The organism is Streptomyces sp. DT190 (assembly GCF_049846985.1).
Taxonomy (GTDB): Bacteria; Actinomycetota; Actinomycetes; order Streptomycetales; family Streptomycetaceae; genus Streptomyces.
The window spans coordinates 178,173-234,520 of sequence record NZ_JBNCNM010000005.1; the positions used below are offsets into that span (position 1 = coordinate 178,173).

Annotated in this window: 52 protein-coding genes (2 of these 52 cut by a window edge); 30 read left to right on the forward strand and 22 right to left on the reverse strand. The window is 73.3% G+C overall.

What is annotated here, in order from left to right:
• Positions 1-769: the 3' end of a fumarate reductase/succinate dehydrogenase flavoprotein subunit gene (locus ACPXCS_RS12195; protein ID WP_425946558.1), read on the forward strand. Its footprint begins 1,172 nt before the window's first position; 769 of the gene's 1,941 nt are visible here — the last part of the coding sequence; its start codon lies off the left edge, out of view; the stop codon is at positions 767-769.
• Entirely contained in the window at positions 766-1,542 is a 777-nt protein-coding gene (locus ACPXCS_RS12200) for a succinate dehydrogenase/fumarate reductase iron-sulfur subunit (protein WP_425946559.1), read from the forward strand. The genes ACPXCS_RS12195 and ACPXCS_RS12200 overlap by 4 nt, the downstream gene beginning before the upstream one ends.
• 78 nt (positions 1,543-1,620) lie before the next feature.
• Here the strand turns inward: ACPXCS_RS12200 and ACPXCS_RS12205 are convergent, their stop codons facing one another.
• The 6 genes from ACPXCS_RS12205 to ACPXCS_RS12230 all read right to left on the reverse strand — a co-directional run bounded on the left by ACPXCS_RS12205 (position 1,621) and on the right by ACPXCS_RS12230 (position 8,536).
• Entirely contained in the window at positions 1,621-4,257 is a 2,637-nt protein-coding gene (locus ACPXCS_RS12205) for a SpoIIE family protein phosphatase (protein WP_425946560.1), read from the reverse strand.
• Positions 4,258-4,509: 252 nt separating this feature from the next.
• A complete protein-coding gene (locus ACPXCS_RS12210; protein WP_425946561.1) occupies positions 4,510-4,941 on the reverse strand; it encodes an ATP-binding protein in 432 nt (143 codons plus the stop codon).
• Between the two features lie 136 nt (positions 4,942-5,077).
• Positions 5,078-5,512: a (deoxy)nucleoside triphosphate pyrophosphohydrolase gene (locus ACPXCS_RS12215; RefSeq protein ID WP_425946562.1), complete on the reverse strand. Its 435-nt coding sequence runs from the start codon at positions 5,510-5,512 to the stop codon at positions 5,078-5,080.
• Between the two features lie 442 nt (positions 5,513-5,954).
• Positions 5,955-6,146, reverse strand: coding sequence for an SPOR domain-containing protein (locus tag ACPXCS_RS12220; RefSeq protein ID WP_344536371.1), 192 nt, complete (start codon positions 6,144-6,146; stop codon positions 5,955-5,957).
• A gap of 341 nt (positions 6,147-6,487) precedes the next feature.
• Positions 6,488-7,240, reverse strand: a complete 753-nt coding sequence (locus ACPXCS_RS12225; RefSeq protein WP_425946563.1) for a GntR family transcriptional regulator — start codon at positions 7,238-7,240, stop codon at positions 6,488-6,490.
• 147 nt (positions 7,241-7,387) lie between these two features.
• On the reverse strand, positions 7,388-8,536 hold the full coding sequence (locus ACPXCS_RS12230; protein ID WP_425946564.1) for a DUF4190 domain-containing protein: 1,149 nt from the start codon (positions 8,534-8,536) through the stop codon (positions 7,388-7,390).
• Between the two features lie 438 nt (positions 8,537-8,974).
• On the opposite strand from ACPXCS_RS12230, the gene ACPXCS_RS12235 reads away from it, so the two are divergent.
• Positions 8,975-9,805: an SDR family NAD(P)-dependent oxidoreductase gene (locus tag ACPXCS_RS12235; RefSeq protein WP_425946565.1), complete on the forward strand. Its 831-nt coding sequence runs from the start codon at positions 8,975-8,977 to the stop codon at positions 9,803-9,805.
• 180 nt (positions 9,806-9,985) lie between these two features.
• Positions 9,986-11,563 carry a S8 family peptidase gene (locus ACPXCS_RS12240; RefSeq protein WP_425946566.1) on the forward strand — a complete coding sequence of 526 codons (1,578 nt, stop codon included), beginning with the start codon at positions 9,986-9,988 and terminating at the stop codon, positions 11,561-11,563.
• A 62-nt stretch (positions 11,564-11,625) separates the two neighbouring features.
• On the opposite strand, the gene ACPXCS_RS12245 is transcribed toward ACPXCS_RS12240, so the two are convergent.
• The gene (locus ACPXCS_RS12245) at positions 11,626-11,898 is read right to left on the reverse strand and encodes a hypothetical protein (RefSeq protein ID WP_425946567.1); all 273 of its coding nucleotides are present in this window, start codon (positions 11,896-11,898) and stop codon (positions 11,626-11,628) included.
• Between the two features lie 41 nt (positions 11,899-11,939).
• Complete coding sequence (locus ACPXCS_RS12250) at positions 11,940-12,464, reverse strand: MarR family winged helix-turn-helix transcriptional regulator (protein ID WP_425946568.1); 525 nt, start codon at positions 12,462-12,464, stop codon at positions 11,940-11,942.
• Between the two features lie 74 nt (positions 12,465-12,538).
• Here ACPXCS_RS12250 and ACPXCS_RS12255 point away from each other — a divergent pair, with 74 nt between their 5' ends.
• The 7 genes from ACPXCS_RS12255 (at position 12,539) to ACPXCS_RS12285 (ending at position 22,525) form a co-directional block, all read left to right on the forward strand.
• Positions 12,539-14,659, forward strand: a complete 2,121-nt coding sequence (locus ACPXCS_RS12255; protein WP_425946569.1) for an MMPL family transporter — start codon at positions 12,539-12,541, stop codon at positions 14,657-14,659.
• Positions 14,660-14,758: 99 nt separating this feature from the next.
• On the forward strand, positions 14,759-16,309 hold the full coding sequence (locus tag ACPXCS_RS12260; protein WP_425946570.1) for an SDR family oxidoreductase: 1,551 nt from the start codon (positions 14,759-14,761) through the stop codon (positions 16,307-16,309).
• A 37-nt stretch (positions 16,310-16,346) separates the two neighbouring features.
• Positions 16,347-17,720: a cryptochrome/photolyase family protein gene (locus tag ACPXCS_RS12265; RefSeq protein ID WP_425946571.1), complete on the forward strand. Its 1,374-nt coding sequence runs from the start codon at positions 16,347-16,349 to the stop codon at positions 17,718-17,720.
• Positions 17,721-17,844: 124 nt separating this feature from the next.
• Complete coding sequence (locus ACPXCS_RS12270; protein ID WP_425946572.1) at positions 17,845-18,987, forward strand: polyprenyl synthetase family protein; 1,143 nt, start codon at positions 17,845-17,847, stop codon at positions 18,985-18,987.
• On the forward strand, positions 18,984-20,555 hold the full coding sequence (locus ACPXCS_RS12275; RefSeq protein ID WP_425946573.1) for a phytoene desaturase: 1,572 nt from the start codon (positions 18,984-18,986) through the stop codon (positions 20,553-20,555). Before ACPXCS_RS12270 ends, ACPXCS_RS12275 begins: the two co-directional genes overlap by 4 nt.
• Positions 20,542-21,525 carry a phytoene/squalene synthase family protein gene (locus tag ACPXCS_RS12280; RefSeq protein ID WP_425946574.1) on the forward strand — a complete coding sequence of 328 codons (984 nt, stop codon included), beginning with the start codon at positions 20,542-20,544 and terminating at the stop codon, positions 21,523-21,525. Before ACPXCS_RS12275 ends, ACPXCS_RS12280 begins: the two co-directional genes overlap by 14 nt.
• Positions 21,518-22,525: a DUF5914 domain-containing protein gene (locus ACPXCS_RS12285; RefSeq protein ID WP_425946575.1), complete on the forward strand. Its 1,008-nt coding sequence runs from the start codon at positions 21,518-21,520 to the stop codon at positions 22,523-22,525. Before ACPXCS_RS12280 ends, ACPXCS_RS12285 begins: the two co-directional genes overlap by 8 nt.
• A 96-nt stretch (positions 22,526-22,621) precedes the next feature.
• On the opposite strand, the gene ACPXCS_RS12290 is transcribed toward ACPXCS_RS12285, so the two are convergent.
• From ACPXCS_RS12290 to ACPXCS_RS12305, 4 genes are all read right to left on the reverse strand, one after another.
• Complete coding sequence (locus ACPXCS_RS12290; protein ID WP_425946576.1) at positions 22,622-24,190, reverse strand: FAD-dependent oxidoreductase; 1,569 nt, start codon at positions 24,188-24,190, stop codon at positions 22,622-22,624.
• Complete coding sequence (locus ACPXCS_RS12295; RefSeq protein WP_425946577.1) at positions 24,187-24,975, reverse strand: class I SAM-dependent methyltransferase; 789 nt, start codon at positions 24,973-24,975, stop codon at positions 24,187-24,189. Before ACPXCS_RS12295 ends, ACPXCS_RS12290 begins: the two co-directional genes overlap by 4 nt.
• Positions 24,972-26,186: a lycopene cyclase family protein gene (locus tag ACPXCS_RS12300; RefSeq protein ID WP_425946578.1), complete on the reverse strand. Its 1,215-nt coding sequence runs from the start codon at positions 26,184-26,186 to the stop codon at positions 24,972-24,974. The genes ACPXCS_RS12295 and ACPXCS_RS12300 overlap by 4 nt, the downstream gene beginning before the upstream one ends.
• 682 nt (positions 26,187-26,868) lie before the next feature.
• Entirely contained in the window at positions 26,869-28,083 is a 1,215-nt protein-coding gene (locus ACPXCS_RS12305; protein WP_425946579.1) for a MerR family transcriptional regulator, read from the reverse strand.
• 159 nt (positions 28,084-28,242) lie between these two features.
• On the opposite strand from ACPXCS_RS12305, the gene ACPXCS_RS12310 reads away from it, so the two are divergent.
• The 4 genes from ACPXCS_RS12310 to ACPXCS_RS12325 all read left to right on the forward strand — a co-directional run bounded on the left by ACPXCS_RS12310 (position 28,243) and on the right by ACPXCS_RS12325 (position 30,799).
• The gene (locus ACPXCS_RS12310) at positions 28,243-28,851 is read left to right on the forward strand and encodes an RNA polymerase sigma factor (RefSeq protein WP_425946580.1); all 609 of its coding nucleotides are present in this window, start codon (positions 28,243-28,245) and stop codon (positions 28,849-28,851) included.
• 106 nt (positions 28,852-28,957) lie between these two features.
• Positions 28,958-29,794, forward strand: a complete 837-nt coding sequence (locus tag ACPXCS_RS12315; RefSeq protein WP_425946581.1) for a DUF4397 domain-containing protein — start codon at positions 28,958-28,960, stop codon at positions 29,792-29,794.
• A 226-nt stretch (positions 29,795-30,020) separates the two neighbouring features.
• Positions 30,021-30,449 carry a class F sortase gene (locus ACPXCS_RS12320; protein ID WP_425946582.1) on the forward strand — a complete coding sequence of 143 codons (429 nt, stop codon included), beginning with the start codon at positions 30,021-30,023 and terminating at the stop codon, positions 30,447-30,449.
• On the forward strand, positions 30,446-30,799 hold the full coding sequence (locus ACPXCS_RS12325; protein ID WP_425946583.1) for a hypothetical protein: 354 nt from the start codon (positions 30,446-30,448) through the stop codon (positions 30,797-30,799). Before ACPXCS_RS12320 ends, ACPXCS_RS12325 begins: the two co-directional genes overlap by 4 nt.
• A gap of 11 nt (positions 30,800-30,810) precedes the next feature.
• Here the strand turns inward: ACPXCS_RS12325 and ACPXCS_RS12330 are convergent, their stop codons facing one another.
• The 4 genes from ACPXCS_RS12330 to ychF all read right to left on the reverse strand — a co-directional run bounded on the left by ACPXCS_RS12330 (position 30,811) and on the right by ychF (position 33,161).
• Positions 30,811-31,092 (reverse strand): colicin immunity domain-containing protein, encoded by a 282-nt coding sequence (locus ACPXCS_RS12330; RefSeq protein WP_425946584.1) that lies wholly within the window; start codon positions 31,090-31,092, stop codon positions 30,811-30,813.
• Between the two features lie 5 nt (positions 31,093-31,097).
• Positions 31,098-31,583, reverse strand: coding sequence for a hypothetical protein (locus ACPXCS_RS12335; protein WP_425946585.1), 486 nt, complete (start codon positions 31,581-31,583; stop codon positions 31,098-31,100).
• Between the two features lie 52 nt (positions 31,584-31,635).
• Positions 31,636-31,962, reverse strand: a complete 327-nt coding sequence (locus ACPXCS_RS12340; protein ID WP_425946586.1) for a hypothetical protein — start codon at positions 31,960-31,962, stop codon at positions 31,636-31,638.
• Between the two features lie 110 nt (positions 31,963-32,072).
• On the reverse strand, positions 32,073-33,161 hold the full coding sequence (gene ychF / locus ACPXCS_RS12345; RefSeq protein ID WP_094058021.1) for a redox-regulated ATPase YchF: 1,089 nt from the start codon (positions 33,159-33,161) through the stop codon (positions 32,073-32,075).
• Positions 33,162-33,331: 170 nt separating this feature from the next.
• Between ychF and ACPXCS_RS12350 the strand changes: the two genes are divergently transcribed.
• The gene (locus ACPXCS_RS12350; RefSeq protein ID WP_425946587.1) at positions 33,332-33,943 is read left to right on the forward strand and encodes a DUF6542 domain-containing protein; all 612 of its coding nucleotides are present in this window, start codon (positions 33,332-33,334) and stop codon (positions 33,941-33,943) included.
• A 213-nt stretch (positions 33,944-34,156) separates the two neighbouring features.
• Here ACPXCS_RS12350 and ppgK read toward each other — a convergent pair whose 3' ends face one another.
• Entirely contained in the window at positions 34,157-34,903 is a 747-nt protein-coding gene (gene ppgK, locus ACPXCS_RS12355; RefSeq protein WP_425946588.1) for a polyphosphate--glucose phosphotransferase, read from the reverse strand.
• An 80-nt stretch (positions 34,904-34,983) separates the two neighbouring features.
• Positions 34,984-36,009: a 4-hydroxy-3-methylbut-2-enyl diphosphate reductase gene (locus ACPXCS_RS12360; RefSeq protein WP_425946589.1), complete on the reverse strand. Its 1,026-nt coding sequence runs from the start codon at positions 36,007-36,009 to the stop codon at positions 34,984-34,986.
• Positions 36,010-36,109: 100 nt separating this feature from the next.
• Here ACPXCS_RS12360 and ACPXCS_RS12365 point away from each other — a divergent pair, with 100 nt between their 5' ends.
• The 4 genes from ACPXCS_RS12365 (at position 36,110) to ACPXCS_RS12380 (ending at position 39,776) form a co-directional block, all read left to right on the forward strand.
• Complete coding sequence (locus ACPXCS_RS12365; protein ID WP_425946590.1) at positions 36,110-37,492, forward strand: APC family permease; 1,383 nt, start codon at positions 36,110-36,112, stop codon at positions 37,490-37,492.
• A 69-nt stretch (positions 37,493-37,561) separates the two neighbouring features.
• Positions 37,562-38,770, forward strand: coding sequence for an exodeoxyribonuclease VII large subunit (gene xseA / locus ACPXCS_RS12370; protein WP_425946591.1), 1,209 nt, complete (start codon positions 37,562-37,564; stop codon positions 38,768-38,770).
• Between the two features lie 9 nt (positions 38,771-38,779).
• Positions 38,780-39,028: an exodeoxyribonuclease VII small subunit gene (locus tag ACPXCS_RS12375; protein WP_425946592.1), complete on the forward strand. Its 249-nt coding sequence runs from the start codon at positions 38,780-38,782 to the stop codon at positions 39,026-39,028.
• Between the two features lie 157 nt (positions 39,029-39,185).
• Complete coding sequence (locus tag ACPXCS_RS12380) at positions 39,186-39,776, forward strand: malonic semialdehyde reductase (RefSeq protein ID WP_425946593.1); 591 nt, start codon at positions 39,186-39,188, stop codon at positions 39,774-39,776.
• 57 nt (positions 39,777-39,833) lie between these two features.
• Here the strand turns inward: ACPXCS_RS12380 and ACPXCS_RS12385 are convergent, their stop codons facing one another.
• Positions 39,834-40,358, reverse strand: a complete 525-nt coding sequence (locus ACPXCS_RS12385; RefSeq protein WP_425946594.1) for a DUF4245 domain-containing protein — start codon at positions 40,356-40,358, stop codon at positions 39,834-39,836.
• 127 nt (positions 40,359-40,485) lie between these two features.
• On the opposite strand from ACPXCS_RS12385, the gene glpX reads away from it, so the two are divergent.
• Entirely contained in the window at positions 40,486-41,520 is a 1,035-nt protein-coding gene (glpX, locus tag ACPXCS_RS12390) for a class II fructose-bisphosphatase (RefSeq protein WP_031119677.1), read from the forward strand.
• A gap of 228 nt (positions 41,521-41,748) precedes the next feature.
• Here glpX and ACPXCS_RS12395 read toward each other — a convergent pair whose 3' ends face one another.
• Complete coding sequence (locus tag ACPXCS_RS12395; protein ID WP_311679755.1) at positions 41,749-42,126, reverse strand: WhiB family transcriptional regulator; 378 nt, start codon at positions 42,124-42,126, stop codon at positions 41,749-41,751.
• A 114-nt stretch (positions 42,127-42,240) separates the two neighbouring features.
• Entirely contained in the window at positions 42,241-42,942 is a 702-nt protein-coding gene (locus tag ACPXCS_RS12400; RefSeq protein WP_425946595.1) for a DUF1707 SHOCT-like domain-containing protein, read from the reverse strand.
• Positions 42,943-43,124: 182 nt separating this feature from the next.
• On the opposite strand from ACPXCS_RS12400, the gene ACPXCS_RS12405 reads away from it, so the two are divergent.
• The 4 genes from ACPXCS_RS12405 to ACPXCS_RS12420 all read left to right on the forward strand — a co-directional run bounded on the left by ACPXCS_RS12405 (position 43,125) and on the right by ACPXCS_RS12420 (position 49,495).
• Complete coding sequence (locus ACPXCS_RS12405; RefSeq protein ID WP_425946596.1) at positions 43,125-44,792, forward strand: fumarate hydratase; 1,668 nt, start codon at positions 43,125-43,127, stop codon at positions 44,790-44,792.
• A 77-nt stretch (positions 44,793-44,869) separates the two neighbouring features.
• Positions 44,870-46,273, forward strand: a complete 1,404-nt coding sequence (locus ACPXCS_RS12410) for a class II fumarate hydratase (RefSeq protein WP_425946597.1) — start codon at positions 44,870-44,872, stop codon at positions 46,271-46,273.
• Between the two features lie 83 nt (positions 46,274-46,356).
• A complete protein-coding gene (fomD, locus tag ACPXCS_RS12415; RefSeq protein WP_425946598.1) occupies positions 46,357-47,049 on the forward strand; it encodes a cytidylyl-2-hydroxypropylphosphonate hydrolase in 693 nt (230 codons plus the stop codon).
• Between the two features lie 301 nt (positions 47,050-47,350).
• The gene (locus ACPXCS_RS12420; protein ID WP_425970958.1) at positions 47,351-49,495 is read left to right on the forward strand and encodes a SpoIIE family protein phosphatase; all 2,145 of its coding nucleotides are present in this window, start codon (positions 47,351-47,353) and stop codon (positions 49,493-49,495) included.
• 61 nt (positions 49,496-49,556) lie between these two features.
• On the opposite strand, the gene ACPXCS_RS12425 is transcribed toward ACPXCS_RS12420, so the two are convergent.
• Positions 49,557-51,848: a transglycosylase domain-containing protein gene (locus tag ACPXCS_RS12425; protein ID WP_425970960.1), complete on the reverse strand. Its 2,292-nt coding sequence runs from the start codon at positions 51,846-51,848 to the stop codon at positions 49,557-49,559.
• 260 nt (positions 51,849-52,108) lie between these two features.
• Between ACPXCS_RS12425 and ACPXCS_RS12430 the strand changes: the two genes are divergently transcribed.
• The 5 genes from ACPXCS_RS12430 to ACPXCS_RS12450 form a co-directional block, all read left to right on the forward strand.
• Positions 52,109-53,044, forward strand: a complete 936-nt coding sequence (locus ACPXCS_RS12430; RefSeq protein ID WP_425946601.1) for an SPFH domain-containing protein — start codon at positions 52,109-52,111, stop codon at positions 53,042-53,044.
• Positions 53,041-53,307, forward strand: coding sequence for a hypothetical protein (locus ACPXCS_RS12435; protein WP_425946602.1), 267 nt, complete (start codon positions 53,041-53,043; stop codon positions 53,305-53,307). Before ACPXCS_RS12430 ends, ACPXCS_RS12435 begins: the two co-directional genes overlap by 4 nt.
• Positions 53,308-53,430: 123 nt before the next feature.
• Entirely contained in the window at positions 53,431-53,955 is a 525-nt protein-coding gene (locus tag ACPXCS_RS12440) for a PadR family transcriptional regulator (protein ID WP_425946603.1), read from the forward strand.
• A complete protein-coding gene (locus ACPXCS_RS12445) occupies positions 53,952-54,641 on the forward strand; it encodes an ABC transporter ATP-binding protein (protein ID WP_425946604.1) in 690 nt (229 codons plus the stop codon). The genes ACPXCS_RS12440 and ACPXCS_RS12445 overlap by 4 nt, the downstream gene beginning before the upstream one ends.
• Positions 54,638-56,348: the 5' portion of an ABC transporter permease gene (locus tag ACPXCS_RS12450; RefSeq protein WP_425946605.1), read on the forward strand. It continues 626 nt past the right edge of the window; only the first 1,711 of its 2,337 coding nucleotides appear in the window; it begins with the start codon at positions 54,638-54,640; its stop codon lies beyond the right edge, outside the window. Before ACPXCS_RS12445 ends, ACPXCS_RS12450 begins: the two co-directional genes overlap by 4 nt.

Sequence of the window (56,348 nt, forward strand, 5' to 3'; positions counted from 1 at the left end):
GGGCGGGATCGCCGTCGAGTCCGACACGGCGGCGGCGCGCGGGGTGCCCGGGCTGTACGCGGCCGGTGAGGTCGCCGGCGGCATGCACGGCTCCAACCGGCTGGGCGGCAACTCCCTGTCCGACCTGCTGGTGTTCGGCCGCCGGGCGGGCTGGCACGCGGCGCAATACACGGCCGGACTCACCGGGGCGCGGCCCGCCGTGGACGACGACCAGATCGACGCCGCCGCGGCGGAGGCGCTGCGGCCCTTCTCGGCCGAGGCGGAGGTGGAGGAACCGGCAGGGGGCCCGCCGGAGAACCCGTACACCCTGCACCAGGAGCTCCAGCAGACGATGAACGACCTCGTCGGCATCATCCGCCGCGAGGCGGAGATGAAGCAGGCCCTGGAGAAGCTGGCCGAGCTGCGGGTGCGGGCACGGCGGGCCGGGGTGGAGGGGCACCGGCAGTTCAACCCGGGCTGGCACCTCGCCCTGGACCTGCGGAACATGCTGCTGGTCAGCGAGTGCGTGGCGCGATCCGCGCTGGAGCGCACCGAGTCGCGCGGCGGGCACACGCGCGAGGACCACCCGTCGATGGACCGCAGGTGGCGGCGGATCAACCTGCTGTGCGCGCTGACCGACCCGACGGGCGGTCTCGCCGCGACGGACCCGGTCCGCGGCCAGATCGCGCTCACCCGTGAGACCACCGAACCCGTCCGTGCCGACCTGCTCGCCCTGTTCGACAAGGAGGAGCTGGTCAAGTACCTCGCCGAAGAGGAGCTGTACGAATGAGCGGCTACACGGCCCACTTCAAGGTGTGGCGCGGGGACGTGAGCGGGGGCGGCCTGGAGGACTTCGAGGTCGAGGTCAACGAGGGCGAGGTGGTGCTCGACATCATCCACCGGCTCCAGGCCACCCGGACGCCCGATCTCGCCGTGCGCTGGAACTGCAAGGCCGGCAAGTGCGGCTCCTGCTCCGCGGAGATCAACGGCCGGCCGCGGCTGATGTGCATGACGCGCATGTCGGTGTTCGACCGGGCCGAGACGATCACGGTCACACCCCTGCGCGCCTTCCCGGTGATCCGCGACCTGGTCACCGACGTCGGCTTCAACTACGAGAAGGCGCGGGAGGTCCCGGCCTTCGTCCCGCCGGCCGGGCTCGCCCCGGGCGAGTACCGCATGATGCAGGAGGACGTGGACCGGTCGCAGGAGTTCCGCAAGTGCATCGAGTGCTTCCTGTGCCAGGACACCTGCCATGTGGTCCGCGACCACGAGGAGAACAAGCAGGCGTTCGCCGGGCCCCGGTTCCTGATGCGGGTCGCGGAGCTGGACATGCACCCGCTGGACGCGGCGGCGGAGACCGGCCTGGACCGCAAGGCCACCGCCCAGGACGAACACGGCCTGGGCTACTGCAACATCACCAAGTGCTGCACGGAGGTCTGCCCCGAGGGCATCAAGATCACGGACAACGCCCTGATCCCCCTGAAGGAACGGGCGATCGACCGCAAGTACGACCCGCTGGTCTGGCTGGGTTCGAAGATCAGGAGACGCTCCTCGGCAGGCTGAGCGCCGGCCGGAGGTGGTGCCCGGGGGCACGGCGGCCGGTGCGCGGGGAGGACGATCCGTACCGGTGTGCGGTTGCGGTCAGAACAGGCTCAGCAGCGCCTCCGCCGGATCCGGCAGGCCGTTCCCGCCGTCCGGCAGCGGGAGTTCGAACCAGACCGTCTTGCCCCGGGGCGTGCGGCGTGAGCCCCAGGCGGCGCTGAGCAGCCCGACGAGCTGCAGACCGCGGCCGCCCTCGTCCGTGTCCCGGGCCCGGCGGCGGCGCGGCTGGACCAGGCCGGAGTCCCACACCTCGCAGACGAGGGTGCGGTCCAGCAGGAGGCGGAGCCTGATCTCGCCCTCGCCGTAGCGCAGGGCGTTCGTGACCAGTTCACTGACGAGCAGCTCCGTGGTGTCGACGAGGGGCTCCAGGTCCCAGCTGAGCAGCTGGGCGCGGGCGTACTCCCGGGCGCGGCCGACACTGCGCGGTTCGCGCGGCAGGGTCCAGTCGCCGACGGAGTCGGTGGGCAGGCCCTGGACACGTGCCATCAGCAGCGCGATGTCGTCCTCGCCGTGATGGGTGTCGAGGGTGTTGAGGACGTGGTCGCAGACGTCCTCCAGCGGCTGGGTCGGGTCGGCGAGGGCGCTGACGAAGGCCTGCAGGCCCTCGTCCAGGGGGTGGTCGCGGCTCTCGACCAGTCCGTCCGTGTAGAGCGCGAGCAGGGCGCCCTCGGGCAGTTCGACCTCGACCTCCTCGAAGGGCTCGCCGCCCACGCCGAGCGGCATGCCCGGCGGCACGTCCAGCATCAGGGCCGCCTCGCCCGGTTCGACCAGCACGGGCGGCAGATGGCCCGCGTTGGCGAACGTGCAGCGCCGGGTGACGGAGTCGTAGACGGCGTAGACGCAGGTGGCGAGGTAGACCTCCGACAGGTCCGCCTCCCTCGGGCGGCGGGCCGCCCGGGTCGCCTGCTGGACGCCCCCGGGCGCGCCGAGGCCGCGGGCGATCTCGTCGAGCTGGGAGAGCACCTCGGCCGGTTCGAGGTCGAGCTGGGCCAGCGTCCGGACGGCCGTGCGCAGTTCGCCCATGGCGACGGCGGCGCGCAGACCGCGGCCCATGACGTCGCCGACGACCAGGGCGGTGCGGTGCCCGGGCAGTTCGATGACGTCGAACCAGTCGCCGCCGACCTCGCTGGGCCGGCCGGTGTTGACGCTGCCGGGCAGGTAGCGGCAGGCGATGTCGAGGCCGGAGGCCTCCGGGTCGCCGGGCGGGAGCAGGGACCGTTGCAGTATCAGCGCGCGTTCGTGCTCGCGCCGGTAGAGGCGGGCGTTGTCGATGCAGACGGCGGCGCGCGCGGCGAGTTCGACGGCCAGGTCCCGGTCGCGGTCGCCGAACGGCTCGCTGCCCTTGGTCCGGGCGAACTGCACCAGTCCGACGACGGTGTCGTGGGCGACCATCGGCACGGCGAGCGTGGACTGCACGAGTCCGCCGTCCTCGGGGGGAACGATCTGCGGCCGGGCCGTGCGCAGGGCGTCCGCGCAGGACGAGTTGAACGGGTAGTGGTGGACGGCGCCGACCGAGACGGGCACGCCCGTACCGGCGAACGGCGCGTCGGACACGGCGCTGGCGAAGGCCACGCGGCGCAACTCGGCGCTGCCGTCTGCGAGTCCGGGCGGGGTCTCGTCGCCGGCCAGCAACCCCTGGTAGAGGTCGACGGTGGCCAGGTCGCAGAAGCCGGGGACGACGACGTCGAGGAGCTGACGGGCCGTGGTCTCCAGGTCGAGGGAGTTGCCGATGCGGGCGCCGGCCTCGTTCAGCAGGGCCAGGTTGCGCCGGGCGGCGGCGGCCTCGCGGGCGGCTGCGCGGCGCGCGGTGACGTCGATGCCGAGCCAGGCGATCCCGATGGGCCGGCCCGAACCGCTGTTCACCCGGTAGAGGTTGACGGACCAGTGGCGGCGCTCGTCGGAGCCCGGCACGAATCCCGTGACGTGCATGTCGGTGATGGAGTTGCCGGTCTCCAGCACGCGGCGCATCGTGGCGGCGACCCGCTCGGCCTCGCCGCGCTGGAGGTAGTCGTGGACGCCCTTGCCGCGGTGCTCGTCGGGTGTGCCGCCGAAGATGGAGGCGAACCGCTGGTTGGCGCGGCGGACCCGCAGATCGGGGTCGATCAGCAAGAATCCGAACGGGGATTGACCGAAAATGGCCTGCGAGGCGGCCAGGTCGGTCTCGATGCTGCGCAGGGTGCGGACGTCGACGACGATGCAGACGGCGGCCTTCTCGCCGGCGTCGGTGCGCGTCGGCATGACGTACACCTCGGCGAGCCCCTCGTGCCCGCACTCCCCCTCGACGTCCTTCGGCATCCGGAACGGCACCACGCCGGTCCACTCGCGGCCGTCGAGGATCTCGGCCATCTTGCGCGTGCCCCGCTCGCGCAGGTGCGGGTCGACGAAGGCCGCGATCGGGTCCATGCCGACGGCGCGTGCGGCGGGGATGCCGAAGAGGTGCTCGGCGCGCAGGCTCCACTGGTCGACCAGCCCGTCGGGGCCGATGGAGAAGGACGCGACCTTGATGTAGTCGTAGATGGAACCGGGGGGGCTGCTCTGCCACAGGGCGTCCCCGGGCGGGACCCCGCCGGCCGCGAGCGCACCTGGGACCGCGGAGGCCGGGCCGTCCGCGGCCCTCGCCCTCGCGCCCTCCGACGGGTCCTCCGACTCCGTGGCCTTCGCTGGTATCTCGCTCACGCGAACCGTCCCCTCCAGCTCACCGCGCCCGGCACCGGTCACCAGGGGCGGCTGCCCGCAGTATCCAGCACTACGGTGCCGCACAACACGGTGTTCACGATCACAGCACGGTCCCGATGGTTTTCGGTCCGGACCGTGAGAACACTTCCAGTCTTCTAACCAGGGGACACGTCGTCGAACCCCGTCCGCCGACAACCGCCACTGGCCTGAACCAATCGCTCTACAGCGGTACGGGGTACGTACACCGTTTTTTCACTCCGGCACCGCGAGTTCGAACCACACGGTCTTGCCCGCGCCGCCGGGCCGGGTGCCCCAGCGCCGGGTGGAGGAGGCGACCAGTTGCAGTCCGCGGCCGCTCTCGTCCTCGGGCCGGGCGGCCCGCTCCCGGGGCGGGTCGGGCAGCGGGTCGGAGACCTCGACCAGCAGCACACCGTCCAGGGCGGAGGGGCGGACCAGCCGGACGCCGATGGGGCCGGTGGCGTGCCGCAACGCGTTGGTGACCAGCTCGCTGACCAGCAGGGCCGCGAGGTCGGCGAGGCTGTCCAGCTCCCAGTCGCGCAGCCGGGCGCGGACGGCACGGCGGGCGGTGCGCACGGCGTCCGGCTCGGCGGGAAAGGTCCACTCGGCGCAGTCACCCGCGGTGTCGATCACGCCGATCACTTCCCTGTCGGCAGACCCACTCATGTCCGGTTTCATGGGCTTAATGGGCACATACCCGATATTCAGGGCGGAGTACCGCGCGGCGAGGCGCGCGGTGGCACCAAAGGCGTACGGGGCGCCCGTACAGCAGTCGTCCTGCCTCACGCGCCCCTGCCAGGCTTCAGGCGCCGGGCCCTTCCGCCACGCCGGTGCGGAGGCCGCCCAGGTGTGCGAGGGCCTGCCGGACGGCCGGGACGTCCTGGTCCAGCCAGTCGACGTCCCAGATCTCTCCGGGGCCGAGCCAGCGCAGCTCGTCGTGGTCCTGCAAGGGCTCCGGGACGGGCGAGCCGGGCCGCAGCCGCGCGCTCCACACCCGCAGGACGTACGGCGGCCGCAGGGGCCACTCGCCCGGGATCCGCTCGCCGGCCTCGGCGTCGACGCCGAGTTCCTCGCGCAGTTCGCGCACGAGCGCCGCGTCGGCCGTCTCCCCGGGCTCCACCTTGCCCCCGGGCAGCTCCCAGCGCCCGGCCAGCTCGACGGGGGCACTGCGCCGGGCGGCCAGCAGCCGCCCGCCGTCGATCAGCGCGGCACCCACGACGACGATGTGCTCAGTCATGCGGGGAGCCTACGGGAGCACGCCACGGCCCCGGCCCGGCAGGCGCCGGGGGCGCCGGTCCGCACGGGAAGGCCGCCGCCGGTCCGCGCGGAGAAGGCCGCCGCCGGCCCGCGGGGGGGGCGTGCACAAGGTCGGTGGCGCACGGGGTGCTTCGTGCTCGTGGACGGTGACGCACGTGATGCTGCGCGCGGTCCGTCGCGCACGGGTCGGTGACGCACGTGGTCCGTCGTGCGCAAGTCCGTCGCGCACGGGTCGGTGACGCACGTGCCGGTCGCGCACGTGGCCAGTCGTGCGCGTCGTCGGTCGCGCGCGTGGTCGGTCGCGCGCGTGGTCAGGCGTGCGCTCCGTGAGGCGTGCAGGTGGTCAGCCGTGCACGTGGCCGGTCACGCGCGAGTTCCCCGTGCACCGGGCCGGTCGCGCGCGGGGCCGGTGCGGTACCGGGTCAGTCGTGCATGGCCGGCCCGCTCTGGCCCAGGCGTTCGACCCAGTAGAGCTGCTTGTGGCCGCGGCCGTCGAGGCTGTCCGCGATCTTCTGGGCCTCGGCCCGGGTCGCGTACCGCCCGACGCGGTAGCGATTGCCGTTGTCGTCCTGACGTATCACGAGCCAGGGAAGAGTCACCGTGCTGTCGTTCATCGCGCCCCTCCACTTCCCGCTCGCGGCCTGTGCCGAGCCCCACCCGCTAAGGAAACCGCAATGCGCATATGCCTGAGCGTACGCCTAACCTTCACGCAGCGAATACGGCTTTTCACCAAGAGGTACGCAACCAGCCAGTACGCAGGGGGCGCACGCCGACGAACGCGCCGTCCGCGTACCTCGGCGCACCAGTTCGGTGGCATACCTCATACACGACGGTCGACCTGCGCAGACGGTGATCGACTCCGGGGCATGCGGAGCCCCGGACGGCGGTGGCGGTCCCGGTGAGCGTGTGAGCGGGGCGCGCGGGGAGCGCGCCGCGGGGCGGATGTGAGCGTTCGCTACTTGACCGGAAGGTGGTAGGCGACCCGGTACCGGTCGGCCGGGATGACCACGTCGGCCGTCTCGACGGGCCGGCCCGAGGCGTAGAACGTGCGCTGGACGACCAGGACCACGTGGCCGGGGACGCCCCCCAGCACGAGCAGTTCCTCGGCGAGGCCCGGGCGGGCGCCGACCTCCTCCGTGACGTTGTCCACGATCACGTCGATCGCGCGCATGCGCTCGACGACGCCCATGCCGCCGAGCGGGCCCTCCTCCGGCAGCATCACCGGCGTGCGGCCCGTCACCGCGAGCGGCTCCCAGGACGTGGAGAGCATCATCGCCTCGCCGCTCTCGCGGTACAGGTACCGGGTGCACATCACGCGGTCGCCCGGCTCGATGCCCAGCCGCTCGGCGACCGCGACGCTCGCCTCGGACTGCTCGCTGCTGGACTCCCAGGTGCCGCGCCCCTCGCCGTCGGCCTGCTCCTGGCGGAACGGCGTCGCCCCGCCGGTCGGGCGGTAGCCGGAGCGGGAGATGCGCCGGGGCACGGGCCGCTCGCGCACGTACGTCCCCGAGCCGGAGCGGCCCTCGACCAGCCCTTCGGCCATCAGCACCTTGCGGGCCTCCAGGGCGACGGTGTCCGAGACGCCGTACTCCTGGCGGATCCGGGCCTGGGAGGGGAGCCGGGTGTGCGGGGGGAGCTGACCGTCGACGATCTTCCTGCGGAGATCACCCGCGACACGCAAGTACGCCGGCTGCTCACCGAATGTCACTGGCCGCTCCCATCAGCTTGTACAGACAGCAACAGCGTGGCAACCCTGGGTTGTGCCGTGCAAGCAAAGGCCAGAGAATCACTCGATGTGATGACATGCGGGCCCTGAGGGCTTTACGCAGGCACTTTCTCCCCGCTATGGCCGCTCTCACACCTGCGCTTCGGAGGCACCGCCCTCATCCTCGTCGTAGACCGGCGGGGTCGAGGCCAGTCCGAGGGACTTGCGGGCGGTGACGGTCGAGGGGCCGTCGACGGAGGCGTACGCCTTGTCGTAGTGCGTGAAGTAGGTGCCGGCGTCGCGGGCCTCGCTCGCCCGGGCCCACTCCTTGCGGGCGTCCTCCAGGTCCTCGACGAGGTCGGCGACGGGGCGCCGGGCCCCGGACGGCCAGGAGTGGGCGCGCAGGGCCTCGATCTGCTCGCCGAGCACGTCGTCCACCTGCGTGGCCCAGGCCCGGTGGGCGGCGAGGTCGTCCTCGGGGGTGTCCTCGGGCTCCTCGTACAGCGCCGCGTCGTAGGCGTTGGCCGTGGACAGGAAGACGACCTGGTCGGTGCCGAGCGTGGTGGGATCGCCGCGCAGCGAGCCGGTCAGCTGCGTCCCGGCCTCGGTGTGGCCGAAGATGCAGGTGATCGCGCGGTCGCCGTAGCGCCAGCTCTCCCGGGAGGGCAGCAGGTAGTACACGTCGACGTCGGCCGGCATCGCCCAGGAGTCCATGGCGTACTGGTCCTGCAGCCCGTAGCACCGCTCGTCGGCGAGGTCGGTGAGGTGTGCGTCGCCCGGGAAGGAGCCGCCCGGCAGCGTGACGGTGCCGAAGACCTCGCCGTCGTGCCGGCCCGTGCAGGAGACCGGGTCGACGTCGTACGTGTCGCCCTCCAGGCCGCCGGGCGCGTCGAAGCAGTCGCCCTTGCCCAGGGACAGGCTCTCGTTGCCCTGCGCGCCGTCCTTGAACCCCTCCCAGGCCTTCGAGGCGGCGCCCGAGGACAGCACCGCCGCCCACAGCACGACCCCGACGCACGACAGCACGGCCCCGGCGATCGCCATGCCCCGCCCGCTCTGCCCCGACCTCTTGATCTGCCGCAGCGCGATCAGCCCCAGCAGCAGCCCCAGGACGGGGATGAAGCAGAGCACGCCGAGCACGAGCGCGGCGACGGCCAGGGCGTTGACGGAGACCGGCGCGCCGTACGGGCGCCCGGCGGCGCCGTAGGGACCGTACGGACCGTGGGCCTGCGACGGGTCGGCAGGAGGCGGCCCGTACGGGTCCCGGGGCTGCGGGGACCCGGGGGGCGGGGGTATCGACACGGGTACGGTGCTCCTGGCTGAGGCGGCGGGCGGGGGTTCGTCGAACAGTTGGGCGCATCGTAAGCGGCGCGGTCAGGGCGGCGGAATGCGGGCGGTGGACACGGCGGGCCGGGCCGGGACGGCGGAGTCGGCGGTACGGGGGTGAACCGGCTGACGGCCCGTTGGGCGTCTGCCCTGCGGGAGGACACGGTGTTCTCGGCCGCGGGGGTCTGGCCGCTGCTGGCGGACGGGTCGGCGGGGGCGGCCCGCGCGGAGCTGGCGGAGGCGCTCGGACTGCCGTCCGCACTCGGGCCGTCGCCGCCCGCAGCCGCTCCCGCCGCGACCGCACGGACCGGCCGAGTACGCCCGCACCCGTCGCCAGGCCGCAGCAGTGGACGGACAACTGCCGTTCCGGGAAGGGTGGTTGCCGCAAGGGACGGGACGAGACGAGGAGTGGTCATGGACAGGGTGTGGCTCATCACGGGCGCGAGCAGCGGGTTCGGGCGGGCGATCGCCGAGGCCGCCCTCGCGGCGGGCGACGTCGTGGTCGGCGCGGCCCGCCGCCCCGAGGCGCTGGACGACCTGGTCGCCGTCCACCCCGACCGGGTGGAGGCGCTGCGCCTGGACGTCGCCGACACCGGCGCGGCCGAGGCCGCCGTGCGGGACGTCGTGGCGCGGCACGGGCGGATCGACGTCCTGGTCAACAACGCGGGCCGGACCCACGTCGGGGCGTTCGAGGAGACCACGGAGGAGGAGCTGCGAGCGCTGTTCGAGGTGCACGTCTTCGGCCCGGCCGCGCTCACCCGGGCCGCGCTGCCCCACATGCGCGAGCGGCGCTCGGGGGCGATCGTGCAGATGAGCAGCATGGGCGGGCAGTTGTCCTTCGCGGGCTTCTCGGCGTACAGCGCGACGAAGTTCGCCCTGGAGGGCATGTCCGAGGGGCTCGCGGACGAGGTCGCCGAGTTCGGCGTCAAGGTGCTGATCGTCGAGCCGGGCGCCTTCCGCACCGGCCTGTTCGAGACGGGCCGGGCCGGCGCCAGCGCGGACAGCGGGGTGTACGGCAAGGTGAGCCGGACGCGTGGTCTCGTCTCCGGCGGCGACGGGACCCAGCCGGGCGACCCGGCCAAGGCCGCCGCGCTGATCCTCGCCGCGCTGGAGGCCGACCCCACGCCCCTGCGCCTGCCGCTGGGCGACGACGGGGTGGGCGCGGTGCTCGAGCACCTGGACCGGGTGCGCGACGAGGTGCTGGCCTGGGGGAAGCGGAGCCGGAACACGGCGTTCGATGCCTGATGGTCCATCACAAGGGCTCTGCGGGTCCGTGCAGGGCCCTTGTGCAATTCCTGTGGAGGCCTCAATCTTTCGGCTGACGCACAGGAGTCACCCTCTGGTTGACATGACCATGACTCCCGGGTGCTCCAACGGGCGTGCACCACACCCCACAGCGCACCACCGATGAGGAGGACCCCTCAGATGGCAGTGATGCGTACTCCCCACCGCTCCACCCGGCGAAGACTGGCCGCGCTCGGCGCGACGGCCACCGCGGCGCTCCTCGCGAGCCTGGTCTCCGCCCTCCCCGCCGGCGCGGCCCCGGTCGCCGAGGGACGCGTCCAGTACGAGGGCGCCGCGAACGCCGTCGCCGGCAGCTACATCGTCACCCTGAAGACCGGGAAGGCCGGTTCCGCAGAGGGCCGCGCCCTCGCGCACAAGTACGGCGCGGACATCGAGCGGACCTACACCAAGGCCCTCAACGGCTGGGAGGTCGAGGCCTCCGCGTCGGAGGCGCAACGTCTCGCCGCCGACCCGGCCGTCGCCTCCGTGGTGCAGAACCGGACGTTCTCCATCACCGCGACGCAGCCCAGCCCGCCCTCCTGGGGCCTGGACCGCATCGACCAGAAGAGCCTGCCGCTGAACAGCTCGTACACCTACCCGGACGCGGCGGGCGAGGGCGTCACGGCGTACGTCATCGACACCGGCGTCCGCATCACGCACGGCGACTTCGGCGGCCGTGCCTCCTACGGCTACGACGCCGTCGACAACGACAACACCGCCCAGGACGGCCACGGACACGGCACGCACGTCGCCGGCACGGTCGCCGGGAACGCCTACGGCGTGGCCAAGAAGGCCAAGGTCGTCGGGGTCCGGGTGCTGAACAACTCCGGCCAGGGCACCACCGCGCAGGTCGTCGCCGGCATCGACTGGGTCGCCCGCAACGCGGTCAAGCCGGCCGTGGCGAACATGTCCCTCGGCGGGCCCGGCGACACGGCCATCGACACGGCCGTGCGCAACGCCATCACCTCCGGCGTCACCTTCGTCGTCGCGGCCGGCAACGAGTCCACCAACGCCTCCACGCGCTCCCCGGCCCGTGTCACCGAGGCCGTCACGGTCGGCGCCACGACGTCGAGCGACGCGAAGGCCGGCTACTCCAACTACGGTTCGGTGCTGGACCTGTTCGCGCCCGGCTCCTCCATCACCTCGGCGTGGAGCACGGGCGACTCGGCGACCAACACCATCTCCGGCACCTCGATGGCGAGCCCGCACGTCGCCGGGGCCGCCGCCCTGCACCTGGCCGCCAACCCCACGGCCACCCCCGCGCAGGTCTCCGCCGCGCTGACGGCCGCCGCCACCACCGGCGTCGTCACCAGCCCCGGCACCGGTTCACCCAACCGGCTGCTGTACGTGGGCGGCGGCACGACCACCCCGCCCGGACCGCGCTTCGAGAACACCGCGGACCAGGCCATCGCCGACAACGCCACCGCCGAGTCCCCCGTGACGGTCTCCGGCGTCTCCGGCAACGCCCCGTCGGCCCTGGCCGTCGAGGTGCACATCGTCCACACCTACATCGGTGACCTCCAGGTCCAGCTGATCGCCCCCGACGGCACGGCCTACACGCTGAAGGGCTACGGCACCGGCGGCAGCGCCGACAACATCGACACCACGTACACCGTGAACGCCTCCTCGGAGACCGCGAACGGCACGTGGGAGCTCCGGGTCAGCGACAACGCGAACTTCGACACCGGGCGGATCGACGCCTGGGCGCTCCAGTTCTGACGGAGCGCGGGGGCCGGGCCGTCGGCGGTCCGGCCCCCGCACGTCGGGCCGGGGCGCGGGGGTCAGTCCAGGACCCGCCTCCGGCCCGTTCCCTCGTCCACCGCCCTCGCGGCCAGCGGGCGCACCGCCTCGGGAGGCCCGGCCCGCAGGGCGGCGGCCTCGCGCTCCCTCGCCGCCTGCTCGGGGCGCCCGCGCCGCCAGTACGGATTGCCGTGCGAGAGCTTGCCGGAGACCCGGCCGTACATGCCGAAGGTCGCGATGAGCAGCCCCATCACGAAGCTGAAGATCACGTTCGTCAGACCGAGGTCCGGGATGTTCGCCGGGCGGCCGGGCACGAAGATGTTCGACCGGACCGGATGCGACGGCCGGGAGGACGTCAGTCGACGTTCCGGCGCAGCAGGGCCAGCTCCCCGTTCATCTCGGCGAGGAAGCGGACGACGACCCCCAGCTCCTCGGGGGTGAAGCGGCCGCGGGCCGCGTCGGTGCTGCGGGCCAGGGGCCGGAAGTAGTCCCGGGCCAGGACCCGGGCCGCCTCCGCGTAGTGCAGGTGCACCACGCGCCGGTCTCCTGCGTCGCGGACCCTGCGGATGTGCCCGGCCCGCTCCAGCCGGTCGAGGCAGGCGGTCACCGCGCCGGAGGTGAGGTTGAGCCGCTTGCGCAGCCGGCCGGGCGTCATCGGCCCCTCCCCCGCCTCGGGATCCGCCTCGGCCTCGGCGTCCAGGATCGCGATCAGCGCCTGCATGTCGGTGACGTGCAGGCCCTGCGCGTGGGCGAACTCCTGGGCGATCCGGTTGAACTCGCTGTTCATCCGGCGCAGGAGAACGGCGAAGGTGTGCAACCCGATCGGGTCCTCGGCCGGAAGGGATGACGTGGGCGCACCGGAACCGCTGGGACCGCTCATGCCCCCACCCTATTATCTCTCGATGATTGAGATACTTTATGAGTGAGTAATTTCGTCTACCGCTTGGGATGCGCATGAGTACCGCACAGCGTTGGGCCCGGCGGCTCCTGCCGCTCGCTCTCCTTCTCGTCTGGCTGGGGGTGGGCGGCACGCTCGGCCCGTACGCGGGCAAGCTCGGCGAGGTCGCCACCAACGACCAGGCAGCCTTCCTGCCCCGCAGCGCCGAATCCACACGGGTGCTCCAGGCCCGGGAGGCCTTCGACCAGTCCGAGACGCTGCCCGCCGTGGTCGTGTGGACGGCCGGCGGCGAGCGGCTGACGGCGGACCAGCGGGCGGACGCCACCCGTGCCGTGGCGGCGCTCGCCGGTGAGCCCGGCGTCGTGGACCGGCCCTCCCCCGCCCTGCTCTCGGACGACGGGGAGGCGATGCAGGCCGTCGTGCAGCTGGAACCCGACCTGGGCGAAGAGCTGCCCACCGCCCTCGAAGCGGTGCGGGCGGCGGCCGGGAAGGTGCCGGGCACCGAGGCGCAGATCGCCGGCCCCGCGGCCAGCCAGGCCGACCTGTCGGACGCCTTCGCGGGCATCGACGGACTGCTGCTCGGCGTGGCCCTCGGCGCCGTGCTGCTCATCCTGCTGCTCGTCTACCGCAGCGTGCTGCTGCCGTTGCTGATCATCCTCGGCTCGGTCTTCGCCCTGGGCCTGGCCTGTGCCGTGGTCTACGCGCTGGCCGACCGGGACGTGGTCCGGGTCGACGGCCAGGTGCAGGGCATCCTGTCGATCCTGGTGATCGGCGCCGCCACCGACTACGCCCTGCTGCTGGCCGCCCGCTTCCGTGAGGAACTCGCCGTGCGCGGCGACCGGGCCGCTGCGGCGACGGCCGCGGTGCGCCGCTCCTTCGGCGCCATCACCGCCAGCGCCGCGACGGTGGCGCTCGGGCTGCTGGCCCTGCTCGCGAGCGACCTCACCAACAACCGGGCCCTCGGACCGGTCGGCGCCATCGGCATCGTCTGCGCCGTGCTCACCACGCTCACCTTCCTGCCGGCCGTGCTGGCGCTGCTGGGCCGCACCGCGTACTGGCCGTCCCGGCCGAAGGCGGCGGAGGAGTCCGCGCAGGGCAGCGGCGTGTGGCGGCGGGTCGCCGCGCTGGTGGACGGCCGGCCGCGCCGGACCTGGGTGGTGACGGCACTGATCCTCGCCGTGTTCGCGGCCTTCTCGCCCTCGCTGTCCTCCAAGGGCGTGCCGCTGGACGAGATCTTCGTCAACGACGCGCCCTCGGTGGCGGCGCAGCGCACCCTCGGCGAGCACTTCCCGGGCGGCTCGGGCAACCCGGCCGTGATCATCGCCGACGCCGGCCGGGCCTCCGAGGTGACGGCGGCCGCCGAGGGCACCGAGGGCGTCGCGAGCGCGGCCGCCGTCACCGCGTCCGGGCGGCCCGGGGGCGGGGAACCGCTCGTGGCCGACGGGCGGGTGCTGATCAACGCCACGCTGAAGGCCTCGGCGGACAGCGACGCGGCCAAGGACACCGTGGAGCGGCTGCGCACCGAGGTGCACGCGGTCCCCGGGGCCGACGCCCTGGTCGGCGGGTACACCGCCCAGCAGTACGACACCCAGCAGACCGCCGCCCGGGACCGCACGGTCATCGTGCCGATCGTGCTGGCCGTCATCCTGCTGATCCTGATGGTGCTGCTGCGCTCGCTGCTCGTGCCGGTGCTGCTGGTCGCGACCGTGGGGCTCAACTTCCTGGCGACGCTCGGGGTCTCGGCGCTCGTCTTCGGGAACCTGCTCGGCTTCAGCGGCACGGACGCGTCGGTGCCGCTGTACGGCTTCGTGTTCCTGGTGGCGCTCGGCGTCGACTACAACATCTTCCTGATGTCCCGGGTGCGCGAGGAGGCGCTCGTGCACGGCAACCGGCAGGGCGTGCTGCGCGGGCTGACCACCACCGGCGGTGTGATCACCTCGGCGGGTGTGGTGCTCGCCGCGACGTTCGCGGCCCTGATGGTGATCCCGCTGGCGTTCCTGGTGCAGATCGCCTTCATCGTCGCCTTCGGGGTCCTGCTCGACACGCTCGTGGTGCGCTCCCTGCTGGTGCCCGCGCTGATGATCGACCTCGGGCCGCGCGCGTGGTGGCCGAGCGTCCTGGCCGGCCGCGGCGCGCCGGTGCGGCGGGCGGCGGGGGCCGATGCTCCGTCCGGCTGAACGGCCCCGGGTGACGTGTCGTGCATCCGCCGTGCGGGCCGGTCGGGAAGTCTCCTGTAGGGGCCGGCCGTGATCGCGGCCTGAGACGGGAGGCAGAGCATGGCGGAGGAAGGGCAGGGGCTGCACTGCCTGGTCACCGGGGCGTCCGGCTACGTCGGCGGGCGCCTGGTGCCGGAGCTGCTCGATGCCGGGCACCGCGTTCGGTGCCTGGCCCGCTCGCCGGGCAAGCTCCGCGACCACCCCTGGGCGGGCCGGGCGGAGACCGTCCGCGGGGACGTCACCGACGCGGAGTCGGTCGCCGCCGCGATGCGCGGGATCGACGTGGCCTACTACCTGGTGCACGCCCTCACCTCGGGCTCCGGGTTCGAGGAGACCGACCGGCGGGCCGCCCGCGTCTTCGCCGAGCAGGCGCGGCTGGCCGGGGTGAAGCGGATCGTGTACCTCGGCGGGCTCACCCCGCAGCACGTCCCCGAGGAGGACCTCTCGCCGCACCTGCGGTCCCGGGCCGAGGTGGGGCAGATCTTCCTCGACGCCCCGGTGCCCGCCACGGTGCTGCGAGCGGCCGTCGTCATCGGCTCCGGCTCGGCGTCCTTCGAGATGCTGCGCTACCTCACCGAACGCCTGCCCGTGATGGTCACCCCCAGCTGGGTGCACACCCGTACCCAGCCCATCGGGATCCGGGACGTGCTGCGCTACCTCGTCGGCTCGGCGACCATGCCGGACGACGTGGACCGGGCCTTCGACATCGGCGGGCCGGACGTCCTCACCTACCGGGACATGATGCTGCAGTACGCGGCCGTCGCCGGACTGCGGCGGCGGTTCATCGTGCCGGTCCCGGTCCTCACCCCGCGGCTTTCCAGCCACTGGGTCGGCCTGGTCACGCCGGTGCCCGCCTCGATCGCCCGGCCGCTGACCGAATCGCTGCGGCACGAGGTCGTGTGCCGCGAGCACGACATCGCCCGGTACGTGCCGGACCTGCCGGGCCGGCCGGTCCCGTTCGACGAGGCCCTGAACCTGGCGCTACGCAAGGTCCGCGAGGCGGAGGTCACCACACGCTGGTCCTCGGCCTCCGTGCCCGGGGCCCCCAGCGACCCGCTGCCCACCGACCCGGACTGGGCGGGCGGCAGCCTCTACCAGGACGAACGGGAACGTCCCGTCGACGCCTCCCGGGAGGCCCTGTGGCGGGTGGTCGAGGGCATCGGGGGCGAGAACGGCTGGTACTCCTCACCCCTGGCCTGGGCGGCGCGGGGCTGGCTCGACCGGTTCGTCGGCGGGGTCGGGCTGCGCCGCGGCCGGCGTGACACCCAGCACCTCAGGGTCGGCGACTCGCTCGACTTCTGGCGGGTCGAGGAGATCGAGCCCGGCCGGCTGCTGCGGCTGCGCGCCGAGATGCGGCTGCCCGGCCTCGCCTGGCTGGAGATGTACGCCGAGACCGGCGCCGACGGCCGCACCCGCTACCGGCAGCGGGCCCTGTTCCATCCGCGCGGCCTGCTGGGCCACGCCTACTGGTGGAGCGTCGCCCCGTTCCACGCGGTGGTGTTCGGCGGCATGGCCCGCAACATCGCCCAGGCGGCGGCCGACGGCACCCACGGACGCCGGGCCTCGCGCGCCCGGCGGGCCCGGGCCGCACGAAGGACCGGGCAGACGTGATCCCGCACCACCGCTTCGCCGCCCCAGGAGTGACGCCATGACCGTCGCGGTCGTCCTGTTCACCTCGGACCTGCGCCTGCACGACCATCCGCCGCTGCGGGCGGCGCTGGCGGCGGCGGACGAGGTGGTGCCGCTGTTCGTCCGCGACCCCGCCGTGCGCGCGGCCGGTTTCGACGTGCCCAACCGTGCCGCCTTCCTCGCCGACTGCCTGGCCGACCTCGACGCCTCGCTGCGCCGGCGCGGCGGACGGCTGGTGGTGCGCTCCGGGCCGGTCGCCCGGGAGGTCCGCGCGGTCGCCGCCGAGTGCGGCGCCACGGAGGTCCACCTGGCCGCGGGCATCACCGGCTTCGCCCACCGCCGCGAGGAACGGCTGCGCGAGGAACTCGGCGCCGACGGCGTCGCCCTGCGGGTGCACGACACCGTCCTCACCGCCGTCGCGCCCGGAGCCGTCACCCCGACCGGCTCCGGCCACTTCGCGGTGTTCACCCCCTACTTGCGCCGCTGGTCGCAGCAAAGCCTGCGGGAGCCGCTGCCCGCGCCGCGCACCGTGCGCGTGCCCGACGCGGCGCGCGGCGAGGAGCCGCCCTCGCGCGCGGACGCCGGGGACGTGTCCGCCGATCTCCCGCCCGGCGGGGAGACGGCGGGGCGCGAGCGGTTCGCCGCCTGGGCGCGGGCGGACCTGGACCGGTACGAGGACCGGCACGACGACCTGGCCGGTGACGGCACGTCACGTCTGTCGCCGTACCTGCACTTCGGGGCGCTCTCGCCGGTGGAGCTCGTGCACCGGGCCCGCCGCGAGGGCGGACCCGGGGCCGAGGCGTTCGTGCGCCAGCTGTGCTGGCGCGACTTCCACCACCAGGTGCTGGCGGCCCGGCCCGACGCCTCCGTGCGGGACTACCGCACCCGCCAGGACCGCTGGCGCGGCGAGGACGAGGCCGCCGACGACATCGCCGCCTGGAAGGAGGGCCGTACGGGCTACCCGATGGTCGACGCGGGCATGCGCCAGCTGCGCCACGAGGGCTGGATGCACAACCGGGCCCGGCTGCTGACGGCGAGCTTCCTGACCAAGACCCTGTACGTGGACTGGCGGATCGGCGCACGGCACTTCCTGGACCTGCTGGTGGACGGCGACATCGTCAACAACCAGCTGAACTGGCAGTGGGTCGCCGGCACCGGCACCGACACCCGCCCGCACCGCGTCCTCAACCCCGTGCTCCAGGGCAGGCGTTACGACCCGGACGGTGCTTATGTGCGCCGCTGGGTACCTGAGCTGGATGAGGTGCCGGGCAGCGCGGTCCACGAGCCCTGGCGGCTCCCGGAGGACCTGCGCGCCGGAATCCGCTACCCGGAGCCGCTCATCGACCTCGGCGACGGGCTCGCCCGGTTCAAGGCCGCCCGGGGGCGCGCGTGAACGGGGCCGGGACCGGGCGGCGGAGCCGGTGCGCCCGCGGGACGCCCGGCGCCGGCGCATCCAGGACACCGCCCCCCGCGGAAGCACTGATGTTCGGATGACCGGAAGCGAGAAGGGGCTGCGCATGCTTGGACCGGGGCCGACGACGGCCGCACCGGCGGACACGGACGACACCCCGTGCACCGCCCGTGAGGCCACGATCGCCGTGGAGGGGGTCCTGGAGCGGGTGCTCGACGCGCGGCTGCGGCAGGCCCGTGAGACCGACGCGCTGTTCGCCCACGACATGGCGCGGCGCGTCGCGGCGTTCACCCGGCGCGGGGGCAAGCGGCTGCGGACGGCGTTCGTGTGGTGCGGCTGGCGCGCCGCGGGCGGCACCGGCGACCCGACGGCGGTGCTGCGCCTGGGCGCCGCCCTGGAACTGCTCCAGGCCTGCGCGCTGATCCACGACGACGTGATGGACGGATCGTCCCTGCGCCGGGGCGCTCCCGCGCTGCACGTGGAGTTCGCACGCGGGCACCGGGCCGGCCCGGGCGACGGCTGCGCCGAGGCGTTCGGCACGTCCGCCGCCGTGCTCGCGGGCGATCTGGCCCTGGCCTGGGCCGACGACCTGCTGACGGAGACGGCGTTCGGTGTGCCGCAGGGCCCGCGGCTGTACGCCGAGTGGCGGGAGATGCGCACCGAGATGGTCGCCGGGCAGTACCGCGACCTCAACGCCCAGGCCGGCGGCTCGTCCAGCGCCGAGGAGGCACTGACCATCGCCGTCCTCAAGAGCGCCCTGTACACGGTCGCGCGGCCCCTGGCGCTGGGCGCGGCGCTGGCCGGCGCCGGCTCCGCCACGCTGGGCGCGCTGCGGGCGGCCGGCCGGAGCGCGGGGCTCGCCTTCCAGCTGCGGGACGACCTCCTCGGTGCCTTCGGCGACCCGGCGCGCACCGGGAAGCCCGCGGACGACGACCTGCGCCACCGCAAGCTCACCCCGCTCCTCGCCGTCGCCGTCCGGCTCGCCGGGACCGCCGGTGATCACGACGCCGCCGCCGTGCTCGCCCCGGGCGCGGGCGCACGGGCCGGGCACACCGTCGAGCGGATGCGGGCGGCCCTGGAGCGCACGGGCGCCCGGGCGGAGGTCGAGGCGCGGATCGAGGAACTGGCGGCGGCGGGTCTGCGGCACTTCGAGGCCGTGGCCGCCGGCCCCGATGTGCGGCGGGAGTTCGCCGCCCTGGTCGAGCGGGCCGCGGGCGTCGCCCCGCGCCCCGCCGAGGAGCTCGTATGAGGACCGTGTCGGGGCCGACGGATCACGTCGTCGTGGTGGGAGCGGGCCTGTCCGGCCTGGCCTGCGCCCTGCACCTGCTGGGCGCCGGCCGCCGGGTCACGCTCGTCGAACGGGACTCCGGCCCGGGCGGCCGGGCCGGGCGGGTGCGGATGGGCGGCTACCGGGTGGACACCGGACCGACCGTGCTGACCATGCCCGACCTGGCCGACGAGGCGTTCGCGGCCGTCGGCGACAGCCTCCACCGGCGCGTGGAGCTGACGCCCCTGCACCCCGCCTACCGCGCGGCCTTCGCCGACGGCACCTCGCTCGACGTGCACACCGACGGCGAGGCCATGGAGGCGGAGGTGCGGCGCTTCGCCGGACCGGCCGAGGCGGCGGGCTACCGCAGGCTGCGGCAGTGGCTGGAGCGGCTGTACCGGGCGCAGATGCGGCGTTTCATCGACACCAACTTCGACTCGCCGTTCCAGCTCCTCCACCCCGACCTGGCCCGGCTGGCGGCGCTCGGCGGCTTCGGGCGCCTGGACAGCCGGATCGGCAGCTTCCTCCAGGACGAACGCCTGCGCCGCGTGTTCTCCTTCCAGGCCCTGTACGCCGGAGTCGCCCCGGCCAGGGCGCTGGCGGCCTACGCCGTCATCGCCTACATGGACACCGTCGCCGGGGTCTGGTTCCCCAAGGGCGGCATGCACGCGCTGCCGCGGGCGATGGCCGACGCGGCGGCCGGTGCCGGGGCCGAGCTGCGCTACGGGTCCGAGGTGAGCGCGCTGGAACGCTCCGCCGGGCGGGTGCGGGCCGTGCGCCTCGCCTCGGGTGAGCGCATCCCGTGCGACGCGGTGGTGCTGACCTGCGAACTGTCCACCGCGCACCGCCTGCTGGGCCGGGCCCCGCGCCGCCCGGTGGCGCTGCGGCACTCGCCCTCCGCGGTGATCCTGCACGCGGGAACCGACCGCACCTGGCCGCAACTGGCCCACCACACGCTGTCCTTCGGCGCGGCCTGGGAGAGCACCTTCGACGAACTGACCCGCACGGGATCGCTGATGAGCGACCCGTCCCTGCTGATCACCCGCCCGACGGCGCACGACCCCTCCCTCGCGCCGCCGGGCCGCCACCTGCACTACGTCCTCGCGCCCTGCCCCAACACCGACGTCGGCCCCTCCGCCGCCGCCTGGCGCGAGCTGGGCCCGCGCTACCGCGACAGCCTGGTCGCCGAGCTGGAGCGGCGCGGCCTGGACGGCTTCGCGGACAGCGTCGAGCAGGAACAGCTGGTGACCCCGCTCGACTGGACGGCCCGGGGCCACGCGGCGGGCGGCCCCTTCTCCGTCTCCCACACCTTCGCCCAGACCGGCCCCTTCCGGCCGCGCAACCTGGTCCGCGGGCTGGACAACGTGGTGCTCGCCGGCTGCGGGACCACCCCGGGTGTGGGTGTGCCGACCGTGCTCGTCAGCGGCAAGCTCGCCGCCGCGCGCGTCACCGGCGGCTCGGGACGCCGCGCCGCGCCGGCCCGGCCCCGTCCCGTCGCGCGGACCGTCCCGTCCACCCCGACCGGAGCAGGTGCCCATGACCCGTCGTGAACTGGACGCCGCCGGGATCACCGACCCCGGCCTGCGCGCCGACTACACCCGGTGCCGGCAGCTCAACGCCCGTCACGGCCGCACCTACTTCCTCGCCACGCGCCTGCTGCCGGTGGAGCGGCGCTCGGCCGTGCACGCGCTGTACGGCTTCGCCCGCTGGGCCGACGACATCGTCGACGACCTGGACCGGACCCGCACCCCCGAGGAGCGCGACCTGTCGCTGAAGCGGCTGGAGGGCGATCTCGCGCACGCGCTGCGCAACGGGGGCGGGGACGAGCCCGTGGTGCGGGCGGTGGCCGACACCGCCGAGCGGTACGGCATCGAGGTGGAGCTGTTCGCCGACTTCCTCGCCTCGATGCGCTCCGACCTGACCGTCACCGACTACCCGTCCTACGCCGATCTGCGGGCCTACATGCACGGCTCGGCCGCGGTGATCGGGCTGCAGATGCTGCCCGTGCTCGGCCCGGTCGTCCCGCGCGAGGAGGCCGCGCCGCACGCGGCGGCCCTCGGGGTGGCGTTCCAGCTCACCAACTTCCTGCGGGACGTCGGGGAGGACCTGGACCGCGGCCGGATCTACCTGCCCGCCGACCTGCTCGCCGCGCACGGCGTGGACCGGCCGCTGCTGGAGTGGTCCCGGCGCACCGGGCGCCGGGACCCGCGCATCCGGGCGGCGCTCGTGGCGGCCGAGGCCATGACCCGGGACGTCTACCGGGAGGCCGAGCCGGGCATCGCCATGCTCGATCCGCGGGTGCGCCCCTGCATCGCCACCGCGTTCACGCTGTACGGCGGCATCCTGGACGAGGTGGCACGCGACGACTACACCGTGGTGCACCGCCGCGCGGTGGTGCCCGACCGCCGCAGGGCCGCCGTCGCCGCGGCCGGGCTGCTGAAGGTGGCGGCCGCCCGGTGGCGCCGGGCGCCCGCGGCCTCCCCTGGTTCACTGGAACGGAAAGGACCGTCCCGTGGCTGATCGCGCGGACAAGGCGGGCTGGACGTCGCCGCTGCGGCGGCGCCGCGGCCCGGGCTGGTCGGAGCAGGAGCCGACCTGGCGCGCGGCGCGTCCGGCGCTGATCGCCGACGCGCTGAAACGCGCGTCGGCCCGGCCCTCCGGGAACTGGTTCGTCGTCGGCGCCTCCCGCACCGTACGTCCGGGCAGGCCCTACGGCAGGACCGTCGGCGGCGTCGAAGTGGTGCTGTGGCGCGCGGAGTCGGGCGAGCTGCGCGCCGGCCCCGGGGCCTGCCCGCACCTGGGCGCCCCGCTGCGGGACAGCCGGGTGGTGTGCGGCACGCTGGTGTGCCACTGGCACGGACTGGCCCTCGACGGCGGCTCCCCGTTCGCCGGCTGGCAGCCGTACCCCGTCCACGACGACGGGGTGCTGGTGTGGGTGCGGCTGGACGGGGTCGGCGGCGAGGAGCCGTCGGAGCGCCCCGTGGTGCCGCAGCGCCCCGCGCCTGACGGCGGGGTGGACGCGGTGTTCACGGCGATCGGGCGGTGCGAACCGCAGGACGTCGTGGCCAACCGGCTCGACCCGTGGCACGGGTCCTGGTTCCACCCGTACTCCTTCGTCGACCTGACGGTCGCCCGCGAACCGCGGGGCGAGGAGGACGACAGCTTCGTCGTCGACGTGTCGTTCCGGGTGGCGGGCCGGCTGGTCGTGCCGGTGCGCGCCGAGTTCACCGCGCCGGAACCGCGCACCGTCCTCATGCGCATCACCGACGGCGAGGGCGCCACCTCCGTGGTGGAGACGCACGCCACGCCCCTGACCTCGGCGGCCGACGCGCACCCGCGCACGGCGGTGGTCGAGGCCGTGATCGCCACCTCGGACCGGCGCGGCTTCGCCCTGGCCCGGGCCGCCGCGCCCGCGCTGCGCCCCCTGATGCGGTACACCGCCGGGCGGCTGTGGCGCGACGACCTCGCCTACGCCGAGCGGCGCTGGACGCTGCGCAGCACCGGCCGCTTCCCCGGCTGAGACACCCCCGATCGGCCCCGCCCCGTCCGTCACGGCCTCGACGGCGGGGCGGGGTCCTGTGCGGTGCCGGTCAGGCCCGGTGGCGGTACGGCGACGTCACGGGCGGCGTCCCGCGAGGGCGTTGAGACCCCGCAGGGCCGGGGAGCGTCCGGCGCGCGGCACGGTCCACAGCACCTGGCCGCGCACGCCCCACCCCGCGAGCAGGGCGTTGGACGCCAGGAAGCCGGTGGTGGCGGCCCGTTCCATCAGGGCCACGGGAAGGTCGCAGCGGATCCCGTCGCCGGCCAGCGTCAGCCACGGGTGCGGGGTCGTGACGGCGGGGCGCCGGTGGTGGGTGCCGACCGGGAAGTGCGGGCAGTCCGCGCGCCATTCGTGCCGGACGTCCACGATCCGCGCCTCGCGGGTCTCGGGGTAGACCCGCCACAGCTGTTCGAGCAGCTCGTCCTGGACGGTCTCCCGGTGGGAGCCCTCCGGGACGGCGTAGGCGTGCAGCTCCACGACCGATCCGGTGTGCTTCGCGGCCCAGCCGGCCGCCTCGCCCTCGTAGCGCTCCAGGACGCTGATGTTGTCCAGACCGCCGTAGCCGCTGGTGCCGAGGAAGCCGGGGCGGTCGGCGTGGACCGGCCGGTCGAGCCAGTACCGGGAGACGAGGAAGGGCGGGGCGGTGCGCAGGGCGGCGACGTCGTCGCGCCACTCCCCGCTGCCCAGACCGGGCGAGCCGGCGACGACCTGCCGCAGCCCCGTGGTGTCCAGGGCGAGCACCACGGCGTCGTACCGCTCGCTGCCGGCGTCGGTGCGCACCTCGGCTCCCCGGGTGCCGGCGGGGGTGACGCCCTCGACGGCGACTGCGGTGCGCAGGTCCGCGCCGAGCCGCTGGAGGTACTCCCCGAGCGGCTCCCACAGGGCCTGCGGGAAGGGTTCGTCGGGCACGTCGAACAGCAGGCCCTCCGCCGAGCCGAGGAAGTAGATGTGGAACATCAGCATCAGCTCGGCGGCGGACAGCTCGCGCGGGTCGGCGAAGAAACTGCGGGAGAACACCTCGAAGGCCAGGTGGTGCGCGGCCTCGGGAAAGCGGACGCCGGCCAGGAAGCCGGCCGCGCTGACCGAGTCGAACCGCTCGTAGACCTCCGGCACCCTGACGTCCAGCAGCGGCAGCGCCGCCCGGGCGTCCAGCGCGCCGAGGTCGCGCCAGCCGAAGGTGGGGCTGAGGGCGACGAAACCGAGGGCGCTGAGGGGCGGGGTGCGCGGGACGCGGGCGAAGCTGTCGGTCAGGCCGCCGCTGTGCCGCAGGGGATAGTCGGCCAGCGGGGTGAGGCGTGCGAGGGCCGGATCGGTCCGCCGCAGCAGGCCGCGCAGGTTGTAGTACTGGCGGAAGAAGGCGTGGAAGCCGCGGCTCATGGTCACGACCGAGCCGTCCGCGAGTTCGGTGCGGTGGCCGGCGAGGCGTCCGCCCAGGGAGTCCTCGCGTTCGTAGAGGGTGACCCGGGCACCGCGTTCGGCCAGTCCGGTGGCCGCGGCCAGGCCGGCGATGCCGCCGCCCACCACGGCGACCGAGGGCGCGTCCCGGTGCCCGAAACCGTCCCGGCCGGGGGCGGGCATCAGCACCTCGGCCTTGCGGTCCCGGCCGCGCCGGGCGGGGGCGGTGCGGGGGGTGCGGGTGCTCATCGGCCGGCCTCCGCGGCGGACGCGGGCCGCGCGAGCGTCCCGGTGAGCGTCTGCCCGGCCGCCTCCGGGACCGCCGGCGTGGAGGCGTTGCGGGCAACGAAGGTGTGGGTGATGCCGGTCTGCCATCCGGCCAGCGGAAGGGCGCGCGCGTCGGCGAACCCGGCGCGGGTGAGCCGGCCGGTGAACTCGTGCGCGGTGTCGAAGTCGAGGACGCTGCGCCACAGGTGGTGGTACAGGTCCCGGTCGCCGGTGAGGGTGCCCGCGGGGATGACCAGCCCCTGGCACACGGCGGTCCACAGCGCGCGGTGGGCCGGGGAGCCGCCCAGGCTGTACTCGTGGACGGCGAGCCGCCCGCCCGGCCGCAGCAGGGTCCGTACGGTGTGCAGGACGCCGTCGGGGTCGGTGACGTTGCGGAACAGGTAGGCAGCGAAGACCGCGTCGAAGGGGCCTTCGGCCGCCGTCGCGAGTTCCTCGGCGCTCAGGTGCAGGAACCGCACGCTGTCGGGCCACGGCTTGGCCAGCGCCTGCCGCAGCATGCCGGAGGAGGCGTCGACGGCGGTGATCCGGGCGCGGGGCGCGACGCGCAGCAGGGCCCGGGTGGAGGCGCCGGTGCCGCACCCGAGGTCGAGGACGTGCAGCCCGGCCCCGTCCCGGGGCAGCCGCAGCCGGCGGGCAGAGCGCAGCAGGTCGGTGCGGTAACCGGGGTTGAGGGCCGTGAGCCGGTCGTAGGTGCGGGACGCGTGGTCGAAGGCGTGGGCCAGGTCGTGGTCGCGCAACAGGGTCATCGAGGGCTCTCTCCGGTTCGGGGGACGGGGTGGGCGCGGCGGGGCAGGAAGGGCACCTCGAGCGTGGTGCGGAGCATCGGGCCCACGGGGGTGCGCAGTCCGATGCCCCACTCCTCGCGGAACGAGGTGGCGCCGTCCAGGAAGCGCAGCAGACGGTGTGCCGGGGTCCGGCGGAACAGGTCGGTGAAGAAGGCGGGGCCGTCGATGCGGCCGGTGTCCAGGGCCCTGAGCAGGACGGCGTCCATGAACAGGGCCCGCCGCCCGTGGGGCGGGAGCACGGTGGTGCGGCCGTCCCGCAGGGCGGCGGCGACGGCCCGGCTGTGCCGCTGTACGGCGGCGAAGGTGTACCCGGTGGCGGGGCGGGTGGCGCCGCCCGCGGTGCCGATCCGGAAGACGGCCTCCCCCGCCCGCTGGGGGAAGCGGGCGTCGGTCATGGGGATGACGCCCTGCTCGGCGGACTCGACGGTGAACGCGCCGAGGCCGAGGACCTCGCGGGCGTAGTGGCCGAGGGCCGTCTCGTACGCCTCGGTGGTCAGCGGGGCGCGGGAGAACTCGGTGTACTCGACGAGCGCCTGGCCGGGGGTGAGCGGAAGGACGTAGCCGAAGGCCAGGCCGTGCGTCGGCTGGGGCACCCGGAAGTCCATCAGGTCGGCGATCGTGGGATCGAACCGGTCGGTGTCCGTGCGCACGAACCAGCCGCGGAAGTGCTGCAGCAGTTGGGTCCGGGCCGGCGGCAGCGCGGGCAGCGGCCGTGAGTCGAACACGCGCCGGGCGCGCAGGGTGAGCGTCCCGCCGTCGGCTGCGGTGCAGCGCACCTCCGCGCCCCCGGGCACGTCGCGCACCGTCCGGGCCGTGGCGCGCAGCAGGCGCCCGCGGGACGAGCGCGCCAGCCGCGCGTGCACCAGCCGTTCGAACGCCCCGGACCGCACCATGCGGTACCGCGCGGGGGCCGGGTCGACGGTGAGGGCCTCCCCGTCGGAGCCGTGCACCCGCAGCAGGGGCCAGTCGGCGGCGACGGCGTCGCCGAGGTCGTCGTCGCCCTCGCTCCAGAAGCACCACGTGCGCTCCGCCGGGCGCGCGGGCCCGTCCGGCGGCTCCACGACGGTCACGGTGGCCGACGTGGTCCCGAGCAGCCGGTCCGCGAGACTGAGTCCGGCGGCACCGCCCCCGACGATCACCACGTCGGCCGCGCCGCCGGGCCCGGCGCTCACCGGCCCCAGCCCCGGCCGCCCCACCCTCCGCACGTCCGGACTCCGGACACCCGGGCCAGGGCCCTCGGCATCCGGGCTCGGACTCCGCCCGTGCAGAGCCGGACTTCCGGCGTGCGGGGCCGGACTCCGGGCGTCCTGGGCCAGTCTCCCGGCATACGGGGCCGGACTCCGAGCACAGGGGCCGCCGCCCCGGGCACCCGGGCCCGCACTCCGCGCGTACGGAGACAGACTCCCGGCATACGGGGCGGGACTCCGGGCACGGGGGCCGCCCCCGCGTGCCCGCGGGCCAGCATTCCGCGCGTACGGGGCCAGGCTCCCGGCGTGCGGGGCCGGACTCCGGGCGTGCAGGGCCAGGCTCGGGGCGTGCGGGGCCGGACTCCGGCCGCGGAGGCCGACGCCCCTGCCTCGGAGGCCGCCGCACCTGCCTCGGAGGCCGCCGCACCTGGCACCCGGGCCCGCCGGCCCCTCGTGCGCCCCGGGCCGGCGACGCGGCGGTTCCGGTCGCCGTCGGTGGCCGCCGGGACACGCGTGCCGATCACCACCACACCCCCTCTCCCGGCCGTCCGGACATACCCGCCGATCATTACCACACCCCGTTCCCGGCCACCGGGAGGACATACGCGCCGCCCGTGCCGCGGCGTCGCTCCACCCCGCGCACGGGCCGACGAGTTGATCAGTTCGTTCACCCTTCCGGCCGCAGGGGGTGTTCGGATGCGCCGGCCCGCGGCTGCTGCGAGACGACCGACTCCACCAGTCCGACGGCCTCGGCCAGCCCGGCCGGGCGCGGCAGCCCCGGCACGGACCGGCCGCCGGCCCAGCCGGGCCCGATCGTCAGGACGACCGGCTTGCGGCGGGCACCGCGCACCCCCCATTCCATCGCGGCGACGTGCTGAGCCAGCGGACGACTGGCCGTGCCGCGCGACTGCGCCCACAGCGCCACCGCGGCCGGTCCGGTCCTGCGCACGGCCGTGACGAGGGACTCGACGGGCAGGGCGCCGCCGAACATCCGCACCGGCAGGCCCCGTTCGGCGAGGGCGGCGGCCAGCACCTCCAGCGGCAGCGTGTGGTGCTCCCCGGGTACGCACGCGAGCACCGTGACGGCGCCCGGGCGGTCGGTGACCGGGCCGGGGGTGCTGCGCCGCAGCGCGCCGGAGACGTGCCAGGACAGAAAGTGCTCGACCTCGACGTACTTCTCCCCCGAGCTCTCCCACTTGCGGCCCACCGCCTGGAGCGTCGGCATGATCACCTCGGTCCAGGCGGCGATCAGCCCGTGCTCGTCGATCGCGGAGCGGAGCAGGTCGTCCAGCGCGGCGGCGTCCAGGCGCAGGGCGGCCCGCGCGATGCCCTTGCACTCCTGGCGCACGTCGCCCAGACGCAGCCCGCTGCCGGCGCGGCTGCGGGCCCGTCCGCGGGCGGGACGGCCCGGGGGCGCGGCGGCGGGAGCCGCCGGGACCGCTTCCGGGGAGGTCCCGGCGGAGCGCCCGTCCGGGCCCGGATCCGAAGCCGCCGCGGGGAGCCCGTCCCGGCCCGCCCGTGACACCGTCGCGGCGGGCGACCCGTCCGGACCGGCTCCGGCGACCGCACCGGCACTGGTCCCGGCGGCCGGGTCCTCCTCCGGGACGGACTCCTCCCGCACCATGCGCGCCGCCTCGGCGGGCGGTATCCCGGTCGCCGTCAGCGCGCACATCCGCTCCAGCCGGGCCACGTCCCCGGCGGTCCACCTCCGGTGCCGGCCGCCGGTGTGCGCGTCGGGGCCGAGGCCGTAGCGGCGGTCCCAGGTGCGGACCGTCGTGGGTGCCACCCCCAGCCGCCGGGCGACCTCGCCCGTGGTCAGACCGCCGCCGGCCTGCGCGGCGCCGATCGGCACGCTCTGTCCGTCCCGTTCCTGTGCAGCCATGCCCCCACTGTACGACGCACAAACGACGCATGTTGCTGTGCGTCGTTTGTGCGCCGAACACTGGGCGCACAGCGCAGGGGCGCCGCTCCCACAGCGCGACCGGTGCGGTTCGGCAAACGGTCTTCCGTCCCGCACGACGCCGGCAGGAGGAACCAGGCCATGATCACCAACACGCGACTCACCGCCCTCGCCCCGCCTGTGGAGGAGACGCGGTACGAGGAGGAGCTGGCCCGTGGCCTCCTCGCCGCCGACGAGGAGGCGTTCGCCGCGATCTACCACCGCTGGGGCTCGCTCGTCCACACCATGGCCACCCGGCTGCTGGGCGACACCCACGAGGCGGAGGACGTCACCCAGCAGGTCTTCCTCGGCGCCTGGCGCGGCCGGGCAGGTTTCCACCCGGAACGGGGGCCGCTCGGCGCCTGGCTGGTCGGCATCACCCGCCGCAAGATCGTCGACGCGCTGGCGGCCCGGACCAGGCGCCTGACGCTCATCGACTCGGCCGCCCACCAGGCCGACCCCGACCCGGGGTACGGCGACACGGCACCGGACCGCGTCCTGGACCGGGTGCTGCTCGTCGACGCGCTGTCCCGGCTGCCGCGCCCCCAGCGCGAGGTGCTCTGCATGGCCTTCTACGAGGACCTCACGCAGGCCCAGATCGCGGAACGCACCGGTCTGCCCCTGGGCACGGTCAAGAGCCACGCCCGCCGCGGCCTGCACCGTCTGCGCGTGGTGATCGAGCAGTCCGCGGCCTCCGGCCCCGGCGCGTGAAAACAGACGCGAGCGCACCCGCTCGCGCATCCAAGGGGGCCATCACCCCCGAAACGGGACCGAGACTCCGCACCGTACGGAGGCTCCTTCTGAAGGGATGATCCCCATGAACTCCCGACTCCACCTCGCCGTAGCAGCCTCCGCAGGCGCCTGCGCCCTGGCCCTCGGCGCGGCCGCCCCGGCCCTCGCCGACCAGCAGCAGGACAAGGCCATGGTGTCCGTCTTCCACGGCATCCCCGGACTGACCGTGGACGTGTACGCCAACGGCACCGAACTGCTCAGCGACTTCAAGCCCGGCACGGTCACGGACCCGCAGTCCCTGGACGCCGGCACGTACGACATCAAGATCTTCGAAGCGGGCAAGGGCCCGGAGGGCACGCCGGCGCTGGAGAAGAAGGTCGAGGTGCCCGAGGGCGGGAACGCCACGGTCGCCGCGCACCTCTCCGCCGACGGCAAGCCCCAGCTCACGGCCTTCACCAACGACGTCTCCGAGGTCGGCGCCGGCAAGTCGCGCCTGACGGTCCGCCATGTCGCGGCCGCTCCCGCGGTGGACGTCCGGGCCGGCGGTCAGCCCGTCTTCACCGACCTGACCAACCCGAAGGAGGACACCGCCGAGGTCGACGCCGGCTCGGTCAACGCCGATGTGGTGCTGGCCGGCACGGACACCGTGGCCATAGGCCCGGCCGACCTCTCCCTGAAGGAGGGCACCAGCAACGTCGTCTACGCCTGGGGCAGCGCCGAGGACAAGAACCTGGCTCTGGCGACCCAGTCGTTCAGCGGCATGGCCTCGGCCCCCCGCGGCGTCGACGCGGGCGGCAGCGGTGCGGCCGTCACCCCGAACTCCTCCGACACCGCCACCTGGCCCGCCTGGGCCGCCGCGGCCGGAGTGATCACGGTGACGGGCGTTCTGACGGCCCGCCGGTTCGCCGGCCGGCGTGGGTGACGGCAGGCGACGGCGCCCGGGCCCGGTTCTGGCGGCTGCCGCACTGGCAGCCGCCGTCGGCGTCGCGGGACCGCCGCCCGACCGGACGGGGCCGCCACGGGACTTCGCGGCGGCCCCGGTGGAACGTGCCGCGCCGGCCGCGTCACGGCCCGCCGAAGCGTCCCGGAACCCACCGCCACCCGCCGCGGCGGACGAACCGCCGCCCCGGCGGGTCGTGGTCGACGACGTGGACCTCGACGCGCGCGTCATCCCCGTCGGGGTGACGAAGAAGGGCGACATGACCGTCCCCGAAGACCCGGCCACAGCCGGCTGGTACCGCTACGGCCCGGCTCCCGGCAGCGATCGGGGCTCCGCCGTCCTGGTCGGCCATGTCGACACGGACTCCGGCGACCTCGGCGAGTTCGCCGCCCTGTACGACGTGCGGCGAGGCCAGCGGGTGGAGGTGAGCCGGGACGGCGGGCAGCCGGTGCGCTACCGGATCGTCTCCCGCGTCACGGTCCCCAAGGCCGAACTGCCCGACTCGGCGTTCCGCCGCTCGGGCTCCCCGGCCCTCACCCTCATCACCTGCGCGCCCCCGTTCGTCCCCGAGCGGGGCGGCTACCTCTCCAACCTCGTCGTGACGGCGGAGCCCATCGAGTCCGGGAGGCCGCAGTGACCCACGTGGACCCGGCCCACCTGGTCGAACTGGCCCTGGGCAACGCCACCCCGACCCCGGCCGACACCGCCGCCCTGAACCACGTCGCCGAGTGCGCCCGCTGCCGCGACGAGCTGCACACGATGACCCGTGTGGTGGAAGCGGCCCGCACGGCGGAGCTGGTCGACCTGCCGGCCGCACCCCCGGAGCACGTCTGGCGCCGCATCACCCGGGACCTGGCCGGGGAGACGCCCCCACCCGAGGGCCCCCGGCAGGCCCCGGACCACAGGAAGCGAACGGCCCTCACCGTGCTGGCCCTGGCGGCGGCCGCCGCGATCGCGGCCGCGCGCTGCTCCCGGCACCGGCGCTGACGCAGACGTGGTCACAGCCCCCGACAGGCCCCGAGGAAGACCCGCGCCCCGGCGAGCAGCTCGGCCTCCGTCACGTCTCCGGGCTCCCGCGCCGCCACATCCGCCACGAAGTCCTCGACGACGTAGAACAACTCGTTGAGGACACCGAAGCATTGGTCGGAAACATCCCGCAGCCCACGGAACTCACCCCAGAACCGCGACTCGAACTCCAGCGCGCCGATCCGCCCGGAGACGAAGGACTCGGCCAGGGCCACGTAGGGCGCGAGTGCACGCGCATCGGCCGGGGACACCATGGCGGTCAGACACCCGCCCTCTCCCGCAGGGAAGCCATCGCCGGGTTCCGGGTCAGCGCCGGATGGTGACGTTCGAGGTACTCCACACCCTCGGTGATGAATGACCGGACCCGGGACACGTATGCGTCCAGCGAGCAGCTGGGAGGTGGCGTCGGAACGCCGCGCGTGGAGGTGAACTGCACCTGGTCGCCCGCGAGTGCGAGCCGGATGACGTAACTGTTCTCCGTGAAATCGATCTCTGCCGCCCCCACGGAGCTCAGACTTTCCAGCGAGTGCCCCAGCGTGAACATGATGTCGATCAACGGAAGCCGGGCGGCCGAAAGGAACGCGTGACCGTCCACGGTGAAGTCGACCGGGTACTCGAAGAACCCGTAGCGCAAATCTGTCGCACTCAGAGACGCCAAGTCGATCCGGCCGGCCTCCCACGCCTTCTCCCAACCGGACCCGATATCGCTGCGACTGTCGGGCGTGAAATCGATCTTTGGGAGCATTTGTCAGTGTTCCTTGTGAGGTCCGGTTCGCGGGGTGCTGCCGTCGGTGTACCTACAGTCCGCGACCGAGAGGTACGGGTAGACCTGGATCCGGGTCACGCGGCGGCCACTCCAGGGTGAGGGCATGACCGTCGCTGCCATCAATGCGGACCCGGCTGCACTCACGCGAGTCGCGCGGTTCGTCCCCGCCGTCCGCCGGCGTCGGCTCCACGCCGTCGACTTCGAAGTCGGACAGCTCGGTCCAGACCGGAAGCCGGTGGTCGTCCCGTACGAGGACCATGAGCCGGCCCTCGTAACGCGAGATACCCAGGACGCCGTAGCTGCGGCCCGCGGTGAACGAGGAGTCGCCGTCCGCGAGCTTTCCGCGACGAACGATCATGGCGACTGACTTGGGCGTGCAGTCATTCGACTTCACTGGTCCGGGGATGGTGGACGCGTCAAGCCGAAGCAACACACCCTGAGCCGTCCTGACGCGCGCCAGTGCAACGGTCACACGTTGAAGCGGAACTCCACCACGTCCCCGTCCTGCATGACGTAGTCCTTGCCCTCCATGCGTGCCTTGCCCTTCGCGCGGGCCTCCGCCACCGAGCCCGTCTCCACCAGGTCGTCGAAGGAGATGACCTCCGCCTTGATGAAGCCCTTCTGGAAGTCCGTGTGGATGACGCCGGCGGCCTCGGGGGCCGTGGCGCCCTTCTTGATCGTCCAGGCGCGGGATTCCTTGGGGCCGGCCGTGAGGTACGTCTGCAGGCCGAGCGTGCGGAAGCCGACGTGGGCGAGCGTGGCGAGGCCGGGCTCCTCCTGGCCGACGGACTGGAGGAGCTCCAGGGCCTCGTCCTCGTCGAGCTCGGCGAGGTCCGCCTCCAGCTTGGCGTTGAGGAAGATCGCCTCGGCCGGGGCGACCAGGGCGCGCTGCTCGTTCTTGAAGTCCTCGTCGGTCAGCTCGTCCTCGTCGACGTTGAAGACGTAGAGGAACGGCTTGGTGGTGAGCAGGTGCAGGTCGTGCAGGAGCTCCGCCCGCTCGGTCCCCTGGACGATGCCCTGGGAGAAGAGGGTGTCGCCCTTCTCCAGAATCTCCTTGGCCTCCTCGACGGCCTTGACCTTCGGCGCGATGTCCTTCTTGATCCGCGATTCCTTCTGCAGGCGCGGCAGGACCTTCTCGATGGTCTGCAGGTCCGCGAGGATCAGCTCGGTGTTGATCGTCTCGATGTCGTCCTTGGGCGAGACCTTGCCGTCGACGTGCACGACGTTCTCGTCCTTGAAGGCACGGATGACCTGGCAGATCGCGTCGGACTCGCGGATGTTCGCCAGGAACTTGTTGCCCAGGCCCTCACCCTCGGAGGCACCGCGCACGATGCCCGCGATGTCGACGAAGTCCACGGTGGCGGGCAGGACCCGCTGGGAGGAGAAGATCTCGGCCAGCTTCGTCAACCGGGGGTCGGGGACGCCGACGACCCCGACGTTGGGCTCGATCGTGGCGAACGGGTAGTTGGCCGCCAGCACGTCGTTCTTGGTCAGGGCGTTGAAGAGGGTCGACTTGCCGACGTTGGGCAGGCCGACGATTCCGATCGTGAGCGACACGTTGCGACTTCCCGTGAGTGGAGAGACCAGAGGGCCAGGGGACCGGCCGATCCACCAGTCTACGGCGTGCCCGGGGCCACCCCGGGCGACCTCTCGAACGCTTGGCCAAGCCTCGTCCTACGGCGTGTCTGACGGCCTATTCGGCATATTGAACGACCTAAGTTGGTGCGGTGGAGCAATACAGGACGCGACCTGCCCAGTACGGAACGCGACGCGACCGGCCGAGGCCACCCCTGCCACCGCAGGTGAAACGGGGTGCGCAGGGCGCGGCCGCGCGCCCTGCCCGGCCACCGGGGCCGCAGCGCCGTCCGACGCCGGTGCGGCGGCCCGCGCCCGCACCGGCGGCCCCCGCGGGGCGGCTGCCGAACCCGCGGCTGACCGGACTGGGCAGCGGGTTGTTCTGCGCGGTGGCGATGTTCCTGCTGGGCGCGCTGTGCGCCGCGCTGTTCGGGGCGTCCCTGACGGCGTACGGCGTGCTGTTCCTGCCGGTGTGCGTCCTGACCGCCCTCTGGGTGCGCCCGGGGGACCTGATGACCGCGCCCGTGGTCGTGCCGATCGCGTTCGCCGCGGGGCTGCTGCCGGTGGCCGAGGGCGACGGCGGGAGCCGGCTGATGGGGCTGGTGACGGCGCTCGCCACCCAGGCCGGATGGCTGTACGGGGGGACGCTCGTCGCCGGCCTGATCGTGATCGCCCGGCGGATCCGGCTGGTGCGCCGCAGGCGGGCGGCAGCAGCGGCGGCGGCCGCCGGAAGCCGTCCGCCGCTGCAGGCCGCGCGCTCCTGATGCGGCGGGAGCACACCGCAGGCCGTGGCGGAGGCCGCGTCCGCCGACGGGCCGCTGCGGCCGGGCATGACCTGTGCCCACGGCAGTGCGCCAGTGCGCCGAAGTCTGCGGCCACCGGAGCACCCGCCGCTGACCGAGCCCACCAGAACACCCGCCGCTGACGGCGCCCACCAGGCCATGTGCCGCTGACCGCGCCGATCAGCCCGCCTGGCGCTAGTGCCCGGCCGACCGCATCGCCGCTCCCACGATGCCCGCGTTGTTCTGCAGCTGCGCCGGGACGATCTGCGCCTTGATGCCCTCGATGTGGGGCAGGAACTTGTGCGCCTTGCGGCTGACGCCGCCGCCGATGATGAACAGTTCCGGCGAGAACAGCATCTCGACATGGGCGAGGTACTTGCGCACGCGGTGCTCCGCCCAGTGCTCCCACGACAGGTCGTGGTCCTCGCGCGCCTTGCTGGAGGCCCGCTTCTCCGCGTCGTGCCCGTCGAGCTCCAGGTGGCCCAGCTCGGTGTTCGGGACGAGCACGCCGTCGACGAAGAGCGCGCTGCCGATGCCCGTGCCGAACGTCAGCAGGATCACCGTGCCCCGTCGGCCGCGGCCCGCTCCGAAGTGCATCTCGGCGACGCCCGCCGCGTCCGCGTCGTTCACCACCGTCACCGGCAGTCCGCCCAGCCGCTCGCCGAGCAGCGCCCGCGCGTCCATGTCGATCCAGCCGGCGTCGACGTTCGCCGCCGTACGGATCGTGGCGCCGTCGGTGACCACGCCCGGGAAGGTGACCCCGACGGGTCCCGTCCAGCCGAAGTGGTCGACGACCTGCTTGACGCCGTCGGCCACCGCGTCGGGCGTGGCCGGGTGCGGGGTGAGGACCTTGTGGCGCTCCTGCGCCAGGTCGCCCTTGTCCAGGTCCACCGGGGCACCCTTGATCCCGGAACCGCCGATGTCCACACCGAAGATCTGCATGGCCCTACGTTACGACGTGGGACTGACCGTCACGGGCCGGACGGCCCCGGCCGCCCGGCCCGTCCGCGACAGCTCCCCGATCACTCCGCGGAACGTTCACCGGCCGCGGCGCCGCCGCGCTCGGCGACCAGCGCGGCCGCCTCCTCGCGCAGGTCGCGGCGCAGCTCCTTGGGCAGGGAGAACGTGATGGACTCCTCGGCCGCCTTGACGATCTCGACGTCCTCGAAACCGCGCTGGGAGAGCCACTCCAGGACCTGCTCGACCAGGACCTCCGGCACGGACGCGCCCGAGGTGACGCCGACGGTGGAGACGCCCTCCAGCCAGGCCTCGTCGATCTCGTCGGCGAAGTCCACCAGGTGGGCGTCGCGCGCACCGGCGATCTTGGCGACCTCGACCAGGCGCTTGGAGTTGGAGGAGTTGCGCGAGCCGACCACGATGACCAGGTCCGACTCGGCGCCCATCTGCTTCACGGCAAGCTGGCGGTTCTGCGTGGCGTAGCAGATGTCGTCGCTGGGCGGGGAGATGAGCTGCGGGAACTTGTCCCTCAGGGCGTCGACGGTCTCCATGGTCTCGTCGACGGAGAGCGTGGTCTGGGAGAGCCAGACGACCTTGGACGGGTCGCGGACCTCGACCTTGGCCACGTCGCCCGGGCCGTCGACGAGCTGGATGTGGTCGGGGGCCTCGCCGGAGGTGCCGATGACCTCCTCGTGGCCCTCGTGGCCGATGAGGAGGATGTCGTAGTCCTCGTTGGCGAAGCGGACGGCTTCCTTGTGGACCTTGGTGACCAGCGGGCAGGTGGCGTCGATGGTGGCGAGCTTGCCGCGCTCGGCCTCCTCGTGGACGACGGGGGCCACGCCGTGGGCCGAGAACATCACGATGTTGCCCGGTGGCACCTCTTCCGTCTGCTCGACGAAGATCGCGCCCTTCTTCTCCAGGGTCTGCACGACGTACTTGTTGTGGACGATCTCGTGGCGGACGTAGACGGGAGCGCCGTACTGCTCCAGCGCTTTCTCTACGGCGATCACGGCGCGGTCCACGCCCGCGCAGTAGCCACGGGGGGCGGCGAGCAGGACACGGCGGCCAGGCGAAGCAGACATGCGTCCCATCGTAAGGCCGCGTTCGGCGGGTCAAAGATCGCGTCCGTGCGGAGTCCCCGGGAAGACTGAACGGACGCGGCGCGAGTGACGGAAGCGGAGGCGGGCCACGATGGCGGAGCCGGGGACGCGGGCCCGCGCGGCCGACGGGGACGGCGCGCTGCGGCGCAGCCTGGGTTTCCGGGACCTGGTCGTCTACGGGCTGCTGTTCATCGCGCCGATGGCCCCGGTCGGCGTGTTCGGCACGCTGGACGCCAAGTCGCACGGGGCGGTGGCGCTGGTGTACGTCGTCGCGACGGTCGCGATGGCGTTCACGGCGTTCAGCTACGCCCAGATGGTCCGGGTCGTCCCGCAGGCGGGCTCGGTCTTCGCCTACGCGCGCGCGGGGCTCGGGAAAGAGGCCGGCTTCGTGGCGGGCTGGATGGCGATGCTGGACTACGTGCTGATCCCGGCGGTGGCGTACCTGTTCTGCGGGGTCGCCATGAACGCGCTGGTCCCCGAGGTGTCGCGGTGGGTCTGGTCGGCGCTCGCGGTGGTCGTGACGACGCTGCTGAACCTGTGGGGCGTCCGGGCCGCCGCCCGCGTGGGCTTCCTGGTGCTGCTCCTGGAGGTCGTCGTCCTGCTCGTCTTCGTGGTGGCCGCGGTGGTGGTCCTGGCGCGGGGCGGTGCCGAGCGGGGCTGGCTGTCGCCGCTGTCGGGGGACGGCACGCAGGGCGCGTTCGCGATGTCGGCGGTCCTCGGGGCGGTGTCGGTGGCGGTGCTGTCGTACCTGGGGTTCGACGCGATCGCCTCCTTCGCGGAGGAGGTCACCGGCGGCTCGGCGAAGATCGCGCAGGCGCTGCTGTTCTGCCTGGCGCTGGCGGGTGTGCTGTTCGTGGCGCAGACGTACCTGGTGGCGCTGCTGGAGCCGGTGTCGTCGGCGCGGCTGGCGGCGGAGCCGGGGCGGCAGGGGTCGGCGTTCTACGACGCGGTGGACGTCTCGGTCGGCACCTGGCTGCACGACCTGGTGGCGGTGAGCAAGGCGATCGGCGCGGCCTTCGCGGCGCTGGCGGGGCAGGCGGCGGCGGCCCGGCTGCTGTTCGCGATGGGCCGCGACCGGCGGCTGCCGCGCCTGCTGTCCCGCACCAGCGCGGGGGTGCCGCGGGTGGCGTTGTTGTGCGCGGCCGTGGTGACGCTGGTGGCGGCGGTGTGGGCGGCGCGCCGGGACGACGGGATGGACCAGCTGGTGTCGGTGGTCGACGTCGGCGCGCTGACGGCCTTCACGCTGCTGCACGCGAGCGTGGTGGGCTGGTTCGCGGTGCAGCGCCGGGGCGGGGCGGTGAGCTGGTGGCGGCACGTTGTGGTGCCGGTGGCCGGCGCGGCGATCACCGTGGCCGTGATCGTGGAGGCGTCGGCCACGGCCCGGACGGTCGGTGCGGTGTGGCTGGCGGTGGGGCTGACGGTGCTGGTGGTGCAGGAAAGGCGCGGGGCGGCGGTGCCGCCCCCGGCCGCGTGACCGGGGGCGGATCCGGCGGGTCCGAGCCGCTGATCGGCATTGTCGGTGGCGCCCACTACGCTCGCGGACATGGCTGTGAACACGACTCCGGAGTCCCCGTTGCCCGTCGGTGAGGTGTCGCGGCTCATCGGGGGATGGATCGACCGGCTCGGCGCGGTGTGGGTCGAGGGGCAGATCACGCAGCTGTCCCGGCGGCCGGGTGCCGGTGTGGTGTTCCTGACGCTGCGGGACCCGTCGCACGACATCTCCGTCGGCGTCACCTGCTACCGGCAGGTGTTCGACGCCGTCGCGGACGTGGTGAGCGAGGGCGCCCGGGTCGTCGTCCTCGCCAAGCCCGAGTGGTACGCCCCGCGCGGGCAGCTGTCGCTGCGGGCCGCCGAGATACGGCCCGTCGGGGTCGGGGAGCTGCTCGCCCGGCTGGAGCAGCTGAAGAAGTCCCTCGCGCGGGAGGGTCTGTTCGCGCCGGAGCGCAAGAAGCCGCTGCCCTTCCTGCCGCAGCTGATCGGGCTGGTCTGCGGCCGGGCCTCGGCCGCGGAGCGGGACGTGCTGGAGAACGCCCGGCACCGCTGGCCCGCCGTCCGCTTCGAGGTGCGCAACGTCGCCGTGCAGGGCGTGCACGCCGTGTCCCAGGTGGTGCAGGCCGTGAAGGAGCTCGACGCGCTCGACGACGTCGACGTGATCATTGTCGCGCGCGGCGGCGGCAGCGTGGAGGACCTGCTGCCGTTCTCCGACGAGCAGCTGATCCGTACCGTCGCCCAGTGCCGTACGCCCGTGGTGTCCGCGATCGGCCACGAGCCCGACCATCCGCTGCTGGACCACGTGGCGGACCTGCGGGCCTCCACCCCGACGGACGCCGCCAAGAAGGTCGTGCCGGACGTCGGCGAGGAGTACGAGCGCGTGCGGCTGCTGCGGGACCGGGCGCGGCGGTGTGTGGCGGCGCTGCTGGACCGGGAGGAGCGCGGCCTGGCGCACGCGCTGGCGCGGCCGTCGATACAGGATCCGCACCGGATGATCGACGAGCGCGCCGACCACGTGGCGGACCTGCTCGACCGCGGCCGACGCTGCCTGCGGCACCAGCTGGACCGCGCCGACTCCGAGCTGACGCACACGCACGCGCGCGTGGTGGCCCTCTCCCCCGCCGCGACCCTGAAGCGCGGGTACGCGGTGCTGCAGAGGGCGGACGGGCACGCGGTCCGCGATCCGGGCGAGGTGGAGGCCGGCGAGGCCCTGCGCGCGCGGGTCTCCGAGGGTGAGTTCTCCGTACGAGTCGACACATAGGGTGGGCGGATGACCAGCGAGGTGGAACAGGCGCCGGGCACGGCCGAGGCGCTCGGGTACGAGCAGGCGCGCGACGAGCTGATCGAGGTCGTCCGCCGTCTGGAGGCGGGCGGTACGACGCTGGAGGAGTCCCTGGCGCTGTGGGAGCGGGGCGAGGAGCTGGCCCGGGTGTGCCGGCGCTGGCTTGAGGGGGCGCGGGCGCGGCTGGACGCGGCGCTGGCGGAGGAGTCGGCGGCGGAGGGCGCGGACGCCGAGTAGCTCCGCGCGGACACCGGGAACCACGGGGTGAATCAGTGTGAAGCCGATCACCACGCCCCCAATTTAGTTGAACATTGAACTTCATTGGCGTACCGTCGCAGACGTCAGCCGGTCCGGCGCCCCCGGGCCCGACGTACCACCCGAGAAGGTTCCGTTCATGTCTCTCGTTCTTGACCCCGCAGCCCAGGACCTCCTGTTCCGCGAGGCCCGTACCGCCAACACGTTCACCGACGAGCCGGTGACGGACGAGCAGGTGCAGGCGATCTACGACCTGGTCAAGTACGGCCCGACCGCCTTCAACCAGACCCCGCTGCGCATCACCCTGGTCCGCTCCCCCGAGGCCCGTGAGCGCCTGGTCGGCCACATGGCCGAGGGCAACCGGGCCAAGACCGCGAGCGCCCCGCTGGTCGCGATCCTCTCCGCTGACAACGAGTTCCACGAGGAGCTGCCGCACCTGTTCCCGGCCTTCCCGCAGGCCAAGGACGCCTTCTTCGCCGAGCGCCCCGTGCGCGAGGGCTCCGCCACGATGAACGCCGCCCTGCAGGCCGCGTACTTCATCGTCGGCGTCCGCGCCGCCGGTCTCGCCGCCGGCCCGATGACCGGCTTCGACCACGAGGGCGTGCGCAAGGAGTTCCTGGACGACGACCACACCCCGCTGATGGTCGTCAACATCGGCCGCCCGGGCCCGGACGCCTGGTACCCGCGCTCCCCGCGTCTGGCGTTCGACCAGGTCGTCACGACCGTCTGAGCCACGGACACGAGGAAGGCCCCCGGCGCTGTCGCCGGGGGCCTTCCTCGTGCGCGCTCACTTCGTCTGCAGCGCCTGGGCCATCTTCGTCAGCTGGGCGAAGGAGGCCGTGCCCGTCACGACCGTCGTCGAGCCCTTGGTGCCCTCCAGGACCAGCGCGTCGTAGCGGCCGCCCTCCCAGCGGGTCCACGTCCGGCCGGCGATCTCCTCGGTCCTGTCGGTCTCGCGCGCGCCCTGCGTCGCCTCGTCGAGGAAGACGGGCCGGCGCTGAGTGGACTGCTGCACCGCCACGTACTCCCCTTCGGGATCGTGGAACCCGAGGTGCCAGGTGTCGAAGTCGTCACCCCGGTAGCGGACGGAGGTGGCCTTCCACGCGCCGGGCAGGCCCTCGGGCGCGGCGACGGGGTACGGGGCCGCGCGGCGCGCCGTGAGCAGCTCGACCCGGTAGTCGACGCGCTTGATGTCGGGTGCGCTGTCGTCGTGCGGGATGAAGAGGTAGATGACCCCCGCCACGAGGACGATGACCCCGAGGGAGAGGATCATGTCCCGCGCCGTCTTCTGCTTGCCGTTCGTGCCTGCCACGCCCCCTATCGTCGCAGGTCCGTGCTGCGCTCATCCGTGGGGGCCCCTGCTCATTTTGCGGGCTCGGAGATAGAGTCGGGCGACAAAGCCCTCATCCGGCCGTCGTCGTACAGAAAGGTGCGCTCCGATGACCGAGCATCATCATTTGCCGTCCGAACTCGATGTGCCCTCCGAGGCCCCCGACCGCAACCTCGCCCTGGAACTGGTCCGGGTGACCGAGGCGGCGGCGATGGCCGCGGGCCGCTGGGTCGGACGCGGTGACAAGAACGGCGCCGACGGTGCCGCGGTCCGCGCCATGCGGACCCTCGTCTCCACCGTTTCGATGAACGGTGTCGTCGTCATCGGCGAGGGCGAGAAGGACGAAGCCCCGATGCTGTTCAACGGGGAGCGCGTCGGCGACGGGACCGGGCCCGAGTGCGACATCGCCGTGGACCCGATCGACGGCACCACGCTGACCGCGAAGGGCATGACCAACGCGATCGCGGTGCTGGCGGCCGCCGAGCGCGGGTCGATGTTCGACCCGTCCGCGGTCTTCTACATGGACAAGCTCGTCACCGGCCCCGAGGCGGCGGACTTCGTCGACATCAACGCGCCGGTGTCGGTGAACATCCGCCGGGTCGCCAAGGCCAAGCGGTCCGCGCCCGAGGACGTCACGGTGGTGATCCTGGACCGGCCGCGGCACGAGGGCATCATCAAGGAGATCCGGGACACCGGGGCGCGCATCAAGCTGATCTCCGACGGTGACGTGGCCGGCTCCATCCTGGCGCTGCGCGAGGGCACCGGCGTCGATCTGCTGCTCGGCATCGGCGGCACGCCCGAGGGCATCATCTCGGCCTGTGCGGTGAAGTGCCTGGGCGGCACCATCCAGGGCAAGCTGTGGCCGAAGGACGACGAGGAGCGGCAGCGGGCGATCGACGCCGGGCACGACCTCGACCGGGTGCTGACGACCGAGGACCTGGTCACCGGCGAGAACGTGTTCTTCGTCGCGACCGGGATCACGGACGGCGAGCTGCTGCGGGGCGTGCGGTACCGGGCCGAGACCGCGACGACCGACTCGATCGTGATGCGGTCGCGCTCGGGCACGGTGCGCAGAATCGATTCGGAGCACCGCCTGTCCAAGCTGCGGGCGTACAGCGCGATCGACTTCGACAAGGGCAAGTAGCACCCGTAGGGCCGGGGTACGGGTCCCACGGGGCCGGTGCGGGCCCCACGGGGCCGGTGCGGGCCCCACGGGGCCGGTGCGGGTCGCCGGGCGGCCGCGGCGGGTACGTGGCCCGGCGCGCCGTTCCCCGCGCCCCTTCGGGGCGCTCACCCGAAGTCGACGGCTCCGCACAGAGAAGCAGGGCGTCCCCGGTGCGGTGGGGGCGCCCTGCTTCGTGTTGCTCGGAAGTCAGCCGGCCGCCGCTATCTGGTTGGCCGAGCGGGCCGCCTTCTTCAGCTCCAGGTCGCGGCGGCGGCGCCGGGCCAGGACCACGCGGCGCTCGGCGGCGGTGAGGCCGCCCCAGACGCCGTAGGGCTCGGGCTGGAGCAGGGCGTGCTCGCGGCATTCGACCATGACCGGACACCGGGCGCAGACCCGCTTGGCCGCCTCCTCCCGGGAGAGCCGGGCGGCGGTGGGCTCCTTGGAGGGGGCGAAGAACAGGCCCGCCTCGTCGCGCCGGCACACCGCCTCGGTGTGCCACGGGGCGTCCTGGTCCCTGTCTCGCGCTGGCACCCGCGGGGCCGGAACGGCAGCGACCTGCAGGGACGAATGCGGCGGTTGCAGCACGGTCTACTCCTGACGACGGCTTCGCGAGCGAGAGACGATGCAGCAAGGCCTACCCGCTGTGCGCGCGCCTATGCACTGAGTTCCGAACCGCCCCTTCCGGTTGGTTCGCGACCGTCAGTGGCCCAGATGCTTGCGCAAACTCCTGTCGACCTTGCGCTGCACGCGGTCCAGGATGTCGGCGACGATCTTGCCGCGCCTGGCCCGCGCCTCGACGCTGCCGAAGACGGCCCAGCCGTCGACGTAGACGATCGGGGCCTCCGGGTCGCCCGAGTCGAGCGTGGCCACCTCGAAGCTGCCGAGGACGCCGCCGCCCATGCCGCGCAGCGACACGTTCTCCGGGACGCGGATGTCGACGCTGCCGAAGATCGCGAACGACTTGACGACGACCTGCTGGTGGTCGTAGAGCGCCTCGCTCAGGTCGATCTCGACGCTGCCGAAGATCGCGTAGGCGTGGATCCGGCGGCCCGCGCGCCAGCGGCCCTTGCGGACGGCGCTGCTGAAGACCGCGACCACGTTGTCGTCCGGCTCGACCGGGATGGCGCCGGCCGTGGGGCGGTGCGGGGCCGGGGCGTGGGCGGGACCCGGGCGGGGGCCGTGGGCCGCGGGCAGGTCCCGGATGAAGACCTCCAGTTCACCCACCGTCTTGGCGCGCAGCACCCCCTCGACGCGCTCGGCGTGCTCGTCCGCGGTGAGGCGGCCCTCGGCGAGGGCGTCGTGCAGGATGTCGGCGATGCGGTCGCGCTCGGCGTCGGAGGCGCGGAGCTCGGAGACGGCGGGGCCGGTCTGCGCGTGAGGGTCCTGCTTCTGAAGGTCCACGGCAGCAGCGTACCCACACACGATAGATCGCGACACCCCCCGGGCCGGTCCCGCCGGGTCCGGCCTGGGATGTGACGAACTGAGCCTTACCTCACAAGCTCGGCGTCAGTGGCAGGTTCTACGCTGGTGGGCGCTCGCCAAAGGAGGCGGGCCGCCGTCCGCAGAGTGAGGAATGGGCTGAGATGCCTGAGTTCGCGTACACCGATCTGCTCCCGCAAGGAGAGGACACCACCCCCTACCGGCTGGTGACCTCCGAGGGTGTCTCCACGGTCGAGGGGCCGGACGGGCGGACCTTCCTCCAGGTGGAGCCGGAGGCGCTGCGCAAGCTCGCCGAGGAGGCCATCCACGACATCCAGCACTACCTGCGCCCGGCCCACCTCGCGCAGCTGCGCCGGATCATCGACGACCCCGAGGCGTCGGGCAACGACAAGTTCGTGGCGCTGGACCTGCTGAAGAACGCGAACATCGCGGCGGCCGGCGTGCTCCCCATGTGCCAGGACACGGGCACGGCGATCGTGATGGGCAAGCGCGGACAGAACGTGCTGACGCGGGGCCGTGACGAGGAGGCCCTCAGCCGCGGCATCTACGACGCGTACAAGAACCTCAACCTGCGCTACTCGCAGATGGCTCCGCTCACCATGTGGGAGGAGAAGAACACCGGCTCCAACCTCCCCGCGCAGATCGAGCTGTACGCGACCGACGGCGGCGCCTACAAGTTCCTGTTCATGGCGAAGGGCGGCGGCTCGGCCAACAAGTCGTTCCTGTACCAGGAGACGAAGGCCGTCCTGAACGAGGCCTCCATGATGAAGTTCCTGGAGGAGAAGATCCGTTCGCTGGGCACGGCCGCCTGCCCGCCGTACCACCTGGCGATCGTGGTCGGCGGCACGTCCGCCGAGTACGCCCTGAAGACCGCGAAGTACGCCTCCGCGCACTACCTGGACGAGATCCCGGCCGAGGGCTCGGAGCTGGGGCACGGCTTCCGGGACAAGGAGCTGGAGCAGAAGGTCTTCGAGCTGACGCAGAAGATCGGCATCGGGGCGCAGTTCGGCGGCAAGTACTTCTGCCACGACGTGCGCGTGGTGCGCCTGCCGCGGCACGGCGCCTCCTGTCCCGTCGCCATCGCGGTCTCCTGCTCCGCCGACCGCCAGGCCGTCGCGAAGATCACCGCCGAGGGCGTCTTCCTGGAGCAGCTGGAGACGGACCCGGCGCGCTTCCTGCCGGAGACGACGGACGAGCACCTCGACGAGAGCGACGTCGTCAGGATCGACCTGAACCAGCCGATGGACACGATCCTCGCCGAGCTCACCAAGTACCCGGTGAAGACCCGCCTGTCCCTGACCGGCCCGCTGGTCGTGGCGCGCGACATCGCGCACGCCAAGATCAAGGAGCGGCTGGACGCGGGCGAGGAGATGCCGCAGTACCTCAAGGACCACCCGGTGTACTACGCGGGCCCGGCGAAGACGCCCGAGGGCTACGCGTCGGGTTCCTTCGGCCCGACCACGGCCGGCCGCATGGACTCCTACGTGGAGCAGTTCCAGGCGGCGGGCGGCTCCAAGGTGATGCTGGCCAAGGGCAACCGCAGCAAGCAGGTCACCGACGCGTGCCACGCCCACGGCGGTTTCTACCTCGGCTCCATCGGCGGCCCGGCCGCCCGCCTGGCCCAGGACTGCATCAAGAAGGTCGAGGTCGTCGAGTACGAGGAGCTCGGCATGGAGGCCGTCTGGAAGATCGAGGTCGAGGACTTCCCGGCGTTCATCGTCGTCGACGACAAGGGCAACGACTTCTTCCAGGACCCGGCGCCGGCGCCCACGTTCACGTCCATTCCGGTACGGGGTCCCGGACTCGCCTGACCGGCGCGGTGACGAATCGCCTCCACGGGGAACAGTGGTCGCGGCGCTGACGCTGTGACACGTGGAGGTGATCGTCGATGACCGACGAGCAGGACAGGACCGCATACCGCACCGAGCACGACTCCATGGGCGAGGTGCGGGTGCCGGCCCACGCCAAGTGGCGGGCCCAGACCCAGCGGGCGGTGGAGAACTTCCCCGTCTCCGGGCAGCGCATCGAGCGCGCGCACATCGAGGCGCTGGCCCGGATCAAGGGCGCGGCGGCCAAGGTCAACGCCGAGCTGGGGGTCCTGGACGAGGACATCGCCCGGGCGATCCAGGAGGCGGCCGGGGAGGTCGCCGAGGGCCGGTGGGACGAGCACTTCCCCGTCGACGTGTTCCAGACCGGGTCCGGGACCTCGTCCAACATGAACACCAACGAGGTCATCGCCACCCTGGCCACCGAGCGGCTCGGGCGCCCCGTACATCCGAACGACCACGTCAACGCCTCCCAGTCGTCCAACGACGTCTTCCCGTCCTCCATCCACATCGCCGCCACCGCCGCGGTGACGCGCGACCTGATCCCGGCCCTGGAGCACCTCGCCGCCTCCCTGGAGCGCAAGGCCGAGGAGTTCGCCGACGTCGTGAAGTCGGGGCGGACGCACCTGATGGACGCCACGCCCGTGACGCTCGGGCAGGAGTTCGGCGGGTACGCCGCCCAGGTGCGGTACGGGATCGAGCGGCTCGACGCGTCCCTGCCCCGGCTCGCCGAACTGCCCCTCGGCGGCACGGCCGTCGGCACCGGCATCAACACCCCGCCCGGCTTCTCCGCGGCCGTCATCGAGGAGGTCGCCCGCACCACCGGGCTGCCCCTGACCGAGGCGCGGGACCACTTCGAGGCGCAGGGCGCCCGGGACGGCATCGTCGAGACCAGCGGGCAGCTGCGGACCATCGCGGTCGGACTGACGAAGATCGCCAACGACCTGCGCTGGATGGCCTCCGGGCCGCGCACCGGCCTGGCCGAGATCGCCCTGCCCGACCTCCAGCCCGGCTCCTCGATCATGCCGGGCAAGGTGAACCCGGTCATCCCGGAGGCCGTGCTCATGGTCGCCGCCCAGGTCGTCGGCAACGACGCCACCGTGGCCACCGCCGGCGCCGCCGGGAACTTCGAGCTCAACGTGATGCTGCCGGTCATCGCGAAGAACGTGCTGGAGTCGATCCGGCTGCTCGCCAACGTGACGCGGCTGCTCGCCGACCGGACCGTCGACGGCATCACCGCGAACCGCGAACGGGCCCGGGAGTACGCCGAGTCCTCCCCGTCGGTCGTCACGCCGCTCAACAGGTACATCGGGTACGAGGAGGCCGCGAAGGTCGCCAAGAAGGCCCTGGCCGAGCGGAAGACGATCCGTCAGGTCGTGCTGGAGAGCGGGTACGTGGAGCGCGGCGACCTGACTCCGGAGCAGCTCGACGAGGCGCTGGATGTCCTGCGCATGACGCACCCGTGACGCCACGGGGCGCTTGTACGCCCGGCGCGTGAACCGTGACACGCGCCGCAGCGTCGTATGCCTGTGGCACCTAATATCTGTCCATGGCGGAGGGCGGAGCGGTGAGACGCATGGCAAAGGGCGGTGCGACGGGCTTCTGGGCGCCCGGGAGCCGGATCCTGTGGCGGTACCGGGAGAACGGCGGCGCGCGCATCCACATCGCGCGGCCGGTCACCGTCGTCCGGGACGACGCGGACGTGCTCGCCGTGTGGCTGGCGCCCGGCACCGAGTGCGTGAAGCCCGTGCTGGCCGACGGCACGCCGGTGCACCAGGAGCCGCTGGAGTCGCGATACACCAAGCCGCGGACGGTGCAGCGCGACCGGTGGTTCGGCACGGGCGTGCTCAAGCTCGCCCGGCCCGGCGAACCCTGGTCGGTCTGGCTGTTCTGGGAGCCGGGCTGGCAGTTCAAGAACTGGTACGTGAACCTGGAGGAGCCGCTGGCCCGTTGGGAGGGCGGCGTAGACTCCGAGGACCACTTCCTGGACATCTCCGTGCATCCCGACCGCAGTTGGCACTGGCGCGACGAGGACGAGTTCGCCCAGGCCCGGCGGGACGGGCTGATGGACGACCAGCAGGCGGAAAAGGTACGGGCGGCGGGACGGGCCGCGGTGGCGGTGATCGACGCCTGGGGGCCGCCGTTCTCGGAAGGCTGGCAGCACTGGCGCCCGGATCCGTCCTGGGGGGTACCGTCACTGCCGGAGGACTGGGATCGTACGCCCGCGCACATGTCCTCATGAGACCCTTGATGCGCCCCCGGGCAAGAAACGTAGGATCGTCCTCCGCAAGGGCGCGCGGCGGCAACTACCGGAGCACGCGCTGAGCTTGACCGATCGTCACCGAGGGGCGGCAGGACGTGAGCGAGGGGTACGAGGGCAACACCGGCAGGGCCTGCGTCGCAGGCTCCGCGGGCCGCGGGCGGCCCGCCGGTGGCACAGGAACAACCTCTGACCACGCGGGAATTCCGTTCCTGGGGCACGTATTCCGGGTATCGGAGTTTCGGCGGGAGAAGCTGCACACCTGGCGTGCAGCCCCGGACGGATGGATTCGACACGCGTGACGGAGCAGCCGACCTCCTTCGAACGCCCCCAGCAGGGCGTCGACCCCGCGGACCCCCGCGGGGCGCTCGTGCACACCCCGGCACCGGCCCGTGCGCCGGGCGCCGGCGCCTTACCGGTCCAGGGCCGCTGCGGCGGCGACGTCACCGTTCCGGTCACGACGGCCCACACTCCGCCGGGCACGTCTCAGCCGGGCACCTCCACGCCGTTCGGCAAGGGCAAGGACACCGTGAGCGACCCCGCCTCCGAGCACTCCCAGCCGGGTGCCGAGCAGACCGCCGAGCGCGACACCCCTCGGCCGCGCCCCGCCCCCGAGGGCATTCCGCTCCAGCCGGCCGACGAACAGGACCGGCATGCCGCGCACGCCGAGGGCCCCGAGCGCCGCAGCGGCCAGAGTCTGCCGCCCGGCCGGCCCACGCCGATGCGGCGGGACGGCGACCGGCTGCGGTTCGTCGGCGCGGCCACGCGGCGGATCGCCCGCGGCATCGACCTCGACGAGATCGTGATGGGGCTGTGCCGGGCGACCGTGCCGACCTTCTCCGACGCGATCCTGGTCTATCTGCGCGACCCGCTGCCCGTCGGCGACGAGCGGCCCACCGGCCCGCTGGTGCTGCGGCTGCGCCGCACCGACCGGATACCGGCGGAGCGCGACACCGAGAACGGCTTCCTGCCGGCCGCGCAGCCCGAGCCGAACGAGCTGGACTCGGTCGGCGCCGAGCTGTGCGAGGTCCGGCCCGGCAGCGCGCTCGCCGAGGTCCTGCGCGGGGTGCGCCCGGTCTTCACGGACGCCCCGGCGGCTCGCGCCGCCCTGCCGGAACTGCTCGGTGAGGGTGGCGAGTTCGCCGTGCCGGACGGGCAGCGCGCGATCCTGGCGCCGCTGCGCGGCCGGCGCCGCGTGATCGGTGCCGCCCTGTTCCTGCGCCGCCCCGAGCGCATCGCCTTCGAGCCGGACGACCTGCTGGTGGCCGCACAGCTGGCCACGCACAGCGCCCTCGGCATCGACAAGGCCGTGCTGTACGGCCGCGAGGCCTACATCGCGGACGAGCTGCAGCGCACCATGCTGCCCGAGACGCTGCCCCGCCCGACGGGTGTGCGGCTCGCCTCCCGCTACCTGCCGGCCGCGGAGACCGCCCGGGTCGGCGGCGACTGGTACGACGCGATCCCGCTGCCGGGCAGCCGCGTCGCCCTGGTCGTCGGCGACGTGATGGGCCGCTCCATGACGTCGGCCGCCATCATGGGCCAGCTGCGCACCACGGCGCAGACGCTCGCCGGGCTCGACCTGCCGCCGCAGGAGGTCCTGCACCACCTCGACGAACAGGCCCAGCGCCTCGGCGTGGACCGCATGGCGACCTGCCTCTACGCGGTCTACGACCCGGTAGCGCACCGCATCACCATCGCCAACGCCGGTCACCCGCCGCCCGTCCTGCTCCACCTGGGCGGGCGTGCCGAGGTGCTGCGCGTGCCGGCCGGTGCCCCCATCGGAGTCGGCGGCGTCGACTTCGAGGCGGTGGAGCTGGACGCGCCCGCCGGGGCGACCCTGCTGCTGTACACCGACGGCCTGGTCGAGTCGCGCCTGCGGGACGTGTGGACCGGCATCGAGCAGCTGCGGGAGAAGCTCGCCGCGACCGCGCAGCTCACCGGGCCGGACCATCCGCCGCCCCTGGAGGCGCTGTGTGACGAGGTGCTCGACATGCTCGGCCCGGGCGACCGGGACGACGACATCGCGCTGCTCGCCGCCCGGTTCGACGGGATCGCGCCGAGTGACGTGGCGTACTGGTTCCTGGAGCCGGAGGACGCCGCTCCCGGCCGGGCCCGCCGGCTGGCCCGTCGCGCGCTGCAGCGCTGGGGCCTGGAGGAACTCAGCGACTCCGTGGAGCTGCTGGTCAGCGAGGTCGTGACGAACGCCGTGCGGTACGCGTCGAGGCCGGTGACCCTGCGGTTGCTGCGCACGGACGTGCTGCGCTGCGAAGTGGGCGACGACGTGCCCCAGTTGCCGCGGCTGCGGCAGGCCCGTGCCACCGACGAGGGCGGCCGGGGGCTGTACCTGGTGAACCGCCTGGCCCGGCGCTGGGGGGCGACCCGGCTCAGCACGGGCAAGGTGGTGTGGTTCGAGCTCAACCGCGGCTGAGCCGCGGGGACGTGTGACGCGCGAAGGGCGCCCGGTGTGCACCGGGCGCCCTTCGCGCGTCCTACTCGTCCTCGTCCGGCTCGACCGGGTCGAGCGGGCCACCGCCGTCGTCCGGCGGGGTCGTCGACGGCTTCGTCGGCGGGGTGGAGGTGGGCGGTGTCGTCGACGGTTTCGTCGGCGGGGTGGTGGACGGCTCCTGCGTGGTCGGCGGCGGCGAGGAGGACGGCTCCTCGGTGGTCGGCTCCTGCGTCGGCTCCTTCGTGGGCGACTGGGACGGAGTCGGCGTCCGGGTCGGCTCGACGGCCGCGCCCTGCCGGGTCTCCAGGTCGAACCTGCTGACCTCGTCCATCACACCGAAGGTGTACGCCGCCCAGATCTGCGCCGGGAAGCCACCGCCGTTGACCCGGGGCTGGCCGCCGGCCTTGTACATCGGGACCTGCCGGTACGGCGGCTTGTTGTCCTCGCCGAACAGGCCCACCGAGGTGACCAGGTCCGGCGTGTAGCCGACGAACCAGGCCGACTTGTTGTTGTCGGACGTGCCCGTCTTGCCGGCGACCTGCTGGCCGTCGCGCAGGGGGTTGTCGCGCACGGACGCCCGGGCGGTGCCGTCGTCGACCACTCCGGTCAGCACCGAGGTCACCGTGTCGGCGGCCTCGCGGCTGATGACCTGCTCGCCGACGGCGTCGGGCATGGTCACGGTCCTGTTCAGGTGCTCGGCCGACTTCACGAGGGCCGGGGTGACCTTCTTGCCGTGGTTGTCGAGCGTGGCGTAGACCCCGGCCATCTCCAGCGGGCTGGCGCCCATGCTGCCGAGGGTCTGGGCGGGCACGGCCTCCATGTTCTCGGTGTCCATGCCGAGCTTGCCGGCGACCTCGACGACCTCGGGCATGCCGACGTCGACGCCCATCTGCGCGAAGACGGAGTTGACGGACTTGTTCATGGCCGTCTGGACGGAGATCGGGCCGTAGTCGGCGTCGTCCTCGTTCTCCGGCGCGAAGCCGACCCTGCTGCCGTTGTCGACGACCGGGCGCTTGCTGGTGCCGTCGTAGACCGTGCTCGCGGTGATCGGCTTGCCGTCCTGCGTCTCGGCCCGCTCCTCCAGGGCGGCGGCCAGGATGACCGGCTTGAAGGTGGAGGCGGGCTGGTAGTCGGAGCGGGTGGCGTTGTTCACGTAGTGCTTGAAGTAGTCCGTGCCCCCGTACATCGCGACGACCGCGCCCGTCCTGGGGTTCACGGACACGGCACCGGCCTGGACGTCCGCGTCGACCTTGCGCCTGTCGGGGTCGAGCTTGCTGGTGAGCTGCCGCCGGACCGACTTCTCCAGGGCCGTCTGCTTCTTCTTGTCGATGTTGAGCGTGACGGTCCAGCCGCCGGCGTTCACCATCGCCTCGGCCTCCTTGGCGCTGCCGGCGGTGCCGGCGGCGACGAGCTGCCGCTCCAGCGCCGCGTTCGCCGCGTTGACCAGGTAGCCCTTCTGGCCCTCCATGCCGGGGACGGGCTTGGGCTCCTCGGGCACCGGGAACTCCATCCCGTCCCGCTCCGACCGGCTCAGCCAGCCCTCGTCGACCATGTTGTCCAGGACGTAGTTCCAGCGGGCCTTCACCAGCTTCCTGCCGGTCTCCGAGGCGACGGCCCAGTCGTACTGGCTGGGGGCCTGGAGCAGCGCGGCGAGGTAGGCGCCCTGCGCGACGTCGAGCTTCTCGGCGTCGGTGCGGTAGTAGGCCTGGGCGGCGGCCTGGATGCCGTAGGCGTTGCGGCCGTAGTAGCTGGTGTTGATGTAGCCGGCGAGGATGTGGTCCTTGGACTTCTCCCGGTCCAGCTTCAGGGAGATGACCAGCTCCTTCAGCTTGCGCGAGACGGTCTGTTCCTGCGTCAGGTAGTAGTTCTTGACGTACTGCTGGGTGATCGTCGAACCACCCTGCGCGCCGCGCCCCGCCAGGGTGTTGAACAGGCCGCGGGCGGTGCCCTTGAGGTCGACGCCGGCGTCCTTGTAGAAGGTCTTGTTCTCGGCGGCGACGAAGGTCAGGCGGACGTCCTTGGAGACCCGGGACAGGTCGACGACCTCCCGGTTGACCTTGCCGTCGCGGGCCATGATCGAGCCGTCGCTGTACTTGTAGATGTTGCTCTGGCGCTTGGCGTCGGCGTTGCCCTCGGGGATGTCGATCACCATGTACAGCACGATGAAGGCGCCCATCCCGAGCAGGCACAGGCCGAGGAAGGTGCCGAGGATCTTCTTCCAGGTGAAGAGCCTGCGTATGCCGCTCTTCCCGGCAGCGCCCGACGAACGGCGGCGCTTGGGTGCCGCCCGGCGCCCACCGCGCTGTCGGGCGCGTCTTTCTTCCGCTCGTCCCATCGGTCCGATCCGCTCCGCTTCGCTCATGTGTGCTCACATGTCACACAGGTTCGCCGCTCAGGTCAGCTCAGAAAGCTAACACCGGGAGATATGAGAAAGGGCTGTCGATCCGGGTCCTTGCGGACGTGACAATCAGCACCCATCCCAACGGAACCGACGTACGAGACACGTGTCAGGTTGCCACCGCGGGGTAAAGTGATATCACTTAGCTAGACAGAAGCTAGGCAAGCGTGGCTTCTCAGAGGAACCGGGGGACACCCATGACCACACACGACGCACAGGTCACCGCCGATGTGCCCGAGATGCCGGCGCCACGCGTGCGCGAGTTCGCCGCGCACAGCATCGGCGGCGGGCTCGCCCTGCTGCTGGGCCTGCTCGGACTGCTGGCCGGCGCCGGGCTGATCGCGGCGGCCACGGCGGTGGCCGCCACCGGCGCGAAGGCCGCCCTGATCATCGGCGGCATCCTGGTCGCGCTGGCCGCCTTCCTCGCCATGTGCGGGCTGAACATGGTGGCGCCGGGCGAGGCCCGCGTCGTCCAGCTCTTCGGCCGGTACCGGGGGACGATCCGGCAGGACGGCCTGCGCTGGGTGAACCCCTTCACCTCGCGCACGAAGATCTCGACCCGCGTGCGCAACCACGAGACGGCCGTGCTGAAGGTCAACGACGCCTACGGCAATCCGATCGAGCTGGCCGCGGTCGTGGTGTGGCGCGTCGAGGACACCGCCCAGGCGACGTTCGAGGTGGACGACTACATCGAGTTCGTCTCCACGCAGACCGAGGCGGCGGTGCGCCACATCGCCATCGAGTACCCCTACGACGCCCACGAGGAGGACGGCCTCTCGCTGCGCGGCAACGCCGAGGAGATCACCGAGAAGCTCGCGGTCGAACTGCACGCGCGCGTGGAGGCGGCCGGCGTGCAGATCATCGAGTCCCGCTTCACGCACCTCGCCTACGCCCCCGAGATCGCCTCGGCGATGCTCCAGCGGCAGCAGGCCGGAGCGGTGGTCGCGGCCCGGCGGCAGATCGTGGAGGGCGCCGTGGGCATGGTCGAGTCGGCGCTCGCCCGGATCACCGAGCAGGACCTCGTCACGCTCGACGAGGAGCGCAAGGCCGCGATGGTCTCCAACCTGATGGTGGTGCTGTGCGGCGACCGCGCCCCGCAGCCCGTTCTCAACGCCGGGACGCTCTACCAGTGACGGCTCCTTCCGAGGGTTCCCCCTCCCCGCGGCGGCCGCAGCAGCGCAAGCAGGTGCTGCTGCGGCTCGACCCGGCGGTGTACGAGGCGCTGGCCCGGTGGGCCGGGGACGAGCTGCGGTCGGCGAACGCGCAGATCGAGTTCCTGCTGCGCAGGGCCCTGGCCGAGGCGGGGCGGCTGCCGCGGGAGACCGGGCCGCTGCCCCGGCGGGGCCGGCCGCCCGGCCCCCAGGGCGGCTCCACCGCCGGGCCGCCACAGGCCTGAGGGGCGCCGGGGCTGTTACGGAACCGTGACAAGGCCTCGCGACCTGCACTCCCCCACACCCCGCCATGATCTAGACACTCGGCGTATACATAGCGGGTATACACCCCGTGTACAGTCCTGCTCATGTCCATCGGTCACACTCTCCTGGGGCTCCTTGAGTCCGGTCCACGGCACGGTTACGACCTGAAGCGGGCCTTCGACGAGAAGTTCGGTCACGACCGGCCGCTCCACTACGGCCAGGTCTACTCGACGATGTCCCGCCTGCTGAAGCACGGGCTCGTCGAGGTCGACGGCATCGAGGCGGGCGGCGGTCCCGAGCGCAAGCGGTACGCCATCACCGAGGCCGGCATCACCGACGTCGAGCGCTGGCTCGCCACGCCGGAGAAGCCGGAGCCGTACCTGCAGTCGACCCTCTACACCAAGGTCGTCCTCGCGCTGCTCACCCACCGCGACGCCTCCGACATCCTCGACACCCAGCGTTCGGAACACCTGCGCAGCATGCGCATCCTCACCGACCGCAAGCGCAAGGGCGACCTCGCCGACCAGCTCATCTGCGACCACGCGCTGTTCCACCTGGAGGCGGACCTGCGCTGGCTGGAGCTGACCGCGGCGCGCCTGGACAAGCTGCGCGAGGCGGTGGCCCGGTGACGATTCCCGCTGGTTCGCTGCTCACCGCCCAGGACCTGCGCAAGGTGTACGGGCCGACCACCGCGCTCGACGGCGCCGAGTTCTCCATCCACCCGGGCGAGGTCGTCGCCGTGATGGGCCCGTCCGGTTCGGGCAAGTCGACCCTGCTGCACTGCCTCGCCGGGATCGTCCCGCCCGACTCGGGCTCGATCGTCTACGACGGGCGCGAGGTCACCTCCATGAGCGACGCCGAGCGCAGCGCGCTGCGGCGCTCGGAGTTCGGCTTCGTGTTCCAGTTCGGCCAGCTCGTGCCCGAGCTGACCTGCGTGGAGAACGTGGCCCTGCCGCTGCGGCTGAACGGCTCCCCCCGCAAGGAGGCCGAGCGGGCCGCCCTGGCGTGGATGGAGCGGCTGGAGGTCGACGACCTGCGCGGCAAGCGGCCGGGCGAGGTCTCCGGCGGCCAGGGGCAGCGGGTCGCCGTCGCCCGGGCGCTGGTGACCAACCCCCGGGTGGTCTTCGCGGACGAGCCGACCGGGGCGCTCGACTCCTTCAACGGCGAGCGCGTGATGGAACTGCTCACGGACGCCGCCCGGTCGGCCAGCACGGCCGTCGTGCTCGTCACGCACGAGGCCCGGGTGGCCGCGTACTCCGACCGCGAGATCGTCGTACGGGACGGCAGGTCGCGGGACATGGAGCGCGTCGTATGAGCGTCCGGCAGTGGACACGGGACCTGGCCATGGGGGTGCGGTTCGCCCTCGCGGGCGGGCGCGAGGGCTGGACCCGGGCGCTGCTCACGGCCGTCGGCGTGGGGCTGGGTGTGGCGCTGCTGCTGCTCACCACCGCCCTGCCGAACGCGCTGACGGAACGGGACCGGCGCGAGGAGGCCCGCAGCGACCACACCCTGAGCCAGCAGAAGATCCCCGAGGCCGACGACACGCTGGTCGTGCTGGACGCGGACACCACGTTCCGCGACCAGGACGTGCGCGGACGCCTGCTGGAGCGGGAGGGCCCGAAGGCCCCGTTGCCGCCGGGGCTCTCGGAGTTCCCGGCCGACGGCACCATGGTCGTCTCCCCTGCGCTGAAGGAACTGCTCGCGTCCGGCGACGGGAAGCTGCTGCGGGAGCGGCTGCCCTACCGGATCACCGGCACCATCGGCGAGCAGGGGCTCATCGGCTCCCAGGAACTCGCCTTCTACGCGGGCGGCAAGGAGCTGGCCGACCGGCTCGGCTCCGGCACCGCGGGCGCCCGGATCGACAGCTTCGGCAACCCGGACCTGGGGTCGCCCGACCCCTGGGACCCGGTGCTGCTCCTGCTGGTCCTGGTCGTCTTCGTGGTGCTGCTGATGCCGGTCGCGGTGTTCATCGCGGCGGCCGTGCGGTTCGGCGGCGAACGGCGCGACCGCAGGCTCGCGGCCCTGCGACTGGTCGGCTCCGACGGCCGGATGACCCGGCGGATCGCCGCCGGCGAGGCACTGGCCGGCTCCGTGCTGGGACTCGTCCTGGGCACCGGCTTCTTCCTGCTCGGTCGGGAACTCGCCGCCTCCATCGACGTGTTCCACGTCAGCGTCTTCCCGAGCTATCTGAACCCCTCTCCCCTGCTGGCCGCGCTGGTCGCGCTGGCGGTGCCGACGGCCGCGGTGCTGGTGACCCTGTTCGCGCTGCGCGGCGTCGTCATCGAGCCGCTCGGCGTGGTGCGCACGGCCAGGCCGGCGCGCCGCCGGCTGTGGTGGCGGCTGCTGCTGCCGCTGGGCGGGCTCGCGATGCTCGCCCCGATGATCGGGCAGGGCGACGACGAGAGGACCTTCAACCAGTACCTCGTGGTCGGCGGCGTGATGCTGCTGCTCGTCGGCGTCACGGCCCTGCTGCCGTGGGTCGTCGAGACGGTCGTGGCCCGGCTCGGCTCGGGCGGGGTCGCCTGGCAGCTGGCCGTGCGCAGGCTCCAGTTGAGCAGTGGCGCGGCGGCCCGCATGGTCAACGGCATCGCGGTGGCGGTGGCCGGGGCGATCGCGCTCCAGATGCTGTTCGCGGGGGTGGAGGGCGACTACACCGCCGCCTCGCGGTACGACGTCTCCCGCGCCCAGATGCAGGTGCGGGTGCCCGACCGCCTCGACGCCGCCTCCGCCGCCGAGAAGTTCCGCGCGACCGAGGGCGTCCGCAAGGTCACCGCGCTGTCGGAGACGTACCTCTCCGGCCGGGGCGCCGACGCGGAGGCCATCGTCCAGGTCACCCTCGGCGACTGCGCCTCGCTGCGCGAGGTGGCCACCCTGCCCTCCTGCCGCGACGGTGACGTCTTCGCCGTCCGCGGCGCCGAGTACGACACCTACACGAACAGGATGGGCAAGCCGGGCAAGACGCTGTGGCTGGACGGCACGGACGTGGACCGGCCCGGCAAGCAGTTCTCCTGGACCGTGCCGC

Coding starts and splice junctions, on each gene's coding strand:
- ACPXCS_RS12295 (WP_425946577.1), bottom strand. CDS start 24,975: ATGACCCTGTTGCGCGACCACGACCTGGCCCACGCCTTCGACCACGCG.
- ACPXCS_RS12260 (WP_425946570.1), top strand. CDS start 14,759: ATGGCGGAGGAAGGGCAGGGGCTGCACTGCCTGGTCACCGGGGCGTCC.
- fomD (WP_425946598.1), top strand. CDS start 46,357: ATGGCGGAGGGCGGAGCGGTGAGACGCATGGCAAAGGGCGGTGCGACG.
- ACPXCS_RS12310 (WP_425946580.1), top strand. CDS start 28,243: ATGATCACCAACACGCGACTCACCGCCCTCGCCCCGCCTGTGGAGGAG.
- ACPXCS_RS12375 (WP_425946592.1), top strand. CDS start 38,780: ATGACCAGCGAGGTGGAACAGGCGCCGGGCACGGCCGAGGCGCTCGGG.
- ACPXCS_RS12365 (WP_425946590.1), top strand. CDS start 36,110: ATGGCGGAGCCGGGGACGCGGGCCCGCGCGGCCGACGGGGACGGCGCG.
- ACPXCS_RS12235 (WP_425946565.1), top strand. CDS start 8,975: ATGGACAGGGTGTGGCTCATCACGGGCGCGAGCAGCGGGTTCGGGCGG.
- ACPXCS_RS12240 (WP_425946566.1), top strand. CDS start 9,986: ATGGCAGTGATGCGTACTCCCCACCGCTCCACCCGGCGAAGACTGGCC.
- ACPXCS_RS12315 (WP_425946581.1), top strand. CDS start 28,958: ATGAACTCCCGACTCCACCTCGCCGTAGCAGCCTCCGCAGGCGCCTGC.
- ACPXCS_RS12275 (WP_425946573.1), top strand. CDS start 18,984: ATGAGGACCGTGTCGGGGCCGACGGATCACGTCGTCGTGGTGGGAGCG.
- ACPXCS_RS12250 (WP_425946568.1), bottom strand. CDS start 12,464: ATGAGCGGTCCCAGCGGTTCCGGTGCGCCCACGTCATCCCTTCCGGCC.
- ACPXCS_RS12265 (WP_425946571.1), top strand. CDS start 16,347: ATGACCGTCGCGGTCGTCCTGTTCACCTCGGACCTGCGCCTGCACGAC.
- ACPXCS_RS12220 (WP_344536371.1), bottom strand. CDS start 6,146: ATGAACGACAGCACGGTGACTCTTCCCTGGCTCGTGATACGTCAGGAC.
- ACPXCS_RS12335 (WP_425946585.1), bottom strand. CDS start 31,583: ATGCTCCCAAAGATCGATTTCACGCCCGACAGTCGCAGCGATATCGGG.
- ACPXCS_RS12210 (WP_425946561.1), bottom strand. CDS start 4,941: ATGAGTGGGTCTGCCGACAGGGAAGTGATCGGCGTGATCGACACCGCG.
- ACPXCS_RS12380 (WP_425946593.1), top strand. CDS start 39,186: ATGTCTCTCGTTCTTGACCCCGCAGCCCAGGACCTCCTGTTCCGCGAG.
- ACPXCS_RS12440 (WP_425946603.1), top strand. CDS start 53,431: ATGTCCATCGGTCACACTCTCCTGGGGCTCCTTGAGTCCGGTCCACGG.
- ACPXCS_RS12340 (WP_425946586.1), bottom strand. CDS start 31,962: ATGATCGTTCGTCGCGGAAAGCTCGCGGACGGCGACTCCTCGTTCACC.
- glpX (WP_031119677.1), top strand. CDS start 40,486: ATGACCGAGCATCATCATTTGCCGTCCGAACTCGATGTGCCCTCCGAG.
- ppgK (WP_425946588.1), bottom strand. CDS start 34,903: ATGCAGATCTTCGGTGTGGACATCGGCGGTTCCGGGATCAAGGGTGCC.
- ACPXCS_RS12280 (WP_425946574.1), top strand. CDS start 20,542: ATGACCCGTCGTGAACTGGACGCCGCCGGGATCACCGACCCCGGCCTG.
- ACPXCS_RS12200 (WP_425946559.1), top strand. CDS start 766: ATGAGCGGCTACACGGCCCACTTCAAGGTGTGGCGCGGGGACGTGAGC.
- ACPXCS_RS12405 (WP_425946596.1), top strand. CDS start 43,125: ATGCCTGAGTTCGCGTACACCGATCTGCTCCCGCAAGGAGAGGACACC.
- ACPXCS_RS12290 (WP_425946576.1), bottom strand. CDS start 24,190: ATGAGCACCCGCACCCCCCGCACCGCCCCCGCCCGGCGCGGCCGGGAC.
- ACPXCS_RS12425 (WP_425970960.1), bottom strand. CDS start 51,848: ATGGGACGAGCGGAAGAAAGACGCGCCCGACAGCGCGGTGGGCGCCGG.
- xseA (WP_425946591.1), top strand. CDS start 37,562: ATGGCTGTGAACACGACTCCGGAGTCCCCGTTGCCCGTCGGTGAGGTG.
- ACPXCS_RS12305 (WP_425946579.1), bottom strand. CDS start 28,083: ATGGCTGCACAGGAACGGGACGGACAGAGCGTGCCGATCGGCGCCGCG.
- ACPXCS_RS12420 (WP_425970958.1), top strand. CDS start 47,351: ATGGATTCGACACGCGTGACGGAGCAGCCGACCTCCTTCGAACGCCCC.
- ACPXCS_RS12410 (WP_425946597.1), top strand. CDS start 44,870: ATGACCGACGAGCAGGACAGGACCGCATACCGCACCGAGCACGACTCC.
- ACPXCS_RS12270 (WP_425946572.1), top strand. CDS start 17,845: ATGCTTGGACCGGGGCCGACGACGGCCGCACCGGCGGACACGGACGAC.
- ACPXCS_RS12215 (WP_425946562.1), bottom strand. CDS start 5,512: ATGACTGAGCACATCGTCGTCGTGGGTGCCGCGCTGATCGACGGCGGG.
- ACPXCS_RS12255 (WP_425946569.1), top strand. CDS start 12,539: ATGAGTACCGCACAGCGTTGGGCCCGGCGGCTCCTGCCGCTCGCTCTC.
- ACPXCS_RS12430 (WP_425946601.1), top strand. CDS start 52,109: ATGACCACACACGACGCACAGGTCACCGCCGATGTGCCCGAGATGCCG.
- ACPXCS_RS12360 (WP_425946589.1), bottom strand. CDS start 36,009: ATGGGACGCATGTCTGCTTCGCCTGGCCGCCGTGTCCTGCTCGCCGCC.
- ACPXCS_RS12330 (WP_425946584.1), bottom strand. CDS start 31,092: ATGGTGTCCCCGGCCGATGCGCGTGCACTCGCGCCCTACGTGGCCCTG.